Annotated in this window: 58 protein-coding genes and 1 pseudogene (1 of these 59 running past the window's edge); 18 read left to right on the forward strand and 41 right to left on the reverse strand. The window is 37.5% G+C overall.

Translation table 11 applies throughout. From position 1 onward, the window contains the following. A protein-coding gene (locus B9T28_RS10350; RefSeq protein WP_086203893.1) for a glutamine--tRNA ligase/YqeY domain fusion protein crosses the window boundary here: on the reverse strand, window positions 1-186 show its beginning. 1,536 nt of this gene lie to the left of the window's left edge; only the first 186 of its 1,722 coding nucleotides appear in the window; its start codon is at window positions 184-186; its stop codon lies off the left edge, out of view. A gap of 167 nt (window positions 187-353) precedes the next feature. On the opposite strand from B9T28_RS10350, the gene B9T28_RS10355 reads away from it, so the two are divergent. From B9T28_RS10355 to nfsB, 3 genes are all read left to right on the forward strand, one after another. Next, window positions 354-863 carry a peptidylprolyl isomerase gene (locus B9T28_RS10355; RefSeq protein ID WP_086203894.1) on the forward strand — a complete coding sequence of 170 codons (510 nt, stop codon included), beginning with the start codon at window positions 354-356 and terminating at the stop codon, window positions 861-863. Between the two features lie 18 nt (window positions 864-881). Then, window positions 882-1,601, forward strand: coding sequence for a UDP-2,3-diacylglucosamine diphosphatase (locus B9T28_RS10360; RefSeq protein WP_086203895.1), 720 nt, complete (start codon window positions 882-884; stop codon window positions 1,599-1,601). Window positions 1,602-1,723: 122 nt separating this feature from the next. Beyond that, window positions 1,724-2,377: an oxygen-insensitive NAD(P)H nitroreductase gene (gene nfsB, locus B9T28_RS10365; protein WP_086203896.1), complete on the forward strand. Its 654-nt coding sequence runs from the start codon at window positions 1,724-1,726 to the stop codon at window positions 2,375-2,377. A 122-nt stretch (window positions 2,378-2,499) separates the two neighbouring features. Here nfsB and B9T28_RS10370 read toward each other — a convergent pair whose 3' ends face one another. The 4 genes from B9T28_RS10370 to B9T28_RS10385 form a co-directional block, all read right to left on the reverse strand. Beyond that, a complete protein-coding gene (locus tag B9T28_RS10370; RefSeq protein WP_086203897.1) occupies window positions 2,500-3,243 on the reverse strand; it encodes a hypothetical protein in 744 nt (247 codons plus the stop codon). Between the two features lie 9 nt (window positions 3,244-3,252). Next, window positions 3,253-4,527 carry a serine hydrolase domain-containing protein gene (locus B9T28_RS10375; RefSeq protein ID WP_086203898.1) on the reverse strand — a complete coding sequence of 425 codons (1,275 nt, stop codon included), beginning with the start codon at window positions 4,525-4,527 and terminating at the stop codon, window positions 3,253-3,255. A gap of 78 nt (window positions 4,528-4,605) precedes the next feature. After that, window positions 4,606-5,460 (reverse strand): MaoC family dehydratase, encoded by an 855-nt coding sequence (locus B9T28_RS10380; RefSeq protein WP_086203899.1) that lies wholly within the window; start codon window positions 5,458-5,460, stop codon window positions 4,606-4,608. Window positions 5,461-5,657: 197 nt separating this feature from the next. Beyond that, entirely contained in the window at window positions 5,658-7,049 is a 1,392-nt protein-coding gene (locus B9T28_RS10385; RefSeq protein ID WP_086203900.1) for a 3-oxoacyl-ACP reductase, read from the reverse strand. Between the two features lie 238 nt (window positions 7,050-7,287). Here B9T28_RS10385 and B9T28_RS10390 point away from each other — a divergent pair, with 238 nt between their 5' ends. Next, window positions 7,288-8,814, forward strand: coding sequence for an acetyl-CoA C-acetyltransferase (locus B9T28_RS10390; protein ID WP_086203901.1), 1,527 nt, complete (start codon window positions 7,288-7,290; stop codon window positions 8,812-8,814). A gap of 340 nt (window positions 8,815-9,154) precedes the next feature. Here the strand turns inward: B9T28_RS10390 and aceI are convergent, their stop codons facing one another. Continuing rightward, window positions 9,155-9,583 carry a chlorhexidine efflux PACE transporter AceI gene (aceI, locus tag B9T28_RS10395; protein WP_086203902.1) on the reverse strand — a complete coding sequence of 143 codons (429 nt, stop codon included), beginning with the start codon at window positions 9,581-9,583 and terminating at the stop codon, window positions 9,155-9,157. 120 nt (window positions 9,584-9,703) lie between these two features. Between aceI and aceR the strand changes: the two genes are divergently transcribed. From aceR to B9T28_RS10415, 4 genes are all read left to right on the forward strand, one after another. Then, window positions 9,704-10,594 (forward strand): HTH-type transcriptional regulator AceR, encoded by an 891-nt coding sequence (aceR, locus tag B9T28_RS10400; RefSeq protein ID WP_086203903.1) that lies wholly within the window; start codon window positions 9,704-9,706, stop codon window positions 10,592-10,594. 89 nt (window positions 10,595-10,683) lie between these two features. Further along, entirely contained in the window at window positions 10,684-11,673 is a 990-nt protein-coding gene (tal, locus tag B9T28_RS10405; protein ID WP_086203904.1) for a transaldolase, read from the forward strand. A gap of 103 nt (window positions 11,674-11,776) precedes the next feature. Beyond that, entirely contained in the window at window positions 11,777-12,430 is a 654-nt protein-coding gene (gene leuE / locus B9T28_RS10410; protein ID WP_086203905.1) for a leucine efflux protein LeuE, read from the forward strand. A 67-nt stretch (window positions 12,431-12,497) separates the two neighbouring features. Then, a complete protein-coding gene (locus B9T28_RS10415; protein WP_086203906.1) occupies window positions 12,498-13,670 on the forward strand; it encodes a benzoate/H(+) symporter BenE family transporter in 1,173 nt (390 codons plus the stop codon). A gap of 297 nt (window positions 13,671-13,967) precedes the next feature. On the opposite strand, the gene map is transcribed toward B9T28_RS10415, so the two are convergent. Further along, window positions 13,968-14,762: a type I methionyl aminopeptidase gene (gene map, locus B9T28_RS10420; RefSeq protein ID WP_086203907.1), complete on the reverse strand. Its 795-nt coding sequence runs from the start codon at window positions 14,760-14,762 to the stop codon at window positions 13,968-13,970. Window positions 14,763-15,098: 336 nt separating this feature from the next. Between map and brnQ the strand changes: the two genes are divergently transcribed. After that, a complete protein-coding gene (gene brnQ / locus B9T28_RS10425) occupies window positions 15,099-16,391 on the forward strand; it encodes a branched-chain amino acid transport system II carrier protein (protein ID WP_086203908.1) in 1,293 nt (430 codons plus the stop codon). 677 nt (window positions 16,392-17,068) lie between these two features. Continuing rightward, on the forward strand, window positions 17,069-17,308 hold the full coding sequence (locus tag B9T28_RS10430) for a hypothetical protein (protein ID WP_086203909.1): 240 nt from the start codon (window positions 17,069-17,071) through the stop codon (window positions 17,306-17,308). 113 nt (window positions 17,309-17,421) lie between these two features. On the opposite strand, the gene B9T28_RS10435 is transcribed toward B9T28_RS10430, so the two are convergent. Further along, the gene (locus B9T28_RS10435) at window positions 17,422-17,880 is read right to left on the reverse strand and encodes a hypothetical protein (protein WP_086203910.1); all 459 of its coding nucleotides are present in this window, start codon (window positions 17,878-17,880) and stop codon (window positions 17,422-17,424) included. Window positions 17,881-18,023: 143 nt separating this feature from the next. Between B9T28_RS10435 and B9T28_RS10440 the strand changes: the two genes are divergently transcribed. Continuing rightward, window positions 18,024-18,881, forward strand: coding sequence for an alpha/beta hydrolase family protein (locus tag B9T28_RS10440; RefSeq protein WP_086203911.1), 858 nt, complete (start codon window positions 18,024-18,026; stop codon window positions 18,879-18,881). A 127-nt stretch (window positions 18,882-19,008) separates the two neighbouring features. Here B9T28_RS10440 and B9T28_RS10445 read toward each other — a convergent pair whose 3' ends face one another. Beyond that, entirely contained in the window at window positions 19,009-20,550 is a 1,542-nt protein-coding gene (locus B9T28_RS10445; protein WP_086203912.1) for a TerC family protein, read from the reverse strand. Between the two features lie 568 nt (window positions 20,551-21,118). On the opposite strand from B9T28_RS10445, the gene B9T28_RS10450 reads away from it, so the two are divergent. From B9T28_RS10450 to B9T28_RS10460, 3 genes are all read left to right on the forward strand, one after another. Beyond that, entirely contained in the window at window positions 21,119-21,433 is a 315-nt protein-coding gene (locus tag B9T28_RS10450) for a hypothetical protein (RefSeq protein WP_086203913.1), read from the forward strand. A gap of 146 nt (window positions 21,434-21,579) precedes the next feature. Next, a complete protein-coding gene (locus B9T28_RS10455; RefSeq protein ID WP_086203914.1) occupies window positions 21,580-22,044 on the forward strand; it encodes a MarR family winged helix-turn-helix transcriptional regulator in 465 nt (154 codons plus the stop codon). Between the two features lie 555 nt (window positions 22,045-22,599). After that, a complete protein-coding gene (locus B9T28_RS10460; protein ID WP_086203915.1) occupies window positions 22,600-23,022 on the forward strand; it encodes an RcnB family protein in 423 nt (140 codons plus the stop codon). Between the two features lie 184 nt (window positions 23,023-23,206). Here the strand turns inward: B9T28_RS10460 and B9T28_RS10465 are convergent, their stop codons facing one another. The 3 genes from B9T28_RS10465 to B9T28_RS10475 form a co-directional block, all read right to left on the reverse strand. Further along, window positions 23,207-25,369, reverse strand: a complete 2,163-nt coding sequence (locus tag B9T28_RS10465) for a malate synthase G (RefSeq protein WP_086203916.1) — start codon at window positions 25,367-25,369, stop codon at window positions 23,207-23,209. Between the two features lie 386 nt (window positions 25,370-25,755). Then, window positions 25,756-26,916 carry a cell division protein ZapE gene (zapE, locus tag B9T28_RS10470; protein ID WP_086203917.1) on the reverse strand — a complete coding sequence of 387 codons (1,161 nt, stop codon included), beginning with the start codon at window positions 26,914-26,916 and terminating at the stop codon, window positions 25,756-25,758. Window positions 26,917-27,010: 94 nt separating this feature from the next. After that, on the reverse strand, window positions 27,011-28,021 hold the full coding sequence (locus tag B9T28_RS10475) for a helix-turn-helix domain-containing protein (protein ID WP_086203918.1): 1,011 nt from the start codon (window positions 28,019-28,021) through the stop codon (window positions 27,011-27,013). Between the two features lie 164 nt (window positions 28,022-28,185). On the opposite strand from B9T28_RS10475, the gene B9T28_RS10480 reads away from it, so the two are divergent. Together B9T28_RS10480 and B9T28_RS10485 are read left to right on the forward strand one after the other, a co-directional pair. Then, window positions 28,186-29,721 carry a flavin-containing monooxygenase gene (locus B9T28_RS10480; protein ID WP_086203919.1) on the forward strand — a complete coding sequence of 512 codons (1,536 nt, stop codon included), beginning with the start codon at window positions 28,186-28,188 and terminating at the stop codon, window positions 29,719-29,721. Window positions 29,722-29,767: 46 nt separating this feature from the next. Beyond that, entirely contained in the window at window positions 29,768-30,676 is a 909-nt protein-coding gene (locus tag B9T28_RS10485) for a LysO family transporter (protein WP_086203920.1), read from the forward strand. Window positions 30,677-30,734: 58 nt separating this feature from the next. Here B9T28_RS10485 and pyrF read toward each other — a convergent pair whose 3' ends face one another. From pyrF to B9T28_RS10625, 28 genes are all read right to left on the reverse strand, one after another. Next, complete coding sequence (pyrF, locus tag B9T28_RS10490; RefSeq protein ID WP_086203921.1) at window positions 30,735-31,415, reverse strand: orotidine-5'-phosphate decarboxylase; 681 nt, start codon at window positions 31,413-31,415, stop codon at window positions 30,735-30,737. A gap of 245 nt (window positions 31,416-31,660) precedes the next feature. Continuing rightward, window positions 31,661-32,026, reverse strand: coding sequence for a lipopolysaccharide assembly protein LapA domain-containing protein (locus tag B9T28_RS10495; RefSeq protein WP_086203922.1), 366 nt, complete (start codon window positions 32,024-32,026; stop codon window positions 31,661-31,663). A gap of 18 nt (window positions 32,027-32,044) precedes the next feature. Beyond that, window positions 32,045-32,350 carry an integration host factor subunit beta gene (locus tag B9T28_RS10500; RefSeq protein WP_086203923.1) on the reverse strand — a complete coding sequence of 102 codons (306 nt, stop codon included), beginning with the start codon at window positions 32,348-32,350 and terminating at the stop codon, window positions 32,045-32,047. A gap of 159 nt (window positions 32,351-32,509) precedes the next feature. Further along, complete coding sequence (gene rpsA, locus B9T28_RS10505; protein WP_086203924.1) at window positions 32,510-34,189, reverse strand: 30S ribosomal protein S1; 1,680 nt, start codon at window positions 34,187-34,189, stop codon at window positions 32,510-32,512. Window positions 34,190-34,306: 117 nt separating this feature from the next. Further along, window positions 34,307-34,996 carry a (d)CMP kinase gene (gene cmk, locus B9T28_RS10510; RefSeq protein WP_086203925.1) on the reverse strand — a complete coding sequence of 230 codons (690 nt, stop codon included), beginning with the start codon at window positions 34,994-34,996 and terminating at the stop codon, window positions 34,307-34,309. 12 nt (window positions 34,997-35,008) lie between these two features. Beyond that, complete coding sequence (locus B9T28_RS10515; protein ID WP_086203926.1) at window positions 35,009-35,440, reverse strand: SRPBCC family protein; 432 nt, start codon at window positions 35,438-35,440, stop codon at window positions 35,009-35,011. A 44-nt stretch (window positions 35,441-35,484) separates the two neighbouring features. Then, complete coding sequence (gene tadA, locus B9T28_RS10520; RefSeq protein WP_213032973.1) at window positions 35,485-36,012, reverse strand: tRNA adenosine(34) deaminase TadA; 528 nt, start codon at window positions 36,010-36,012, stop codon at window positions 35,485-35,487. A 39-nt stretch (window positions 36,013-36,051) separates the two neighbouring features. Then, window positions 36,052-37,176, reverse strand: a complete 1,125-nt coding sequence (locus tag B9T28_RS10525; protein WP_086203928.1) for an enoyl-CoA hydratase/isomerase family protein — start codon at window positions 37,174-37,176, stop codon at window positions 36,052-36,054. Continuing rightward, window positions 37,173-37,886 (reverse strand): uracil-DNA glycosylase, encoded by a 714-nt coding sequence (gene ung, locus B9T28_RS10530; protein ID WP_086203929.1) that lies wholly within the window; start codon window positions 37,884-37,886, stop codon window positions 37,173-37,175. Before ung ends, B9T28_RS10525 begins: the two co-directional genes overlap by 4 nt. 44 nt (window positions 37,887-37,930) lie before the next feature. Next, window positions 37,931-38,527 carry a 6-pyruvoyl trahydropterin synthase family protein gene (locus B9T28_RS10535; protein WP_086203930.1) on the reverse strand — a complete coding sequence of 199 codons (597 nt, stop codon included), beginning with the start codon at window positions 38,525-38,527 and terminating at the stop codon, window positions 37,931-37,933. A gap of 195 nt (window positions 38,528-38,722) precedes the next feature. Then, entirely contained in the window at window positions 38,723-39,670 is a 948-nt protein-coding gene (gene gspK / locus B9T28_RS10540; protein ID WP_086203931.1) for a type II secretion system minor pseudopilin GspK, read from the reverse strand. 8 nt (window positions 39,671-39,678) lie between these two features. Then, a complete protein-coding gene (gene gspJ, locus B9T28_RS10545; protein WP_086203932.1) occupies window positions 39,679-40,440 on the reverse strand; it encodes a type II secretion system minor pseudopilin GspJ in 762 nt (253 codons plus the stop codon). A gap of 13 nt (window positions 40,441-40,453) precedes the next feature. Then, window positions 40,454-40,840: a type II secretion system minor pseudopilin GspI gene (gene gspI, locus B9T28_RS10550; RefSeq protein WP_086203933.1), complete on the reverse strand. Its 387-nt coding sequence runs from the start codon at window positions 40,838-40,840 to the stop codon at window positions 40,454-40,456. Continuing rightward, entirely contained in the window at window positions 40,830-41,393 is a 564-nt protein-coding gene (locus B9T28_RS10555) for a type II secretion system protein (RefSeq protein WP_086203934.1), read from the reverse strand. The genes gspI and B9T28_RS10555 overlap by 11 nt, the downstream gene beginning before the upstream one ends. Window positions 41,394-41,402: 9 nt before the next feature. Continuing rightward, entirely contained in the window at window positions 41,403-42,026 is a 624-nt protein-coding gene (locus tag B9T28_RS10560) for a TetR/AcrR family transcriptional regulator (RefSeq protein ID WP_086203935.1), read from the reverse strand. Window positions 42,027-42,090: 64 nt separating this feature from the next. Then, a complete protein-coding gene (locus B9T28_RS10565) occupies window positions 42,091-42,864 on the reverse strand; it encodes a TatD family hydrolase (RefSeq protein ID WP_086203936.1) in 774 nt (257 codons plus the stop codon). A gap of 57 nt (window positions 42,865-42,921) precedes the next feature. After that, on the reverse strand, window positions 42,922-43,263 hold the full coding sequence (locus tag B9T28_RS10570; RefSeq protein WP_086203937.1) for a PilZ domain-containing protein: 342 nt from the start codon (window positions 43,261-43,263) through the stop codon (window positions 42,922-42,924). Window positions 43,264-43,284: 21 nt separating this feature from the next. Continuing rightward, window positions 43,285-44,271, reverse strand: a complete 987-nt coding sequence (locus tag B9T28_RS10575) for a DNA polymerase III delta subunit-related protein (protein WP_086203966.1) — start codon at window positions 44,269-44,271, stop codon at window positions 43,285-43,287. A gap of 21 nt (window positions 44,272-44,292) precedes the next feature. Next, window positions 44,293-45,054, reverse strand: a complete 762-nt coding sequence (gene kdsB, locus B9T28_RS10580; protein ID WP_086203938.1) for a 3-deoxy-manno-octulosonate cytidylyltransferase — start codon at window positions 45,052-45,054, stop codon at window positions 44,293-44,295. 9 nt (window positions 45,055-45,063) lie between these two features. Beyond that, window positions 45,064-46,074, reverse strand: a complete 1,011-nt coding sequence (lpxK, locus tag B9T28_RS10585; protein ID WP_086203939.1) for a tetraacyldisaccharide 4'-kinase — start codon at window positions 46,072-46,074, stop codon at window positions 45,064-45,066. A gap of 6 nt (window positions 46,075-46,080) precedes the next feature. Then, window positions 46,081-47,805, reverse strand: coding sequence for a lipid A export permease/ATP-binding protein MsbA (msbA, locus tag B9T28_RS10590; protein WP_086203940.1), 1,725 nt, complete (start codon window positions 47,803-47,805; stop codon window positions 46,081-46,083). Between the two features lie 3 nt (window positions 47,806-47,808). After that, complete coding sequence (locus tag B9T28_RS10595) at window positions 47,809-48,231, reverse strand: ExbD/TolR family protein (protein WP_086203941.1); 423 nt, start codon at window positions 48,229-48,231, stop codon at window positions 47,809-47,811. A 17-nt stretch (window positions 48,232-48,248) separates the two neighbouring features. Then, window positions 48,249-48,881 carry a MotA/TolQ/ExbB proton channel family protein gene (locus tag B9T28_RS10600; RefSeq protein WP_086203942.1) on the reverse strand — a complete coding sequence of 211 codons (633 nt, stop codon included), beginning with the start codon at window positions 48,879-48,881 and terminating at the stop codon, window positions 48,249-48,251. A gap of 42 nt (window positions 48,882-48,923) precedes the next feature. Continuing rightward, complete coding sequence (locus B9T28_RS10605) at window positions 48,924-49,811, reverse strand: ParB/RepB/Spo0J family partition protein (RefSeq protein ID WP_086203943.1); 888 nt, start codon at window positions 49,809-49,811, stop codon at window positions 48,924-48,926. Then, window positions 49,808-50,590 (reverse strand): ParA family protein, encoded by a 783-nt coding sequence (locus B9T28_RS10610; protein ID WP_086203944.1) that lies wholly within the window; start codon window positions 50,588-50,590, stop codon window positions 49,808-49,810. Before B9T28_RS10610 ends, B9T28_RS10605 begins: the two co-directional genes overlap by 4 nt. A 25-nt stretch (window positions 50,591-50,615) precedes the next feature. After that, window positions 50,616-51,248: a 16S rRNA (guanine(527)-N(7))-methyltransferase RsmG gene (rsmG, locus tag B9T28_RS10615; RefSeq protein ID WP_086203945.1), complete on the reverse strand. Its 633-nt coding sequence runs from the start codon at window positions 51,246-51,248 to the stop codon at window positions 50,616-50,618. Window positions 51,249-51,334: 86 nt separating this feature from the next. After that, the gene (gene murU, locus B9T28_RS10620; RefSeq protein WP_086203946.1) at window positions 51,335-52,024 is read right to left on the reverse strand and encodes an N-acetylmuramate alpha-1-phosphate uridylyltransferase MurU; all 690 of its coding nucleotides are present in this window, start codon (window positions 52,022-52,024) and stop codon (window positions 51,335-51,337) included. Continuing rightward, window positions 52,024-53,037 carry an aminoglycoside phosphotransferase family protein gene (locus tag B9T28_RS10625; RefSeq protein ID WP_086203947.1) on the reverse strand — a complete coding sequence of 338 codons (1,014 nt, stop codon included), beginning with the start codon at window positions 53,035-53,037 and terminating at the stop codon, window positions 52,024-52,026. Before B9T28_RS10625 ends, murU begins: the two co-directional genes overlap by 1 nt. Before the next feature lie 119 nt (window positions 53,038-53,156). Between B9T28_RS10625 and B9T28_RS10630 the strand changes: the two genes are divergently transcribed. Then, window positions 53,157-55,595 (forward strand): LPS-assembly protein LptD, encoded by a 2,439-nt coding sequence (locus B9T28_RS10630; protein WP_086203948.1) that lies wholly within the window; start codon window positions 53,157-53,159, stop codon window positions 55,593-55,595. After that, the gene (locus B9T28_RS10635; protein ID WP_086203949.1) at window positions 55,595-56,911 is read left to right on the forward strand and encodes a peptidylprolyl isomerase; all 1,317 of its coding nucleotides are present in this window, start codon (window positions 55,595-55,597) and stop codon (window positions 56,909-56,911) included. The genes B9T28_RS10630 and B9T28_RS10635 overlap by 1 nt, the downstream gene beginning before the upstream one ends. Before the next feature lie 361 nt (window positions 56,912-57,272). On the opposite strand, the pseudogene B9T28_RS10640 reads toward B9T28_RS10635, so the two are convergent. Further along, a pseudogene (locus B9T28_RS10640) lies at window positions 57,273-57,459 on the reverse strand (RNA chaperone Hfq); the annotation flags it as partial.

Genomic DNA, 57,459 nt, shown 5'->3' on the forward strand with positions numbered 1-57,459 from the left:
ATAACCGTTGGGTTCTGGCGGAAAACGCGTCACCACTTGTTTGGTACGGCCTGATGCTAAATCTTCAGTAATGACTTGACGTACAAAGTCTAAGCCCGCCTGTTGTTCTTGCTGCGCAGCATCGACAGATGTATTACTGGTTGTCGGGGTCTTCGGCAGTTCTGAAACAACATCATTTGGCTTCATAGTTGATAAATCACTTCTATAAGATAAAATAGGGTAATAAAAATGCAATTCTAAGTTAATTAACAAAGAAAATCGCGTTTTTGCTTGCCTTGTAGTTTACAGTTTGCTTATGCTTCTCTCAACCAAAAACCCATGGCTTTTTTTGTCCATGATCAGGAGATTATAGAATGAGTTTTCCTCAAGTCGAATTAAACACCAATAAAGGGCGCATTGTTCTTGAACTTAATGCTGAAAAAGCACCTATTACTGTGGCTAACTTTTTAGAATACGTTCGTGATGGTTTTTATGATGGCGTAATTTTCCACCGTGTTATTGAAGGTTTCATGATCCAAGGCGGTGGCATGGATGAAAACTTCAAAGAAAAAACAACACGTGATTCTATTGAAAATGAAGCGGATAACGGTTTAAGCAATGAAGTAGGTACAGTTGCTATGGCACGTACTCAAGCGCCTCATTCGGCTTCTGCTCAATTCTTTATTAACGTAAAAGACAACTCATTCCTTAACCATACTGGCAAAACTGCACAAGGTTGGGGTTATGCAGTATTTGGTAAAGTTGTTGAAGGTCTAGATATTGTTGATGCAATCAAAGGCGTACGTACTGGCAACCGTGGTTACCATGCCGATGTACCTTTAGAAAATGTAGTCATTGAATCTGCTAAAATCATTTCTGAATAATTTTATTTAGGATTGCTCGTGACGTATTTGTTTATCGCTGATTTACATTTGTCACCTGAACACCCTCGACTGGTTCGAGGGTTTTTGGATTTATTAAACCAGTATAAAAATAGAAATACTCAACTGTATATTTTGGGTGATTGGTTTAATGCTTGGATTGGCGATGATTACACTGCCCCATGGTTAGAAGCAGTTATTGACGCTTTAAAACAGTTTCACCAAGCTGGCAATCAAGTTTATTTCCAAGTTGGAAATCGTGACTTTGCTTTAGGTCAAAAATTTCTAGATCAATTTAACGCAATCCTTCTTCCAGATGTGTATACACTCAAAATAGGCAATAAAACCTTTCAGTTAGAACATGGCGATGCTTTATGCACTGATGATATTTCCTATCAACGCTTTAAAAAAATCATTCGTAATCCAGTGATTCTTAGAATACTTAAAAGTACCCCCTTAAGCTTTCGACAAAAACTTGCCAATGGTTTTCGTAAAAAAAGCCGAGAATCTCAACAGCATAAAACGTATGAAATTATGGATGTGAATGCTGAAGCTGTGAATCAAGCCTTGAATAATATTGATATTTTAATTCATGGACATACCCATCGCCCTGAAATTCATACTGTAAATGGCAAATTACGTATTGTCTTAGGTGATTGGCGTGAACGTACTTCTGAAGCCATGATTTTAGAAGTCGATGAAAATGGTGAATGGCAATTGATTCACTGGAATATCAAATAAACTTGTCGATTTCAAATTTCAAATAAATGATTTTCATGTTTACTCACGCTTTGATTACGTTCTTTTCATATTTTATGCCTATAATCAATTCATATTTAAAAATTGAAAGTTGGGTTTAAAACATGGATTTATTAAACGTTTCCAAAACACGCTATACCACCAAAGCTTATGATGCTAAAAGAAAAATTCCGCAGCAACAATTTGAGCGTTTACTTGAAATTCTACGTTTAACCCCATCTTCTATTAATATTCAACCTTGGCACTTTTTCATAGCCGATAACCAAACAGCCAAAGAACGTATTGCCAAAGCGCTAGTGGGAAAATACGCTTATAATGCAGCTAAAGTTTTAGATTCATCACATACCATTTTATTTTGTACCAAAGCAGATATCAGCGAACAACACCTTGATAATTTACTCAACCAAGACGATCTAAGCGGACGTTTTAAAGATGAAAAAACCAAGCAAGGACAAAAAGATAGCCGCTCAGGTTATGTCCATTATTACCGCAATGAAAAAGGTGATATTCAACGTTGGGCTGAAAATCAGACTTTTATCGCTTTAGGCCAAATTCTATTAGCTGCAGGGATTGAAGGCATTGATGCTACGCCTATCGGTGGTTTTGATGAGGAAATCATGACCGAAGAATTACAATTGACTGAAAAAGGTCTAGTGCCTTCAGTATTGTTAACCCTAGGTTATCGCAGTGATTCCGACTTTAATGCGACTTTACCTAAATCTCGTTTAAATAAAGAAGATATTTTTACGCAATTATAAAAATAGCTCAAAGGGTAAGTAATCTATAGACTTACCCTTCTTTTAAAATCTATAGCTTCAACCCATCCGTGATTCATACGCATTATCACTATAAATTGTATGTCTTAAAAAATTTGGTTCGATTATTTGTGATTTGAAATAATTTGATTTATTTCATCAAATTTTACGATTTTAATTTTATTATTTTCATTTCGATTTAAAAGAATCATTTTGTCTTGAGTGGCATCTAGTACATTCCAGATTTGAGTTTCTTTTTCAACTTGTTGATTTTTTAAAATTGCAATCGGCAACTTATGTAAACTATTAAGTTTAAGGTGAGCGGAAAAGCATGCTGTTAAAATCACAAGAATAGCAAATATAAAAAATTTTAAAGTATTATCCCTTTTAACCTCTGTGTTCGTAAATGATCCAAGAATAGTGCCAATTAAAATACTCACCCAAAACAATGATGCAAAAGTAATAACTTTAAGACCAGCCAAGACTGTAATAAAAACAGCACTGAATAAAGTGACAAAGTAAGATTGTCCCGTCTGGAATTTTCTAGCACTCTTTTTAATTGCATCAACAGCAATCTGATTATCCTCTCCAGAAACCAATCTATAACGTTTATTGGGGTGAACTCTATTCATTATTTTTATTAATCTATGATAAATATCCATTAAAAATCCGACTACCGTTATCATCACGGCCATAATGACAACAACTTTAATAATCTCAGAAATATAAAATGACGGTGATAAAATTGACATCACCCATAGTGCATCTAAAGAATAATAAAAATAGGTATTTGATAGCATCGATATAGACAAGGCGATAACCGATAAAACTCCAAATAGTTCTGTAATAGATAATTCTTTTTTAATCATTTAGTTAATTCAAAACCAGCCTTTACGCCCTTTTAACACAGCATCAGCACAACGTAAAGTTTCTTGGCTTAGTCCCCAAAGACGATAATCACCCGTTATTGAACCAATCATAAAATTATGTGTATAAGCAAAACTGAGTTGCCGTTGTGGATCACACCAAGCACCAGAGCCATTGTATCCGATATGACCAAAGCCCTGTTGAGCACGTTTACCCATCGTTAAAACACGGTGATAACCTAGTCTCCATTTCATTGGAATCGGCATCACACGATCACGTTTGAGACTTTGAATTTGGCTCAATGCTGTAAAAACTTCAGGTTTAAGTATTTCTTGGTTTTCCCAGACACCCTTATTGGCCAGCATGGCATACATTTTAGCCAAACTATTGGCCGTAAAAGCACCATTCGCAGCAGGAATAATCGCTTGCAAACCTTGATCACTAAAGAAACTAAAATCTTTCATACCTTTCGGTATCATTGCATCTAAAAAATCTTGTGGATTTTGCCCACTTAATTCAATCAGTTTTTCAGAAAAATGACGTTTGTGTTGTTTTTTAATGACAGGTTGAACTGACTTATGCTCTGTTTGAGCTAATTCAATCGGTGATTTTATTTTTGCTAATGGGCGAGCCACACGACTAAGCTGGTCTAAAGGTACACCAAAATATGCACCATCTAAATCTAAAGGATCAATCAAATAACGTTGCATCAACCAAACCAATGGTTGCTTGGTGGCTTTTTCTAATACACCACCCACTAACCAACCAAAAGTCAGTGCTTGATAAGCACTATCAGTCCCAATTTCAAACCGAGGTGTTGCTTGCTCCATGACTTTTAGCATATGTTGCCAATCCGCCATTTCAACTGCTCTCGTAATCATATTTCGAATATCATATAAACCACTTTGATGACTCAAAATATGCCTTAAAGTCATGGCTGATTTACCCTTTTGCCCAAACTCGGGCCAATACTGAATAACCGGCGTATCGTAATCTAAAAAGCCTTCACTGACTAAAATATGCGCCAATGTTGCAAGGACACCTTTCCCTGTTGAATAACATACAGATAAAGTATCTTGTGCCCAATTTTCTATTGCAGATTTTTTTCCAGTAAAAATATCAACAACTTTTTTCCCCTGAAAATAAACAGCAAGCGCAGCTCCACCATGATCAACACGTGCATCTTGTAATCGGCTAAATTGCTGTGCTAAGTCTTGAAATCTTTCATCGACCAAACCTTGGTAATTCTCAGTATTAGCAAAAATAATATCTTTAAACTGGCCCATTACTTTAGTCACCTTATTCTTATTGCTTTATTAAAAAAGCCTAAATCATCTCGATTTAGGCTTGATATGTGCACATGCTTATAAAGCTTGCACCACACCAGTCACATGTGGTTTTTTGGATTTAACATTCCGAATCAAAAAGTCAGTCTCCTTACCCTGTTGAGCCGTTAAAAACTCAACTGTAGAAGGCAAATACATCGGCAATTTAAACCAAACATCAGCCTCATAAGCATCTGGCAAAGTTAAATTTGCCAATGCACGCGCCTTACTCCACATACCATGTGCAATGGCTTGTTTAAAACCAAATGCTTTAGCAGTTACAGCATGAATATGAATGAGGTTAAAGTCCCCTGAGGTCATTGCATAACGACGACCCATATTTTCCGACACATTCCATTCTGCTTGAACTTGATAATTCGGCTCTTTGCTTTCTGTGGCTTTTTCTGATGCCGCACCTGTGGTTTTTTGACGCGATAAATAAGTTGTTGTACCTTGCATCACAACGTCATTGCCCACTTTTGCTGTGGTGATAAAATCGAATTGCACGCCTTTATCATGTGACTTAAGTTCACCAAACTGACACGATAATGTCAGTTGCTCATTCACACCAATTTTACGTGTTTGCTGAACAATATTACGAATATGTACCAAACCTAAAATTGCAAATGGAAAAGCTTCCGATGTCATCATATGCATTTGTAAACTTTGTGACAGTACGGCTAAGTAAATGGCAGGAATATAACCATTATTTTTAAAACCACAGACTTCGTTATAAGCTTTCAAATGACTTGGATCAATTTTGAATGAATCCACCACATACTCAACTTGTGGTAGAACTTTATCAGCTTGTGGCTTTTTAAAAATAAGACCTTGTATCACTTTTGGATAAGCTAAATAAGGTTTAGGAAGTTGACTAAAATGGCGAGTATTCATACTGAACCTGTATCGAATTATTTTTAGATAAATCATTATGCAGTGTTTTCTCTTGTATCGGCTTTAAAAATTCTTCCAAGCATCAACAAGAGCTGATTAGAGAGAACATATACCTAGATGAAAACACCTTGATTATCCCTCTCTAACTTTTTCCAGTGTGCTCATCATTAAAGCACACTGGAAATCCATTAGAGTGCTTAAGCACCCAATAAACTTTGACCACAGACACGAACTACATTACCATTTAAACCTGTTGAAGCACTTGATGCAAATAAAGCAATCGTTTCTGCAACATCAACTGGTAGACCGCCTTGACTCATTGAGTTCATACGACGACCTGCTTCACGAATCGCAAAAGGAATTGCCGCAGTCATTTGAGTTTCAATAAAACCAGGGGCAACAGCATTGATAGTAATACCATCTTTTAATACAGGTGCAGTAAATTTCACCAAACCAATCACGCCAGCTTTAGACGCGGCATAGTTTGTTTGACCCAAGTTACCTGCAATACCAGAAATTGAAGAGACACAAACAATGCGACCATTCTCATTCAAACCTGAATGATTCAATAAATAATCATTGATGCGTTCTGCAGCAGATAAATTAATATTGATCACCATATCCCATAATTCAGGTTTCATATTCGCTAAAGTTTTATCGCGAGTAACACCAGCATTATGAACAATGATATCTAAGCCACCTTTAGACGCAGCAGCAACTTTAATTTGTTCACCAGCATCAGCAGCAGTGATATCAATCGCAAGTGTTGAACCACCAATTTCATGAGCAACGCGATCTAAATCTGCTTGTTGTTGTGGTACATCTAAACAAATTACATGTGCGCCATCACGGGACAATACATGTGCAATCGCTTCACCGATACCACGACTCGCACCAGTCACTAATGCTGTTTTGCCTGCTAAAGGCTTCGCCCAATCAATATCAAGCACATTTGCTTTAGATACATGGATCACTTGACCAGATACATATGCAGAGCGTGGAGAAATTAAGAAACGTAATGATGATTCTAAGTTAGTAGCGGCATCTGCATCTACAAGAATCAAATCCGCAGCGATCCCTTTTTTGAATTCTTTACCTACAGCCTTCACAAAACCTTCAAGTGCACGTTGCGCAATGGCTTGCTGAATCGTTGGTGCAGATTCTGGAGTTAAACCAACAACAATCACACGACCTGAGTTTTGAATTTGGCGCGCAATCGGATGAAAGAAACTGTATAACTCATGTAACTGTTCTGAATTTTGAATACCAGATGCATCAAAAACAACCGCTTTAAATTTAGATTCTTTATCACCTTCATTAAAAGCATTGACCGTTAAACCTACTTTAGCAGCGGCTTGCTGTAATTCAGCATTATTTCCCGCATAACTATTTGCATGAATGTTACTTAATACTTGTGCAATTTCGCCTGAAAAAATGCTATTTGGTGCTGCACCAACGAGAACTGCCCCTTTAAGCACAGGTGTCGCAGATTCAAATCGATCTAACTCAAGAGGAGCAGGTAAACCTAAATTTTTAATGACAAATTTACCAATTGGAGATTTAGAAAAAGCTTGGTATTGGTCAGACATGATTATTATCTCTCAGCAATATAATTGTGAATGAATTGCAGGTATCATTTAACTTCAATGTAATGTCAGATACTTATAATGACTTCAATTCATTCGTTCCACCATAATAATACTTGAGTTACCCCCTTGATGTCTTGACCTGAATGATCAGTCAAATGTCATTTTAGTCAATTCAGGCCATTTGACTCTATGGTAATGTATGCCCTAAGAATATCGTAAACATGCTTGGAAAAGCCTTATGAGCAAATCAACTCAAGAAAATCCAACTGTCGAGAATTCTGCGACAGAAGCTGTGTCAAATACACCAAAATCACGTACACGTACGAATCAAAGTACTGCTACGGCTTCTAAAGCAGCAAATACTACTGCGACACCTCGTCCTCGTACGACATCTTCGCGTAGTAAGCGTACTGCAACACATACTAAAAAAGCTGAATCGACAGCACCGGTTACAACTCAAACTTCTGTTCCACAGGAAAAATCTATGAGTCAAAATACTATTCGTCGCGTTGCTATTATTGGTGGCAATCGTATTCCGTTTGCGCGTTCAAATGGTCCATACTTCCAAGCATCTAACATTGATATGTTAACGGCGGCATTAAATGGCCTAGTTGAACGTTTCAATTTACAAGGTCAACGTTTAGGTGAAGTTGCTGCTGGTGCAGTATTAAAACACAGCCGTGATTTCAACATGACACGTGAATGTGTATTAAATACTCAACTTGCACCAGAAACTCCTGCTTATGACTTACAACAAGCATGTGCTACAGGTTTACAAGCAGCATTCCAAGTCGCCAATAAAATTGCTTTAGGTCAAATTGATGTAGGTATCGCAGGTGGTGTAGATACAACTTCGGATGCACCAATCGCTTTTGGTGATGGTTTACGCAAAGCATTGCTTGAATTAAACATTGCTAAAACAGCGAAAGATCGTTTAAAAGCACTCACTAAAATCAATATCAAAGACTTACTTGATGCACCTAAAAATGGCGAGCCACGTACAGGCTTATCTATGGGTGATCATCAAGCAATCACGACACTAGAATGGGGTATTGCTCGCGAAGCACAAGATGAGCTTGCAGCCTCTTCTCATCATAAAATGGCCAAAGCATATGATGAAGGTTTCTTTGAAGACCTAATCACACCATTTATGGGACTTGAGCGTGATAACAACTTACGTGCAGATTCAACTGTAGAAAAGTTAGCAAAATTAAAGCCTGCTTTTGGTAAAGGCGATGCGCGTACGATGACTGCGGGTAACTCTACTCCGCTGACCGATGGTGCTTCTGTAGTGCTTTTAGCTTCTGAAGAATGGGCTAAAGAAAATGGTCATGAAGTTTTAGCATATCTCAGTTTTTCTGAAACTGCTGCAGTGGATTTCGTTGGTAAAAAAGAAGGCTTATTGATGGCACCTGCTTATGCAGTTCCACGTATGCTTGAACGTGCGGGTATCACACTACAAGACTTCGATTATTATGAAATACATGAAGCCTTTGCATCACAAGTACTTTCCACATTAAAAGCTTGGGAAGATCCGAAATTCTGTAAAGAACGTTTAGGCTTGGATGCACCTTTAGGTTCAATCGACCGTTCTAAATTAAATGTTAAAGGCTCTTCTTTAGCTGCTGGTCATCCATTTGCTGCTACTGGTGGTCGTATTCTTGCAACTGCTGCAAAACTATTGAATGAAAAAGGTTCAGGCCGTGTACTGATTTCAATCTGTGCTGCAGGTGGTCAAGGCGTAACGGCGATTGTAGAAAAATAAGAGCTCTACTTTTAAGTGTTGAATAAAAAACACCTCTTCTGAGGTGTTTTTTAATTTAAAATATTCTTTGCCAATGCTTCATTTATAAATTACAACTTAGACTCTCTATTGCAGGGAAATTCTCTACTCCCTCAACAATCCTCTATTTCTACCAAGCATAAATTTACTTAATTTTTATTCGTTTATTTCTACTTTATTAAAATTATCTAAGCTAATAATGCACAAGCCTTGTTTTATTTTACTATCCAGATTTACATAAGTATTGATTCCTCAACAATTACTCATCTTAATAAAAAAGCCACATATATCATGTGGCTTTAAAACTCATCCTTCATTTGACTTAAGCTGAATGTGCAGGCTGATAACCCAAACGTGCTTCAATATAGTCATAACACCATTGGAAAATAAAGGTGTAGATCAAAATACAGAAGGTCATACTAAAATCAAGTAAGATTGCCTGAAGAATACTCATATCCATCGCATAAGCAACCATTGGAATCGTGGCTATCATTAAACCACCTTCAAAACCAATCGCATGCATAATTCGGACTGGAATGGTTCTTTTTAATTGATGTTTTTTTTCATATTTTTCAAAAAAATGATTAAAAATCATATTCCAAATTACAGAAGTGACCGCCATAGCGATACCTAATGTACCGGCTATTTCCATAGGCACTTCAAAAATAAAACTTAATGCAATCGCTATGATCACCAACAAGATGATTTCATAACTTAGTGCATGAATAATCCTTCTCTTGGAAATCAACATTTTAAGCTACTCTCTATATTATTCATTGGATGAGTTGTATTTTATGCTTATAATATTGATCAATCGAGTTGGATTCTTTCAGTTTTATTGATAGATAAACTCTTATAAAAGTGATTATGTATGAATATCAACCAAGAACAACTGATTATTTTTAAAACGGTGATTGAAGCTGGATCTTTTTCTGCAGCAGCACGAAAACTGGGTAAAGTACCATCTGCCGTTAGCATGTCTATTTCAAACTTAGAAATTGATCTTAATCTCAATTTATTCAATCGTATCGGGCGTGAGCCTATTCCCACTCCTCAAGCACTCAGCCTGTATGAAAAAACTGAACAATTACTGATAGAAATGAATCAATGGAAGCAACAAGCTTCTGCCTTGAGTAATGGTTTGGAATCTGCATTAAATATTGTGGTGGTTTCTGAACTTTTACATACACATTGGACTGACTACATTTCTTTACTTGAGCAAGAATTTCCTGAACTTCAAATTAATATTTTTTCAGCTCCTCAAGAAGATGCCTTAAAGTTGCTGATGAATCAATCTGCACAACTCGCCTTAATGTTTGAACGTGAACAATTAGAAAGCCGCGAACAATTTGTAGAACTAAAACGCGAAGCATTGGTTCCTGTCGCAGCCAAAGACTATCCTTTGGCACAATTTGAACACGTTAGTTTTGAACAAATCCTACAAAGTCGACAAATTGTCGTCGCCAGTCGCGACCGAACCATTAAACCTGAATTACTCTACTCAAAACGCAATTGGCGTACTGACAATCATCATTCTGCATGCGCAATGATTATGCAAGGTCTAGGTTGGGGAGTATTACCTTTAGAAATGTTTAATGAAAACCCAAGCTTAAAAAAGCAATTAAAAATTTTAAACTTTTCAGATTTCACTCCTAAATTTGAATATTTTGTCGATTTAGTTTGGAGTCGTGAAACTGAACTGGGTGCAGCTGCTCGTTTTTTGATTAATCACATCCGAAAGCAACGAATTCATACAAAATAAAGCCGCCATTACCCGATTTTTCACTTTCACCAAAATCACATTATGCTATAACTGAGCTTACAAATAATTTAACTAAGAATTAGATCGCAATGACACAATCTACATTAAACCAATTAAAAGCATTCACCACTATTGTTGCGGATACGGGTGACTTAAATGCAATTCAACAATTTCGCCCTTTGGATGCAACCACCAATCCATCCTTAATTACAGCCGCAGCCAGCCAACTTGAAAATAAAGAGTTGATTGAAGCAGCATATGATCAGGCTAAATCTGAAGGCTACCAAACAGATGAGTTGATTGAACGTACCATTGATATTTTAACAGTCAAATTGGGCGTTGAAATCTTAAAAATAATTGAAGGTCGTGTCTCAACTGAAGTTGATGCTTCATTGTCTTACGATACTGAAGCAACTATTGAGAAAGCCAAAGAATTATTAGCGCTCTATCACGCTTATGGCGTCGATCAAAATCGTATCTTAATTAAAATTGCTTCAACGTGGGAAGGAATTCAAGCGGCAAAAGCATTAGAAGCGGAAGGCATTCATTGCAATCTCACCTTATTATTTGGTTTACATCAGGCTAAAGCCTGTGCTGATGCAAAAGTAACCCTGATTTCACCTTTTGTAGGGCGTATTTTAGATTGGTTTAAAAAAGCTGAAAATGTTGAGCATTATCCAGTTGATCAAGACCCTGGTGTTTTATCGGTCAAACAAATTTATCACTTTTATAAACAATATGACATTCAAACTGAAGTGATGGGTGCGAGTTTCCGCAGTGTTGATCAAGTCCTTGGTTTAGCTGGATGTGATTTACTCACAGTATCACCGAACCTTTTGGCAGAGTTGGAACGTGATCAACGTACTGTAACGCCGCAACTCACGTGTGATCATGCGCAGCCACATCAAGCATGTCGTCATGAAACACTCACTGAAGAACAATTCAAACAACTCTTAAATGCTGACTTAATGGCATTTCAGTTGTTACAAAGCGGAATAGATGGCTTTATTAAAGCACGAGAACAATTGAATACCTTATTACGTCAGTCCTTTGGACTGAGTGCAACCATTAAAGCTTAATCAGGTGAACTGAGCATGCTCAGTTCACTTATAATAAAGCTGAGTTCGTCATGCTATAACAGCTCAGCTTTTCTTAGTCTATGTTTAAATAAGTGAGAAATTTGTGTTTGGCATTATCGATATTGTCACCTTTATTATTGGGACTATTTTTATTGTGATTTTGCCAGGACCAAATTCTTTATATGTGATGTCAATTGCGTCAAGATTTGGAATTAAGGCTGGTTATTGGGGAGCCTTTGGTGTTTTCACTGGAGATCTTCTTCTGATCATCTGTACCGTTTTAGGTGCAGCCTCTTTATTGCATGCCTTTCCGTGGTTATTTATTCTGTTAAAAGTCATTGGTACAGTCTATTTATCCTACCTCGGAATAAAATTACTCATTGCCAGTGTACACACTTGGAAAAATAAACCCAAAGTCATTCAATCGAACCAAACAGCAGCAACTCGTTTAGATGTACATCCTTATCGAACTGCATTAATGATTAGTCTACTCAATCCTAAAGCGATTCTTTTTTACTTATCTTTTTTTGTGCAATTTGTAGATCCCAATTATCCATATCCAGCACTTAGCTTTACTGTGCTTTCGATTATTTTACAAATCATTAGCATGGGATATCTCACCATTCTCATTTTTTCAGGGATTAAACTGGCTGATTTTTTTAATACCCGTTTTAAATTGGCATCAATTGCAGTGGCATGCGTGGGACTCTTATTCTGTGGCTTTGGTTTGAAACTTGCCTCTTCAACCATGTTATAACGCTAAATAAATCATCTCGTACTCAACTCGCTTTAAAACATCTGCTTAAGTAAGAACGTAAAGGATTATGCAAAAATTTATTCAAGATTTCTCTATACCCGCTGTATTTGCAGGATTTATCACTTTTCTCATTGGGATTAGTGTTTCTGCCGTTTTGGTCATTCAAGCTGCACAGCTTTTAGGAGCAACAGCCGAACAAATTAGTTCTTGGTTTTGGGCACTCGGTTTGGGCATTGGCTTTTCAGGATTGATATTGTCTTGGAAGTTTAAATATCCTGTGGCAACTGCATGGTCTACTGCAGGCTTAGCGCTGATTCTGGCCACAGCCAGCGGATATACCCTACACGAGGCCATTGGTGCATTTCTTATTTGTGGACTAATGACAGCGATTTTAGGCTTTTCAGGTGTCTTTACCAAAGTCCTTTCTTACATTCCGCAAAGTCTAACCAGTGCAATGTTGGCAGGTGTTTTACTCAAATTTGGAATTGCATTATTTGCCAGTATGCAAAATGATTGGGGCTTTATTCTGGCATTATTGGCAGTTTATATTGTTTCTAAACGACTTTGGACACGTTATTGCATTGTCATTACCGTGATTGCAGGTATCGTACTTTGCCCTTTTTTCATGGAATTTCATACCCCAGTCCTACATTGGTCACTGGCTAAACCCGTATGGATTACGCCCGATTTCACATGGTCAGCCATTTTTGGCTTAGCACTGCCATTGTTTGTGATCAATATGGCGTCACAATATTTACCAGGTATCGCCATGATTAAAAGCTATGGCTATCAACCCCATGTCAACCAACTCATTGGCTGGACAGGCACGATACAAGCTTTACTCGCACCGTTTGGCTGTTATAGCGTGAATATTGCTGCCATCAGTGCTGCAGTCAGTTTAGATGATCAAGTTCATCCAGATCCGTCAAAACGTTATATTGCAGGTATAAGTTGTGGATTTTTCTATATCTTGATGGGTTTATTCGCAGCAACATTAACTGGTTTACTCATGTCATTTCCACATCTATTTATTGTCGCTTTGGCAGGTATCGCCCTATTTGGCACGATTAGTCATAATATTGCGATTGCCTTTCATGATGTCAGTGATCGAGAAGCCGCATTGATGACATTCTTATTTAGTGCATCTGGGGTGCAATTTTTTGGTATTGGTTCTGCATTTTGGGGGCTACTCTTTGGCTTCGCAGTATCAATCATTCTAAAATTCAGAATGAATAACTAAGGTTGACTGCTCACTATCCTTTCGAATCTGAATTGATCATTTAAATCTAAATTTTTAACAAAAAAAAGAGCTTATCCTGAGATGGATAAGCTCGAAAACTTAAATCAAAAAAGAAACTACAGCGAGAATCTAGACTGAATCATATCGTTTGTATGCTTTTCAAGCAAACACTTTAAAAAAATCATACTATACCTAAAAGGTATAAAAACCAAAATCAAATACGTATTTTATGCTTTCACATCAACCGAGTGGTTTCACACCATTCTAAGACCAAACATTCATAACACTAAAATTGATTTAAATTTCTGGATAAGAGCCTGTGCCTTCTGGCCATGGTGAGAGTAACTCAAATCCAGTACTGGTCACATAAACCATATGTTCCCATTGTGCTGATAGTGATTTATCCGTAGTCACGACCGTCCAACCATCTTTTAGCTCTTTAACTCTCGCTTTACCTGCATTAATCATTGGTTCAATGGTAAAAACCATCCCTTCTTTTAATGCGATCCCCTGTCCAGGTTGTCCATAATGCACCACATTCGGGGGTTCATGATAAATTTTCCCAATACCATGACCGCAATATTCACGAACAATACTATAACCTTCACGATGTGCAACACTTTGAATTGCAAAACCAATATCACCTAAGGTCGCACCTGGTTTCACGGCATGAATACCAGCAACCATTGCCTCGTAGGTCGTATCCACTAGTTTTTTTGCTTCAGGACTCACATTACCAACAAAATACATCCGGCTCGTGTCGCCAAAATATTCATCTTTAATAATGGCAACATCAATATTAATAATATCGCCATCTTTTAAAATAGTATTTGCTGATGGAATGCCATGGCAGACCACTTCATTCGGTGAAATACAGGTGGTTTTGGTATATCCGTAATAGCCAATATTTGCAGGGATTACTTTTAGTGTATTCACAATAAAATCATGGCAAATATCATCTAGATATTCTGTAGTTACACCAGGCTGAACATACTTCCCTATCATTTCTAAAACTTGTGCAGCTAACCGCCCAGAGACACGTAATTTTTCGATGTCCTTTTCAGTTTTAATGGTAATAGTAGAAGCTTTCATTGCATCAATCCCCTGATTAGTGCCGCTATTATAAGCCTTTTATCGATAAATTTCGCGGCTTTGATTTTCTGAATACATGAATACTGCTCTAATTTTATTCTCATTCTTAAATATTCTCTTTTTCAATTAAAAATAATGTCCTTTCTATAGTTGTAATAAGCTCACAATAATATATTAATATTTTATTTTTTCTTTATATTATCATTAGTATAAATTAACCTTATACAATATTCACCCACATAACCTGATAACAAATATAAATATTCTTTATAAAATAAAATACAAAAGTCACTTCAGATCCTCTAGAATTTATACTTTTGCAACATACTCTCCTTTATGACTAGTCTCCGTACTCGGGATATTATTGCTTTAGGTTTCATGACTTTTGCCTTATTTATTGGGGCAGGCAATATTATTTTCCCACCCATTGTGGCGCAACAAGCTGGTGAACATGTTTGGTTCGCAGCGCTTGGATTTTTAATCACCGCTGTTGGCTTACCTGTCATTACCATCATGGCGCTTTCTCGCACCCATGGTTCCATTGCAATTTTAAGCTCACCTTTAGGTAAAGTTGCAAGCTTAATTTTAACTGTAGTGTGTTATCTTTCAGTTGGTCCTTTATTTGCAATACCACGTACTGCAACTGTTTCTTACGAAATTGGATTCTCCTCACATTTTGGTACCACAGCAAGTAGTTTACTGATTTACTCTGCAATCTATTTTGCTTTTGTGACCATCATTTCACTTTATCCAAATAAACTGTTAGATACAGTGGGTCATGTACTTGCACCGCTCAAGATATTATCTTTGGCAGTTTTAGGCATTGCTGCATTTCTCATACCTTCTAGCTATATTCCACCTGCTATCCATAACTATGTTGCCAGCCCTGTTTCTGAAGGCTTTGTGAATGGTTATTTAACCATGGATACTTTAGGTGCTTTAGTTTTTGGTATTGTGATTATTAATGCGATTCATTCTCGTGGTGTAACCGATACCAAGTTAATCACCAAATATGCTGTGATTGCCAGTTTAATTTCGGGTGTGGGTTTAACTTTAGTTTATCTCAGTTTGTTTAAACTAGGCCTAGGTAGCCATGAAGTTGCACCGAATGCAGCCAATGGTGCGATTATTCTACATGCTTATGTCCAACATGCTTTTGGTGATATAGGTTCACTCTTCTTAACTGGCTTAATCTTTTTGGCCTGTATGGTGACAGCCATTGGTTTAACCTGTGCTTGTGCTGAATATTTTGCTCAACTTACTAAAATTTCATACAAAGTTTTAGTCTTCATATTAGTGGGCTTCTCTTTCATCATTTCAAATTTAGGTTTAACTAAACTTATTGCGGTTTCAGTGCCTGTATTAAGTGCAATTTATCCACCTGCGATTGTCGTTATTCTATTGAGCTTCTTTTGGGGACGATTTAATAACCCACGTTTGGTTATCGCACCAACCACTGCGGTTTCATTTGTATTTGGCGTGATCGAAGGAATTAAAGTCACTGCTTTTAAAGATAATTTACCGAGTTTTGTTCAAAATCTTCCATTGAATGAACAAAATTTAGCATGGTTAATTCCATCGTGTGTCGTTTTAATTATTTGTATTATTATCGATAAAGTTAGAAATTAACGATCTTCAACTTTCGTCAGTAAAATTTTGTTTTTACCCAAACATGATTTTATTTATGATCAATAATTGCCATGTTTTACCCAAATGGGCTGTTATTGATAATCTACCAGACGATCATGAAATAGTTTTGAACTAATTTTATCCTACCTATTCTTGGGACAAAATTAGGTTTTTACTTTTCGAGAGCATTAAAGAGAAACCTTATAAGACTTTTCAGCGACCACCTTTGCTTCCATTGCTCAACGAAATAACCATAAAAGTGATGATCTGAAGCAAACAATCATTAAAAAAAACAATTCCAATAAATTTAAAAATAGAATGATATACACCACACTAAATCCTATCAATTCCACGCCTACTATTCACATTCCATATCATTTTATCTTTACATTACTCTTTGTATTAGTCCTCAAGCATGGATGTTTAGCTATCCCTTTAAATTTTGTGGAAATACCCCAATATAGCTTCATTATATTTATACTTTCATGTCGTAAAAATGAACGCTTTTTTATGCGCAGCAAATTATCTCAAACCTGCCATTTCTACCATTAAAATAGCGTAACTAGATCATAAAATAGTGCCATTTACACTTGAAATAATATATAGATATGGTACAACTGATATTCAAACCTGACTAAAACAATTAGGTTTTGTCAAGCATGACAGGAGGGGTGGAGATGTTATCAATACATTTCAATAAGCAAGTCTTCATTAATTCTTTGAAGGCCAATAAAAAAATAGTCATTTATCTGAGTACCAGCATTGCGCTGATGGTCATGTTAATGATACATGGATTAATTCAAGGTAATTTAAAACCTGAATTCTTTATCTATGCATTATTTGTGTCTGTAGCATTCTATGTATGGGATGTGATTGACCATAAGTTTAGAAAACAACGCACAGAATTTTTAGATTAAAAATGGATGCTCTGCATCCATTTTTAAAATACGAATATAGCGATAAATGGCTGAATTATAAAACAACGATTCTACTTTAATGATTCACAATTGAATCATGCTGAGATGAACAACTAGAAGAAAATATATAGACATCCAAATAATAATCCACCTGTCGCCACTATTTCACCAATGACCAATAAAATCATCGCACTTCTTAATATCCACTTCGGTAGTTGCCACTTGCCCATTTGATGCGGTTGTTTAAATTGATTCGAAGTATCCTTTAACCATCCATGTAAAATATAACTAAAAATCGAGAAGCTAAAAAAGATTAAATTAATCACTACAAAAGCTAAATTCAACCATTCAGGCCAAGATGAAAAATAAGCCAATACAGCTAAGATCAGTGTAGCTGGTGCATAAAGAAGACTACTTCGATGTGCAATATCAACATAATAATGTGCACGCGCATGCTCAGACTGACTGATTTGATAGTATTTCCATACCCCAGTTAACATTCCTACCCACAAATAAATCCCACTAAAAATAATTGCAAATTTAACTGAATATTGTAGCTGTTCAACGTCCATGAACTTGATTTTCCATTATTTAATTTGAAATGATTCTAACAACATCTCAGCCCTTTCACAAATGACTTTTAAGTCATATTTTAATCAAGTTTCTTTTTAGAACTTGTATAAAGTAAAGCAATACTTTTTAGCTTTAATCCATTATGAACTCTTTTGAAAACTTAAATATTACGTGTACTGATGGTTATCAACTTAGTGCAAGATTTTATAAAGCAACTGTAGCCACTCAAAACCTTCCAATATTAATCTGCCCAGCGACAGGTATTGTCAAAGGTTTTTATCATGCGTTTGCAGAATGGCTTAACACACAAGGTTATGATGTTTTAAGTTTTGATTTTCGCGGCATAGGTGACTCTTTACATGGCGCACTTAAAGATTCTCAAGCCAGTATTCAAGATTGGGGGCAACTCGATATCCCCGCTGCAATTGAAACACTCATTCAAAAAACAGCTCATGAAAAAGTCATTCTGCTTGGACATAGCGCAGGCGGCCAACTTTTAGGAATCACACCTAATTTTGAAAAAGTCGCTAAAGTCGTTGCTGTTTCTGGTTCAACGGGTCATGTGAAAGGCTTAAAAGGTCACACCAAACGCATGGCACCCGTGATGTTTAATCTCATCTTCCCTATTTCAAGCCTGATTAAAGGCTATGGTGCAACCAAAATGTTGGGAATGGGAGAAAATTTACCTAAAAATGTCGCAAAACAATGGGCACATTTTTGCAGTAAACCCGGTTATGTCTTAAATGCCATTGGTAAAACTGTCTTTGATGATTTTCATAAAGACATTACCAGTCCAATGACGGTATTTTGGTCATCCGATGACGAAATTGCCACGCAAGCCAATGTTAAAGATTTAATCCGTTTGTACCCAAACTCGGCTACAAAAATGCATGAACTCATCCCCTCAGAACATGGTCATAAAGCCATTGGACACATGTTGATGTTTAAAAAATCTCACCAAAATATTTGGCCGGTTATTGCACATGAGCTAAAAATATAATTAAGACAAATGTTCATTTTTATAGTATCTAAATACGTAATCCTATTTAGATGCTCTTTTTATACAAAAATGCCTCACATCGCGTAAGGCATTTTTTTCATACTCAATCAGATTTTAAAACTATGCATTAAAACTCTGGACGGGTAATTTTTACCGTTTTAATCCGATTTCCATCCATTTCAAGTACTTCAAACAAAATACCATCATGCTCGATTCGTGTTCCAACATCCACATCACCTTGAGTTTTATCTAGAATTAAACCTGCAACGCTAAAATACCCAGAATCCTCTTGAACAAGGTCTAAATCTAACGTACCTAATGCCAGTTCTAGCTGATACAAATCAAGCATACCCGATGCCTTCCATGTTGTATCATCTATCCTGACTAATTCTAGCTGCTCATCGGCATCAGGAAATTCACCTGCAATTGCTTCAAAGACATCTAATGGTGAAATAAGTCCCTGAATATTACCAAACTCATTACTCACCAATACCAATGAGCCTTTAGATGCACGTAAAGTATTAATTGCATCAATAACTTTCATCTTTTCAAAGATGAAAATAGGACGATTACGCTTTAATAAAGCGTGTAAGTGTTCAGGTTCATCTAAGACATCAATCAATTCTTTGGCACGAACAATAGTCACCACTTTATCCAATTGTCCACGACAAACAGGAAATAAACTGTGTGGTACAGATAGAACTTGCTGACGAATACTTTCAGCATCGTCTTCTAGATTGACCCATGAAATTTGATTTCTAGGCGTCATGATTGAAGCAACTGAACGTTCAGCAAGTGTTAAAACACCACCCACCATATAACGCTCTTCATCACCAAATGCTTTTTGTGCAGCAAGTGATTCACCACTTTGCATTAAATCAGCATCTAAACGATTTCCCATTAACTTTAAAATAGAATCTGCAGTTCGATGACGTAAAGGAATTTTAGATTCATGCTTGACAGCATTTCGACTTGAGAATTGGTTGAAAGCTTCAATGAGAATCGCAACACCGATACCTGAATAGATATATCCCTTCGGAATATGGAAGCCAAATCCTTCTGCAATAAGGCTAACACCAATCAGTAATAAGAAACTTAAACAGAGAATCACGACTGTTGGATGACGGTTTACAAAAGCGGTTAATGGCTTAGATGCAAGCAACATCACGAATACGGCTATTGTAACGGCTGCCATCATGACATAAATATTATCAACCATGCCAATTGCTGTAATTACGGAATCCAATGAAAAAACTGCATCCAAAACAACAATTTGTGCAACGATCACCCAAAAGCTGGCATAGACAACCGAAGTTGTACTTTTAATTTCAGGCTTGCCTTCCATTTTTTCATGTAATTCAGTGACCGCTTTATATACCAAGAACAATCCACCAAAGAGCAAGATTAAATCTCGCCCAGAGAAACTCAGATGAGAAATCTCAACAATAGGTTTGGTTAAAGTGACAAGCCACGAAATGACAGATAATAAGCCTAAACGCATCACCAAGGCTAAAGAAAGACCAATGATCCGTGCTTTATCACGTTGTTCTGGAGGGAGTTTGTCAGCCAAAATAGCAATAAAAACTAGGTTATCAATACCTAGAACAATTTCTAAAACAATTAAAGTAAGTAACCCTACCCAAATGCTGGGATCTAATAAAAACTCCACGATTAGATCTCCTGTTCTTTATTATAAATAAACAAACGAATAAAAATGAAATTTGACCTACACGGCGACGGGGCCATAAATGATACCTTTATAATAAACGTGATTTTATTATGCACTATCTATCATTATTTTATGTAGTTAGATGATTAAAATTTCATTTTTAAATTACTCTTGATTAAAATTAAAACTGATCCTGAATTATTCTGTAGAAATTCCAATATTGTAAATCTTACGATTTTAGTTTTAAATTTTTTCTACTGACTATGATATGAATAACCTCCCACCTTAAAATATAAAAAACTAATCGCGTGACTTGTTTACACGTTAAAATTAAGATTCCATTACTAGAAAATAAAATAACCAATTATTTTATAATGGTATTTAAGATATCAATTAAGATGATTTATGACACTTTAGACAGAAACTTTTTGTTAAAAAGTCACGTCCTAAAATGTGAAAAATTCATTAAAATGGAAGCTTAGCCACGACTGTTGTATAAATATTCAATGGCTATTTAAAATGTGTAAGTTTCTAATCCAAACAAAAGAATTTTTCAGGATTGAGCACTATGAAAAATGATGCATTGGCCTTTAATACAAAATCCAAAATGATTGGAAATACAAACTATGAAGGTGCATATATCAATCGTGATGTCGCATTTGAATTGCATCAGGTTAAAGTTGTAGTCATGCAAGAGAACCAAAAGCAAGAATTACTCTACCAAGTCATTCTTGAAGATACACTTCTGACAGCACAACTTTCAGAATCTGTAATCATTCATTCTCAAATTCGGGCAGAAGCAACTAAATTTGCTCAAAGTATTGTTGCATTTCATCAAGATAAAGACAGTTATACACTCTCTTTATTAGATAATCCTGCATAATTTTTACGCCAAGAGAAATCTAGCCTTACCTCATTTCTCTTATTTTATTTAACTTTATGATCTAACATGAATTACATTATCTATATCATTTCAAATAAAAATAGTACAATGAATGACTAGATAATTAAAAAAAAGGGAATTTCAAAATGTCAAAAAAATATTCTAAATTTTTACCCACGACCGAAGATTTCAATTTAGAAGATTTTCCTTTTTATTGGATTACTCAGGTCCATGCTCAATATGTACTAAATGTTGATCATGTATTGAAAAAATATGGCGTTGACAACTCCAGACGTCGTTTACTTATTGCACTTGAGTCTCAACCGAATGCGAGTGTTTCTGACCTTTCAGATAAAATTGTTTCTAAAATGTCGACCACCACTAAAATTGTCTATCGCTTGAAAGAAGAAGGTTTTGTTAACACTTATTCCTGCTTAGATGATGCAAGAATTACGCGTGTAATTTTGACAGAATCTGGTAAACAAATGACGCGTAAAATTAATGACTTAATGGCTGTTATATTAGAACAATCCTTTGAGGGACTCACAACCCTCCAAATTGAGAAAATGATGGAAAGTTTAAAACATATCTTTAAAAATCTTTCTCATTAATCAAAAATGTCAAACTGTGTTGAGTTTTTAAGTTTTCTTGTATTCGAGCAAGATAAGCTTTTAGACTCATCAACACAAAATTCAGAATAAAATCATTTTAATTTATTTGTCTCATTAACTTTAATTTTTCGCGCATACGTTAACCATCAAAAACAGCCCAACAACGTAAATAAAAATTAAGCTCCTCGCAAGCATATTATTATACCTATACACTGCCGTTACACGCTTTATTGAATGTGTACTTAACTTATATTTAACACACATAAACTATATATTTTTATACAATTTTTAGAAAATTAAATCTTATAATATAAATTAAGAAAGCGTTTTCAGACACCCTTTAACTTACATGACAAAAGCATACTGAAAACCTTTTTAAATACGTATTAAGTTTCTACTCTATGCGATAGTCACACCGTCCTCCCAATGATTTAAAAATTAATTCTGTCAGAAGAATTCTGTGACATTTTTCAGCCTAATGCTTTGCCGATAAAATTTTAAAAATGCTTACAAATAGCTGATAGTAAAAATTTATTAGCTCATGAGGATAGATAAATGAATAAAAAATCACTTACCGTTATAGCACTTATACTGACCACAACATTAATTGCTAGTTCTCTTTTCGCAGAGCGATATGATGATCATAATGATTCGAGGAATCATGATAGAGATAGAGACTATCAAGATCATCGTAATGAACATGATCACCATGATGGACAACAGTGGGATCATCAACCCCGTTATATGCAAAACCATCAAGCTTATCGCCATGACCTACCAAGACCACATCATGAGTGGCGCAGAGGTCAGACCATTCCCTCTCAATACCGTAGATCAGATTATTATATAGATGATTGGCAGCGTTACGATCTTCCAGCCCCACCACATGGCCATCGTTGGTTAAATGTGAATGGAGACTATGTACTAGTTGCTGTTGCAACAGGTGTTATCGCAAGTATTCTTCTTGGTGGGCATTAATTCACGTGTTAATCAATTTCACCATAAAAACTGTAGCCTCGTTCTGCAGTTTTTCACTTTAATAATGTATATCTTAAACATTCACTTTTCATAACGATACAACATAGCTTTACAATTTTTGATTCTGAAGATGCTATTAAAAATAAAAAAGCCTCCGAAGAGGCTTTTTATTTACAGTGGAAACTTAGTCCCCTGTATAACCTTTTAATTTTAAGCGTGCAGCATGCAACAACGGCTCTGTATAACCAGATGGCTGCTCACCACCTTTAAAGATCAAATCAGACGCAGCTTGGAATGCAATACCATCAAAGTTTGGACCCATAGCTGTGTATTCTGGATCATTTGCATTTTGCTGATCCACAATAGCAGCCATACGTTTCATGACTTCTTCAACTTGCGCACGTGTCACAATACCATGACGCAACCAGTTGGCAACGTGTTGAGATGAAATACGTAACGTTGCACGGTCTTCCATTAAACCTACGTTGTTGATGTCTAAAACTTTAGAACAACCGACACCCAAATCGACCCAACGAACCACATAACCCAAGATCCCTTGACAGTTATTTTCAAGTTCTTTGGTTTTTTCGTCTTCAGACCAGTTTGTGTCTTTCGCTAAAGGCGGAGTCAACAAATCATCTAAAGGTAATGCTTCAGTCGCCAATAATTCTTTTTGACGATTTGCAACATTAATTTGGTGATAATGAATCGCGTGAATAACCGCACCCGCTGGTGATGGCACCCATGCACAGCTCGCACCAGCTTCTGGATGTTCAGTCTTGGTTTTATACATATCAAGCAACATATCTGGTTTAGGCCACATGCCTTTACCAATTTGCGCTTTACCACGTAAGCCTGCTTTCAAACCCACCATTACGTTGCGGTTTTCATATGCAGGGAACCAAATTTGCGCTTTTACTTCGCCTTTACGAACGAATGGGCCTGCTTCCATAAAGGTATGAATTTCATCACCCGTACGATCCATGAAGCCCGTATTGATGAAAATCGTACGATCTTTCGCTTGAGCGATACAGTTTTTCAAGTTTACAGAAGTACGACGCTCTTCATCCATGATACCGATTTTAAGCGTTTTAGCTGGCAAACCTAATAATTTTTCAGCACGTTCAAAAATCTCTACAGCAAATGCAACTTCTTCCGGACCATGCATTTTTGGTTTAACGATATACATAGAACCTTTACGCGAGTTCTTAATTTCGTTTTCACCTTTGATGTCTGCGAAAGCAAGTAATGGTGTAATTAAAGCATCCATAATGCCTTCGTAAATTTCCGCACCATCCACAAGGATGGCTGGATTTGTCATTAAATGACCCACGTTACGAAGAAGCATCAATGAACGGCCATGAATAATGGTTTCACCGCCAATTAAGTTTTTATGTGTACGGTCTTTATTCAAACTACGAGTAACAGTTTTACCATTTTTCTCGATCGATTCTTCTAAAGTACCTTTCATTAGACCTAACCAGTTACGGTAGCCTTCAACTTTTTCTTCCGCATCAACAGCCGCAATTGAGTCTTCTAAGTCTTGAATCGTGGTTACTGCAGCTTCAAGCACCAAATCTTTAACGCCTGCCGCATCAGTTTTACCGATCGGGCTAGTCGCATCAATCTCGATAATGACATGCAAGCCATTATTCTTGAATACGATTTCTGTAGGGGCAGCGGCTTCGCCGTTATAACCTACAAATTGCGCTTGATGTGCTAAAGTCGTAGTCGAACCATCTTTCAATGTCACGACAAGTGCATTGTGATCTACAGCATAGTGTGTTGCATCAGCATGCGAACCTGAAGCAAGTGGGAAGTTTTCATCTAAGAAGTTCTTCGCGAATGCGATAACTTTTTCACCACGTACAGGGTTATAACCTTTACCTTTTTCCGCACCACCTTCTTCTGAGATGACGTCAAAACCGTAAAGCGCATCATATAGCGAGCCCCAACGTGCATTCGCAGCATTTAAGCAATAACGCGCATTACGTACAGGTACGACAAGTTGTGGACCAGCCAGCAATGCGATTTCTTCATCGACATTTTCTGTGCTGATTTGGAAATCTTCTACTTCTGGTAGCAAGTAACCAATTTCTTTAAGGAAAGCTTTATAAGCTTCTAATTCAAATTTATTATCACGGTGCCATTGATCAATTTTAGCCTGAATCTCATCACGCTTTGCTAAAAGCGCTTTATTCTTAGGGCTAAGATCGACAACGACTTGCTCAAAGTTCTTCCAATATGTTTCGCTCTCTAAACCAGAACCTGGTAAAGCTTCATTTTCGATGAAATCGTAAAGTTCTTTAGCAATCGCTAACTTGCCTTTTTGAATACGTGCAGTCATTGTCTTTCCTGATATTGCTACTTTTTATAACAAGAGTTTGTAGTATACCGATTTATATTTTGCTGAATACTAATATCACATTCCTAAATAGTGAGCATTTTTTAAATGATAAATATTGACATTATCAAAAAAATAATTTTTAAAATTTAAGATATATCAGCAAATTAAATACCGATTTACAGTGTATAAAGTTTTTAAAATGTCGAAATTAGACTTAAGTTCAGAATGTCCCACTTATTCTGATTTTTATTCGATAACCGCTATGAATGTACAAATATTTAGCTACAAAAGCCAATCAAATTCGATAAAGCTCCATATTTTTATAATTATTAATAAAAAAAGCACTCCGAAAAATGCTTATTCAAATAAAAATCAATATCTTATGATTAAACTTTCAGTTCTGCACTATCCTTTTGTTTATTCTCAATCTGATGATGTGCTGCTTGTAAATAATCATCAGATTGCATTTCCAATAAACGCGAGCGCGTTCGCTCAATTTCAAATGCCAATTTTTGACCTTCATAAATCGTAATAATTGAATCTTCTGAAGTCAGTAATAATTTGACGCCGCGATCATAAAACTCATCGACCAGATAAATAAAGCGACGCGTCCCTTCTGACAAATAATCGGTTAAATGCGGTACATTACTGACCAGAACAGTATTATAAATATTGGCAATTTCAATAAAATCTGCTGGACTACGTGGCTTCATACACAATTCTGAAAATTCGCACCACAATACATCTTCTGTATGGCCCAATGTTTCCACAATACGATGATTAATAATAATCGGTTCATCAGAAACTTTTTGTGCTTGTGTTAACGCGGTAAATCGCTTAGCCATCCACAATTTATGTTCATGTGTTAACGGTGACTTAAACAATTGCGCTTGTTTTAACACACGTAAACGATAATCCACACCAGCATCTACATTGAGTACCACACAATTTTGCTTGACCATTTCAATCGTTGGAATAATACGGTCACGATGGATACCATCTTTATATAAGCCATCTGGTGCAATATTCGAGGTCGAAATCAGTGTAATACCTCGTTGAAAGAGTTTTTGAAATAAATCACTTAAAATCATTGCATCCGTAACGTTTGAGACAAAAAACTCATCAAAACAAATCACAACTGCTTCCTTATAAATTTGATCTGCAACCAAATCGAGCGGGTTCCGCTGACCCGATAATTTATTTAACTCTTTATGTACATACTGCATAAAATGGTGAAAATGCATTCGTGTTTTACGACGAAACGGTAATGACTCATAAAATTGATCCATCAACCACGTTTTACCACGGCCAACACCACCCCACATATACACACCACGAGGTGCAGTCTGACGACGGAAACGACGAAAGGCTTTTTTAGAGGCTTTATAACGGTTCAATAACTCCTGCCAAACCCGTTCTAACTCATGTACCGCTTGAGCCTGCGCATCATCGGACATAAACTGTCCAGAAGCTAAAGCCTGAGCATAACGCTCCGCAGGCGATAAAGGTGTAAATGCTGTCTTATGCGTTGCTTTCTGATCTAACATATCGCTTATGTACTTTTAAGGTCTAGTGGAAGTATATCGAAATATAAACTTTGATAAATAAAACTTTGGCATATAGCTGAAGATATCACTTAGGCTATTTTCCATACTGCCTTGGACTCTGCCCAAACCATCGTTTAAAAGCATGATTAAATGCAGCGGGTTCAGAATATCCCAATAGCTCAGCAATCACCTCAATTGAATATTCATTATATTCAATCAATCGCAATGCTTTATGTTTTATCAATTGTTCACGTATTTGCTTATAACTGGTATTCAATTGTTGTAACTGATAGCGCAACGTTCTTTCAGGAATATTCAACGCCTGTGCTGTAATGCTCATACTTGGAATATTGCCTTGTTGTAATTCTAAATAGCCCTGAACACGTTGAATAAGTGAAGATTGATTCGTCTCTTCAGCATTTAAGCGTTCAATTTCAGCCATACATTTGGCTTCATAAACGCGAAAAGTAATAGGATCTGCTGATGGAATCTTAACATTCATCACAGCATCATCCAGCTGAAAAGCTGCTTTTTCGGCACCAAAATGTAAGTCCAAGCCATAATATGCTTGATATTGATTTAATACATCTAAGTCTTTTGGTTGCTGAAAAGGTAACTCAACTCGAATATTCGGTGCAACCAAACCCATCATTTTATAAATATCTTGTAAAAACTTATAAGTTCCAGATACTTCACATTGCGCACGTAACAAACCCATTTCCGTGTCTAGATCAATCGGTGCATAGGTCAAAGTCACATGCTTGTTCGAATAAACCAATCCCAAATGACCAAATAAATGCGTTAACCCTTGAAAATGAATCCCATATTTGAGTGCATCTTGAATTGTGCCACAGGTCACAAGCAGCATTAATAAAGGACCATAACCTGCTAAAGCATAATGCTGTCCAATCAACAGTCCAACTTCAGGCTTAACCCCTTCTCCAATGACTTTTTGAATATCCCATTCTAAGCTAGGGTGAATAATTGAACTTGGATCAAGTGCATCTGCTTTTATTCCAATACTGGCAAGTCTCGTATCCACATCAATACCTGAGTTACGCATCCCATGAATTAAATACATCAAACCAAGTATCGATCGCTTCATCATATCTTCAATAAAATCTTTACAAACGGTTTTACAATAAATAGGAAACTTTGAAAATTGCCGAATCTATCAATTTTATCGTCAGCGAAATCATGTTTCTTCATTTGAAAATCTATTAACCTACAAAAATCAAAAAAATGATTCTAAAAATTAGGATAAAAATCATGTCTGCAGCAACATCTGCATCTAAAAAAGCACAAAATAATGTGCAAAAAACTCAAGTCGCTATTATTGGTGCAGGTTTTGGTGGTCTTGCAATGGCAATTCGTCTACTTCAAGCCAATATTCAAGATTTTATTATTTTAGAAAAAGCAGATGATGTTGGCGGTACTTGGCGTGAAAATCAATATCCTGGTGCGGCGTGTGATGTACAATCCCACATGTATTCTCTTTCTTTTGCACCTAAAAAAGACTGGTCGAAACGTTATGCCGAAGCAGCAGAAATTTTTGACTACATACAAGATTTAATGAAAGAATTTGAACTCAAAAAATTTATCCAATTTCAACATGAAGTTATTTCAGTAAAATTTGATGAAGCCGCTTTGAACTGGCAATTGCTCATGCAAAATGGTCAACGTATTGAAGCACAGTTTATCGTATTTGCCTCAGGCCCACTCCATGTTCCACAAATTCCAAAAATTAAAGGTATTGAAAACTTCAAAGGTGAAGTCTTCCACTCTTCACAATGGAATCACAATTACAATTTAAATAACAAACATGTTGCATCCATTGGAACAGGCGGTAGTGCAATCCAATACCTTCCTGAAATTGCACCCAAGGTTGAACAACTCTATGTGTTACAACGTACTGCTGCTTGGGTAATCCCACGGGATGAACGTACTTATAATGCTTTAGATAAAAAACTTTTTAGTCGTTTTGAATGGTTCCGTAAATTACACCGTGCGCGCTTGTATTGGTCAAATGAGTCACGTGTTGTGCCTATTGTAAAACCTAAAATCATGAAATACGGTCAAAAGCTCGCTGAAGCATTTATTAAATTCCAAATCAAAGATCAAACACTTGCAAAAAAATTAACGCCAAATTTTGTCATGGGCTGTAAACGCATTTTAATTTCAAACAAATACTTTCCGACTTTTAATCGTGAAAATGTGGAACTAATTACTGAAGCCATTCAAGAAATAACTTCAGACAGTATCATCACCCAAGACGGTCAAAAGCGTAAGATTGACTGTTTGATTTACGGCACGGGCTTTATTACAGATCCACGTATTTATTTAAAATCCTTTACATGTTATGGCAAAAATAATTTAGAACTTAAAGATGCTTGGAAAGATGGTGCTGAAAGTTTTTATGGAATTACAACCAAAAACTTCCCTAATCTTTTCCAACTATTAGGGCCAAATACCGTACTTGGACATAACTCTGTGATTTTTATGATTGAATCACAGACCAATTATATTATACAGATGATGCAATTGGTGCATAAAACCCAAACACAAGCGATTGTGGTTAAAGCTGAAGCCCAAGATCAATTCAATCAAAATGTCCAAAACCAACTTAAAGGCACGGTATGGCAATCAGGTTGTGTCAGTTGGTACCAACAAGATGGTGGTAAGAATTTTTCACTATGGCCAACCTATACATGGAAATACTGGCTAGAAACTCGTAAAGTTAATCCCGCGGATTATCAACTCCTTGGTGGTATAAAACCCAATAACAAAACACCCCACGCAGCATAAAGTTTGCTTATAATAAGCAGGTGTTTACCCACCTGCTGACTTTTCCATGCAATCGCTTTGGTTGATTTTCCAACTATTATTTTGTTTATTTTTCGGATTTATTTTAGCGCGCAGACTTCCACAATGGTTGGAAAAAATTGCTTTTAAAATATTACCCTTTTTCACCTATATTCTGCTTATTGCTATTGCTATTGAGTTTTCCCAAACCTTACAAAGCATGAATAGCCCCACACAAATTTTAAGTAATGCCTTAATACTATCGCTAGCAACATCAATAGGTGCCTTTTTCTGTTGTTATCTGCTGTTTAAAATGATTGGTTATCAACCGATGCAAGGTAAGGTCTCAACTGATTTATTAGTCGGATCACTCCTCAATATCAGTTATGCTTTTATTGCATTAGGCTGCGGTTATGGCTTAGCAGAATTGTTTAATCATTGGAGTTACAGCCTGCATGTGAGTACGTGGAATCTATTATTAGTTTTCATGTTTTTAATTGGCCTAGATTTGGCTTATTCACCACTAGACCGCTCATGGCTCAACTGGAAAATCATGCTCGTCCCATTTGGTTGTATTATTGGCTCACTCTTAGGCGCTGTCACCGCATCGTTGCTCATCAATAATATTAACCTCAAAGATTTAATCATGCTTTCCCAAGGTTATGGTTTTTATTCAATGACTGGCATCGTTGTGACTGAATTAAAAAATTCGCAATTAGGCAGTATTGCTTTAATGAATGATTTATTTAGAGAAATTTTTGCAATTTTATTTATGTATTTGATTGGCTGGCGCTATCCTCGCTCGGCAATTTCTTCTGCGGGTGCAACAGCAATGGATGTTACCTTGCCCATGGTTAAACAAGCTTGTGGAAATGAATTTATTCCACATGCAATGGTGAGTGGATTTATTCTATCCCTACTTGCACCCATTGCCGTCAGTATCTTAGCGGCACTTTAAAGAGAATGAAAAGTTTCCTTAAATCCATCATACAACAAACGGATTTAAGGAAAATGTATTAAATAGAGGCCAAGATATCTTTCAAAGTCTGACGCGGCTGTTCAGACTGTGTAATTGGACGACCAATGACTAAATGCGTTGCACCATCCACGATTGCTTGTTTAGGTGTCACAATACGTTTTTGATCATCCGCATTTGAACCTGCAGGACGAATACCTGGTGTCACCAAAGAAAAGTTGTGACCTAATTCTTGACGTAACATTTTAGCTTCTTGCGCAGAACAAACAACTCCATCTAGCCCGCTTTCTTGAGTCAATTTTGCAAGGCGTTTCACTTGTTCAAAAGGCTCAACATCCAAACCCAAATCACGTAAATCCTCACGCCCCATTGACGTTAAAACGGTTACAGCTATCAGCTGAGTCTGATAATTACCTGCTTTTAAGCGCTCTACGCAAGTTTCCATCATTTTACGCCCACCTGATGCGTGCACATTTACCATCCATACCCCTAAGTCAGCAGCAGCACAAACCGCTTGTGCTGTGGTATTTGGAATATCATGGAATTTTAAATCTAGAAATACTTCAAAACCTTTGTCATGTAATGCTTTTACGACAGATGGCCCTTCATGAGTAAAAATTTCTTTACCCACTTTTACTCGGCATAGTGATGGATCAAGTTGATCTGCAATTGTTAATGCTTCATATTGGCTTTTAGCATCCAAGGCAACAATGATACTCAAGAGTTATTCCATCACATAAAAAGATACGCAATTATAAGGGGGTTTAGTCAGCGCTGTAAAACATTGATCGGCGACTCATCTCAATTAAATCAAGATAGCTATTCTTTTTTTTCAATGAATCTATCCGATGATAAAACCAATAAAATTTGTTTTTAATAAATTCACTTAAATCTCAACTTAAAACTTTAAAAATAAAAAAGCTCTTTATTGCTTTAACAATAAAGAGCTTTTTACTAGCTTTAAAACTATAGAGGATTAGGGGATTTATCTTCAGGATGAATATCTAATATTGTCTTTTCATGGCGAGCATGTGCTGCTGCTTCCGCCGCTGCAAACTGTGCCGTTTGTATTTGTTCTTTACGTAAGTGCTCTATATCTTTGCGTAAACGCTTAATTTCCCAACTATTTTGGAAAACACGGAAAACTTGAACACCTAAAAGTAATCCTAAAACGATACCAATGGCTAAAGTAAATAATAGCAACAGACCTAAGCGCATTGCAGGCACTTGAGTAAACCATAAATCTACTGCAAGCTCTGTACCATTAAGCAATACTAATGCTAAAGCATAGCCAAAAACAGCTATTAATAGCAGCACTAAAATATAGCGCATAAACACCCCGCTCGAATTTTATTTATTGGCAGATTCGTTTACTGCATCACGTAGCGCTTTACCAGGTTTAAAATGTGGAACAGCTTTCGCAGCAACTTCCACTGATTTACCTGTTTTAGGATTACGACCAACTCGTGGATCACGATGGTGTAATGCAAAGCTACCAAATCCGCGAATCTCTATACGATCATCTCCAGATAATGATGCAATCATTTGATCGATCATTATTTTAACAGCTTCTTCTACTAAAGGCTCAGCTAAATGTGGGTTTTTTAGTGAGATTCTTTCTATTAAGTCAGACTTATTAAGTGCTTCAGTTGTCATTTAAGACCTCATTCATTTTAATGCTATTTGCTATGTTATAAATAATATCCTTTTTAAATACAAAAAGGTAGCGCAATAATTAAATACTGCGCCACCTTTTACAGTAATTGTATAAAAAGTATTAATTAGTTACATTAAATAATACTTCTTTACAACGACTTAGTGATTCATTTGAGCTTTGATCAAATCACCAATAGTCTTAGGACCATTTTCTTGACCAGCAGGTGCTGTTGTTTTCAAGCTAGCAACTGCTTCTTTCTCTTCAGCTTCGTCTTTCGCTTTGATAGACAAGTTGATAGAGCGAGATTTACGATCAACGTTGATGATTTTAGCTTCAACTTCTTGACCAACTTCTAAGAATTTAGTTGCATCTTCAACGCGATCGCGATTGATTTCAGATGCTTTCAAAGAAGCTTCAACTTCGTCTGCTAACTTAATAGTTGCGCCTTTAGCGTCAACTGCAGTTACAGTACCTTTAACCAACGCACCGCGTTCGTTAGTCGCCAAGAAATCATTGAACGGATCGTTGTTCAATTGTTTCACGCCTAAGCTAATACGGTTGCCTTCAGCATCTACAGATAAGATAACCGCTTCAACTGTGTCACCTTTCTTGTAACGACGAATAGCTTCTTCACCTTGTTCGTTCCAAGAAATATCAGACAAGTGAACAAGACCATCGATACCGCCAGGTAAACCGATGAAGATACCAAAATCAGTAATTGATTTAATAGTACCAGAAACTTTTTCACCTTTGTCGTGCGCTTTAGCAAACTCTTCCCATGGGTTAGCACGAGTTTGTTTGATACCAAGAGAGATACGACGACGTTCTTCATCAACTTCAAGAACCATAACATCAACTTCATCACCAATCTGAACTACTTTAGATGGGTGGATGTTTTTGTTAGTGTGATCCATTTCTGAAACGTGAACTAAACCTTCAACACCTTCAGCGATTTCAGCGAAACAACCATAATCAGTAAGGTTAGTTACGCGCGCTTTAACGATTGAACCTTTAGGGTAACGGTTCATGATCGCTAACCATGGATCTTCGCCTAATTGCTTAAGACCTAAAGATACGCGATTACGTTCTTTGTCAAATTTAAGTACTTTAACAGTAACTTCTTGACCCACTTCAACAACTTCTGAAGGGTGTTTGATGCGTTTCCAAGCCATATCTGTGATATGTAGAAGACCGTCAATACCACCAAGGTCAACGAATGCGCCGTAATCAGTAAGGTTCTTAATAGTACCTGTAACTGTTTGACCTTCTTCAAGCTGAGAAAGTAATGCTTCACGGTCAGCTGAAGATTCAGCTTCCATAACTGCACGACGAGATACAACAACGTTGTTACGTTTAGCATCAAGTTTGATTACTTTAAACTCCAACTCTTTACCTTCAAGGTGAGTCGTGTCACGGATAGGACGAGTGTCTACCAAAGAACCTGGTAAGAATGCACGAACTGGACCGATGTCAACAGTGAAACCGCCTTTAACCTTACCAGAAATAACACCAGTAACGATTTCGCCGTCTTCAAAGATTTTTTCAAGTTTAGTCCAAGTTTCAGCACGTTTCGCTTTTTCGCGAGAAAGAACTGTTTGACCCATACCGTTGTCAAGTGCTTCAACAACAACGTCAACTGTATCGCCAACTTGAACTTCAAGTTCGCGTTGTTCGTTTAAGAATTCAGAGCGAGATACAACACCTTCAGATTTAAGGCCAGTATCAACAGTTACCCAGTCAGAATCGATGCTAACAACGATACCTTGGATGACTGCACCCTTTTCTACGTTGAGGTTTAATTCACTGGCTTCAAAGAGGGCTGCAAAAGATTCGGTCATGATATACCTAGTAAAGTCAGCGGTCTTGGATCAGACAAGGCCGGTTTAATTAAGTATCCACATAGTCCATATAAACTGATCAAGCTATGCTTCTACTGATATTTGATTAAATATTGGTTATTTAGCTAAATGTGCATCGGCATAATCAGTCATCAGTTTGAATACTTCATCGATATTCAAATTTGAACTATCAATGATATAAGCATCATCTGCTGGCTTGAGTGGAGCGACTGTACGTTCCATATCTCGCTTATCCCGAGCTTGTATATTTGCTAAAATATCGTTTATTTTAACATCCAGCCCCATACCCTGCAACTGTTTTACACGACGTTCAGCACGTGACTCCGCAGAAGCCGTCAGATAAATCTTAACTTGAGCTTCTGGAAATATCGTTGTCGCCATGTCTCGGCCATCTGCAACCAAACCTGGTGCTTGTGCAAAAGCACGTTGTCGTTCTAAAAGTGCTGCTCTAAGTACTGGAATTGCGGCAACTTTTGAAGCACATTCGCCAATTTGCTCAGTACGTATAATTTGAGTGACATCTTTACCATCAAGTAAAATGATGATTCCATCACCTTTGCTCTTAAATACGATGTCTAAATTTGTTGCAATTGTAACGCATTGTTTGAGCACATCCTCATTTTCCAAGGATTCGAGCAGATTTTTTTGCTGTAATGACAACCCAAGTAAGCGATACAAAGCTCCCGAATCCAACAAATGAAATTGATAGTGATTGGCGATTTTTGCAGCTAATGTTCCTTTACCAGAACCACTTGGTCCATCGATTGTAATAATTTGAATTGTCATTGATTGCCCGATTTATACAGATTTTGCCAATTTGGAAAAACCTAGTGTAATCGCTAGTTTGAGCTGCGCAAGTATTAATTTACTCACAAATGGAGCATGTGCTTGTAATTCAATCGTATATTTCACTAGTGTATGGGTTGCTGAAAGCGCTTCAAACTCAATAATTCCAATATGGTGCTTAATTAAAGGATTATTAATTAACTTATATTCAATACGTTTATTAACATCAAGCAAAGTAATCTGCTCTTGAATCGGCTTGATCGGCCCAAACCCCATTCTACGGATTGATCCCAAACCATCTGGGCGTGCAGGATCTGTAGCATCCTTGACACGTACGACTTGCACTGGTGCAAAGGCAACATTATAGGTTTCATGTTTTGAGAGTAACTCAAAAACTTGATCAATCGGTGCATTGAATTCTTTTTTGACTTGAATTGCATTCATTTTATTCTCTCAGCGTTAGTGACAATACGTCACCTTGTTTTAGTCTATTCTAAATTATTGTTTTGCTTCTTCAGTAAATTCTGTTCGACACGATGCTGTTTTTTCTGCTCGCGACGCATTCTAAAAAAATCTGATAACTGGGCTGAGCACTGAGCGTGCAAACATCCGCCTTCAAATTCAAAGACATGATTATAATAACCTAATTCTAATAGTTTTCGACTACTGACTAATGAGCCTGCTTTAGGCTCAGTTGCCCCAAAAACCACGCGATGGATTCTAGAATGTATTAAAGCACCCACACACATCGTACAAGGCTCAAGTGTTACATAGAGTGTTGCATCATCAGGTAAGCGATAGTTTTGAATATGAGAACACGCCTGCCGAATTGCTTGTATTTCAGCATGTGCCGTTGGATCATTTAATAAAATAGGCGCATTAAAACCCTGTCCAATCACATTTCCCTGACTGACAATAATCGCACCAACAGGAATTTCCCCCTGAGAAGCAGCGAATGCAGCTTGCTCATAGGCATGCTGCATCCATTGTTCATCTATTTTTTGTTGCTCACTCAATTCACTAGAAATTAAGATAGTAGAATCAACCATTAAAAATTATGAGATCACATGATATTGTTTTAACAGTGCATTCCAACTCTCAATATTAGTGACAGGTGGATTTTTTGCCAAAATACCATGTAATGACATTGATTCACAGGCTTCCCATGCAGGTGATAAGTCTTTATCAACCAAACGTGCACGTACACCTTCTACAAAATCAGGATGACGAATTTTCCAATCAGAAATCTGTAATTCTAATGCAAAAACCTCTTGCCAAGAATGAACTTGACGCCCCCATTGCCACAACAGCCAAGTAATAGCTGCCGTACTTGGCGAACCTTTTGCTAAGTTTTCGCTGGCTTGACGCAACCAATCACTACGCGCATCAATCAAACCAATAATCGCTTGATAATCTTGCTCAAAACTTACACCACGACATACGCTATGGATCACATCCAACGAGTTTTGTAATGGTCCTGGTGCTACCGGACGATGTAAACCATTTAAAGTATCATCTAAAGCACGGAAATCTCCTGCTGGATAATGATCCCAATCAATATTCAATAATTTTTGCAATACCACATCACGCTGTGCATCACAAATATGCGTTGCCCAACCAATACCATAACCACCCGCAGCAGTCATGATTGAACCAGTAAGACCCGTAAATAAGCCAATCGGACCACGATCCGCCAAGAAGCGCGTCGCGCCCACATCTGGATAGAGCCCAATATTCACTTCTGGCATCGCCAAACGTGAATATGGTGTTACTAGACGGAATGGTGCAGCCATGAATAACCCAAGCCCACCTCCCATCACATAACCTTCACCCCAAACCACCACTGGTTTTGCGTAATCATGCAGTAATAAATCTAGTGCATACTCTTGTTCAAAGAATTGATTTGCAGCAGCTACTTCGTTATTAATCACCAATTGACGCAATTTACGTACGTCACCACCAGCACAAAAAGCCTTTGGCGTAGTTGAGTCTAACCAGATAGCTTTAACTGAATCATCATGGTGATAATCTTGAAATAGCTTTAATAATGCAGTTGCAATGGATTCATCTAAAGCATGAAGAGATTTTGGACGGTTTAAGCGAACAACTCGCCAACCATTTTTAGCATCTTCAATGATGAGATCCGGATGATAATCGTTTGTTAAGGGAGAATTTGTCATGCGTCCAGCTGCCAATCTATCGGCTCAATGCCATTTTGTTTCAGATAATTATTTGTTTTAGAAAATGCTTTACAACCAAAAAAACCACCTCGGTTTGCTGCTAAAGGTGATGGATGTGCAGCTTTGAGTATCAAATGTTTATTTTGATCAATACGTTGCCCTTTGCGTTGTGCATAAGCACCCCAAAGAATAAATACCACATGTTCACGCTGCTCATTCAACACATCAATGACCGTATCGGTGAAATCTTCCCAACCTTGTTTTTGATGTGATGTTGGCTGCCCTGCTTCTACAGTTAAAACACTATTGAGCAACAGTACACCTTGTTGTGCCCATTGACTTAAATCACCATGTTTTGAAATGGTCAAACCTAAATCAGTATTCAATTCATGGAAAATATTACGCAATGACGGGGGTAATGCAAGTCCCTTTTGTACAGAAAAACTCAAACCATGCGCTTGATTTGGTCCATGATAAGGATCTTGACCTAAAATCACCGCTTTGACTTGATGTAATGGTGTGGCATTTAAAGCATTAAAAATAAGTGAACTTGGAGGATAGACCACTTTATCCGCTTTAATCTCAGCCAGTAAAAATTCTCGTAAATGTTCCATTTTTGAACTTAACAAGAACTCTGACAAACTGTATTTCCAACTGTCATCCAACCGAACTTGATTCAATTTTGCTTGTTCTTGTTCAGTTAATTGCATTTGTATTCATCCTAAAACCACAACTCCATACTCAGGGAACTCATTTAAACGTGTACTTGCAAATCTACTTCTGGATTTTGAAACTTCAATCCTTGTTTTAAATTTTCATACATTTGTGGATCAGTCCATTCTGCTTGTACTTGTTCTGAAAATACAATTTGATCTAGACCTAAAATCCCCATTTGAACATTTTCAATATCTTCTTGAAAGCTCTGTGCATAACCTGTATCGGTTTCATGCACGATTACAGAATAAACTTCTACATCGCCCTCACCATTTTGAGTGATGGTTGACTGTAGAACTTGCTGTGCCAAATAGAAAAAAATTCGAGAAAATTGCTCTGCAGACGGCGATACGGGTAAAGCCACCCAACGCGCACTAAATGTTTTACATGCTTGAATATATTCTGCACTGTCATTTTGCCAGAAACAAATCGCATGATCAAAGCTATCAAATAAATCTTTAATCACACCTTTGAGCAAGCCAAAGTCATATACCATTTGACCATGATCTAGTTTCGAAGCCTTTAACAGTAATTCTACTTTATAACTGTGACCATGAATCGAACGCTTACAACGATCAGATGTGCAGTTACGCACGATATGTGCATTTTCAAATTTAAATAACTTACGAATTAACATGCGCCAAAATTTCAACAAAACGTTAAGAAATTTGATTATAAAGCAAAACTGAAACCCTGAGCATTAATTTTACCGTTCTTGACAATAGGCAAAAGGTATTAGCAAACCCGATATATTAATTTAATCTCTATTTTTTAAGATACCACCTACCAAATCCCTACCTGCATATGCCGGTAGCACACTGTTCTTTCTACTTTAAAAAGGTGCTAAATTTCGAGCATAGACAAAAACATGCTTGTCTTTACGCATCATATAACTGGTAAATTGTCTTTTACGATTTGAAAATAACACCTCGATTTGAGCTTTAAAATAATTTGATTTCACATCAAAAACTTGTGGTGCTAGTGCTTTTGCTTCTGGATTGACTGAATCAAATGGTGGTATTACCATTAATTCATTCACATTGGAAAAATGCTCTAGCTTATTTTGTTTTGCTTGTATCGCAGAAGTTACGGTATTCACATCTATTTTTTCATCTAGACTTGCCAAAAGTAAGGGCTCAGCAGTATTCACATTTATTTTTGTACTAATCTCGGGTAAGGCTGAAATATAAGGCGCAATCAAATCAAATTTCGCGCCTTCAAAACCACGAACTTGTTTTAGTTCTTCAATTTGATGGAATTGAGTATTGGCAGCTAAATATGGACGAGGCAGTCCTTGATAATAATTACTTTCAGCACCCATCGCCCCCACAGTTAAATCATCGGGGTCCTGCCAATCAATGACGGCTTGGCTCAATTCAGCTGGCAACCCTACTCTCACTAAAAGCTTTTCAAAAAACTTCTTAGTCTCTGGATTTTCAGCGCCATCACTCTTTAACAAAGTATTTAAATTAAATTTTCCGGATTCATCTTTTAACGTGCCTGAAACGAAACCATCTTCAACAGGAAATGCTGGCATGGGTTGTGCCCATGTTTCTTGTAAGTAATCCACACTCGCACTACTGTCACTGTCTTGTACCAACAACTCTGCAAAAAAAGCTTCTGCACTTTTTGCATAATAAAGCGCTTGGTTTTGCCGCATTAAATAGGCAGTACTCTCAAAAGTACTCTGTTGCCGCTTTGCAATGGTTGCAGCAATAATCGTCGCTAAAGCAACCATGACCAATATGGTAATTAATGCAATCCCTTTCTGCGACTTCATTCGATGACTCAATGATCTAAACTACTGTTGAGTGAGCTATTATTCTGGAAACCATTATTGAGTGAATTATGGTTCTGTCCATCCTGATTGACATTACTATTTGGCGTACCGCCATTTGAATCACTGCCACTACCCGATTGGCTTTTCAGCAAATAGTTGGTATTTAATAGACTAAAAATCCATTCATATTCAATATCACGAATCATCACTTTGATCTTTAAACCACGGGGCAATAATTGCTGTGCTTGAATATCATTTGCATCGCTCACTGTTGCAGGCCAACGGTCTAATTCACCCGGATTTAAAACTACAATACTGTATTGATCGACATCTGTTAATAAAACACTGGATAAGGGTTGCGCTGAATTGGTTGTATTCAAATTTGCGTATTTCAAACGATAAAGCTTTTTTTCTTGTGCATTATATTGATATTCAATCCGTTCATACGGTGATAAACCTTGTTTTAAAGGATCTGTCACACCCGCCTTACTAAAACTTAAATTTTGACCAATCAAACGTAAAGCAGGCTGTATCTGTCCAGCCACATTTGCAGTGAGCGGTAGAATCTGTAACGTATCACGCTGAAACTGTTGAAATGCCTCTTGTAACTGTCCTAAATTTTCTTCGTGTGTCGCATTACGATCTTTTACCTTCAATAAATAGTCAAAAACCTTCCACCCCATTGCCGAAAGTACAGCAAAAATTGCAATCGCCACGAGCAGCTCAACTAAAGTAAAACCCGCTTTTGCTTTTATTTGGGAAATTTTCATGCTATTTGCTGCTTCACGATGGATTATTTTTTTGTGGATAGTTAAAAAAAATCAAATTCGTAATTCCTGACTCTACTTTACCTTGCTCAGTATTAAACAAGCTGATCTGCACATCAATACGTTGTACATTTGGGCTAATAGTGGCTTCGGCCTTCTTATCAATTTGCCAAGTTTCACCTTGTGAGGTTACTTGTTTAGATTGAGTGCCTTCCAATACTTCCTGATTAATTTCCATTTGTGCAATTTCATTCTGTGCAACAAATTGTTCTTTGGTCCGTAAAATAGCATTGGCGGTTGATTGTGTATATTGCATCGCCACATGCGTTAATGCCATAGCAGCGACTGCAAAAATTGCCAATGCTACAACCACTTCAATCAGCGTAAAACCTTTACTCTGCATCGGTGATCTTCCCCAAATAATCAATATTAATGGGTGAACCGACTGGGTTTTGATCATAATACATTTGAATAGAAACAGGTTTTACCTCACCATTTCCCAACCAAATCAATTGTGGGGCTTGGGCGCCGATTAAATCTGCATTATTGGCATTTTGATATTGATGATCTTGTGCTTGAACCATAAATGACACATGCTCAGGTAAAACTCTAGACTTAAACTCGGTTAAAGCTTGCCATTTATTTTGCTCAAGCACTTGAATACGACTATTTTGATCAATTGATCTGGGTTTATATTCTGTGAGTTGATAAGTAAAGGCTGTCACATCTGTAGCTGGATGAGTATCTAAAGCATAAATTCGCGCCTGATCATTGGCTTCACGATTAATCTTCTTTAAATCCAAGATCAGAAACTCGCGGGCTTGCATTGTCTTACGCTGATCAACACCACCAATATTAAGCACCACCAGCGAAGCCATAATACTAATGATTACAATCACCACCATCAACTCTATGAGGGTAAAACCTTGCTGCCGAGATGGTGATGGATGATTCATAGCATCTTCTTAATTGTATTCAGCAATTTGTTCCGTGACTAACGAATGTTTTGGCAATGCCAAAGCTTGATCAATCAACGCCACTCTTAGTGTATCTCGGCAACCCAAATAACGCTGATAGAAACTCGAATTTAGAATTGATGCAGCACCCTGAGTGATCGACCAAATAGAAGCCAGATAATCGCGTACACTCATGACACTTTCAATCGACTCTAAATAGCGCTCAGTCATACGAATAATAATACGTAGGCGTTGCTTTCTAACTTGGTAGAGTTCACTAAATAAATGATGAATTCCTTGACCTGTGGTAGAAAGACGCTCTTCAATTTGGTGAAATAAAACTGCACGCTCTGGATGATGTAAATGATGCAGCATAAAAAACGCCAAATGTTCAGGAAAGGCTTTTTCAGTATCTCGCACCATTTCAAGTAGCATGTTCTCATTACGAATAATCAGCAACATGTACAATTCATCTTTGCTTTGAAAATGTTTATAAAGTGTCCCTTTAGCTAGATCCAATTCGGCCGCCAAGGCATCAAGCGTCATGCCCGCTTCACCATTTTCTAACAGTAGTTGCTCTGCCACTTGAAAAATTAACGCTTCTCTTGCTCTAAACTGAGCCTGACGATCCATCTTCACTCGATAAACTCTCTTCTTGCTATTCTATCCGTAAAAAAATGACGCACTTCTATTCACATTACTTTTGTTTAAGGAGATTCTCAAAGTTTTGTGTGGTAATAAAAGCAATCTCCTCGAGTGTTTTATCATATACATCACTTAAGGCTTTGGCTACATAAGGAACGTATTTAGGTTCATTCGACTTGCCTCTATATGGCATGGGTGCCAAATACGGACTATCTGTTTCTATCAGCAAACGATCCAATGGTACCTGCTTGGCAACATCTCTTAAATCCTGAGCATTTTTAAACGATATAATCCCTGAAAAAGAAATGTAATAACCACAATCCAGCACTGCTTTCGCTGTTTCCCAGTCTTCAGTAAAACAATGCAAAATACCATGTGTCGATTTTTCAGCACGAATGATATCCACAGTGTCATGTTTTGCTGAACGAGTATGTACCACCACAGGTTTTTTAACCAATTGTGAGGCTTGAATATGTCGTGCAAAACAAGCTTTTTGCTCAGCAATAAATGCTGTACTATGAAAATAATCGAGTCCCGTTTCACCCAATGCCCATGCTTTTTCAGCTTGCGCGAGCTCAACTAGATAATCCACCGTGGCACGCTGCATAACATCAACATCTTCACATGGATGTACACCCACGCTATAGCCTACATCTGCATGTCGAGCCGCAATTTCTGACAATGCAATGTGATCATCTAGATCAACTGAAATTCCCATAAATTTAGACACACCACATTGACGAGCCTCAGCTAATGCTGCATCTAAACTGCCTGCATAGGGCTCTAAATTCAACATAGTTAAATGACAATGCGTATCAACAAACATTTTACCTACCAACAACGATCTGCTTAAATTTTATTTACTAAAGCGCTTACCAAAAAATCACATGGTAAAACTAGGCTTATCTGAAGATAAACTTCCTGCAAGCAACTTTTCAGCTTCCATTTTATAGTAAACACCTTTTTCACCACTCATTTGAATGGCAAAACCTTGGGGTTTTAAGCCGGCTTGCTTTTGTGTAATCCAAATCACTTTACCAGTTAAGGGAATTTTTTGTAATTGATCTGGCAAAGTTGCCAAAACAAAAATTTCCTCACCCATTTTGACCACTTGCTTTGAGGGAATAAACAAACCGCCACCTTGTACATAAGGCATATAGCTCGCCTGCAAAGTCACTCGATCACCAATATTAACTTGTAATAAACCGCCCATACGTGGCTGCATCATTATTCCCCTTTAATTATGTCACACTGATGAAACATGCATTAATTTTATAAACAGCTGATCAACAATTAGATTCGTTTGCACATTTTGATCAACCATTTGTTTTGATTGTTGTAAATATTCATAAATATCAAACAATGTTTGCACTTGATATTGCTCTGCCAACACTTTGAAGTCTAGATCTGAATTCTTAACTGCTTGGTTCAGCTTGACACAAATTAAATCTGACAACAAGTATTCAAACATTTGAATAAAATCTGTAAAAACCAGCAATTTATTCCATTTACTGGCCAATTGCATTGGCATATTTTTTTGTATCACTAGTTTTTGCCAATCTTGAACAAAATCAGCCCGCAGTTTGAGCCATGCACTTTGCGCCAATTCAAGCGCTTGCAAAGGCATCTGATTCGACAAACTCATCAACAACGCAATATTTGATGTTTCAACGTCAGATAAATGCGCTTTTAAATAAGCCTTACCTTGCTCCATAGAAATACGATCTAAAGCATAATGTTGCAAACGACTACGAATAGTTGCTGGCAGTTTTAAATAATGATCGGCCAAAAGAATAATCATAATTCTTTCACCAGGCTCTTCCAAGGTTTTGAGTAATGCATTTGCAGATGCCATGTTCAATGCTTCTGCAGGCTCAATGACAATTACACGCCAACCATCTACAGTTTGTTGTACAAAGGGCAATAAATCACGGATTTTCTCAATCTTGATTTTAGCATTTTGCTTTTTATTATCTTCATCGGTAGAAATATGCACATAATTCGGATGAGTGTCTGATTTTAACCACAAACAGCTACTACATTCGCCACATGCTGCTTCTGGTTTCTTATTCAGACATAAAATCCATGCTAAAAAATGTTGTGCAAATGCTTGTTTACCACAACCATGTTTACCATAAAATAATAAACCATGACCCAAATTAGGGAATCGCCCCGTTAAGGTTTCCCAAATTTGCTGTTGCCATGGATAAACTTGTGAATGTACTGCACCCATGCTGATTAAACCCACTGTGCTTTATTCAAAATTCTTAATATCCATCGCATTTAAACGATCTAAATCAGCTTGAGTATCTACCCCTGGTGGTAAATTCACTGCCGCAATATTAATAGCAATACGATGTCCATTTTCCAGTACACGTAATTGCTCCAAACTTTCCAATTGCTCTAACTGCCCGATATCCCAAGTCACATAATCCTGCAATAAATTTACACGGTAAGCATATAGACCCAAATGACGAAACGCCTGCTGATGTAAGCTTGCAACACCTTGCTGAGCGCCATCACGGTCATAAGGAATCGGTGAGCGACTGAAATACAATGCTTCATTAAATTTAGACATTACTACTTTTACAATACTATCGCGTTGAAACTCATCCAAATGATGAATCGGCTCACATAACGTTGACATTGAACAATGTGGCTTTTCAATCAATAAATTTGCAACCTGTTGTACCAATTGCGCTGGAAGTAAAGGCTCATCTCCTTGGACATTCACAATGATGTCTTGCGCATCCCAACCTTTAATGCGAGCAACCTCACTTAAACGATCTGTCCCTGATGGATGATTCGGGTCTGTAATCACCACATCAATGCCCTCAGCACGACAAACTTCAGCAATACGCAAATCATCAGTGGCCACACACAGATCATCAAAACCTTGCACTTTTTTAGCTTGATCTACCACACGCAAAATCATGGGACGCCCATGAATTTCTAATAATGGCTTCCCAGGTAAACGTGAACTTGCAAAACGAGCAGGAATAACAATGTGTTTCATTTTAAAGCCTTAAGCAATCTGAATGCCGAGTTGTGACAATTGACGATTTAATAATGCATAGCACTGATTTGATAATACAGCTTCAACTGGAATGACCCAAATTTCACGATTAAAAGTTGGATGCTGCCTTAATAAGGGCAAAAGCTTTACCGCATCTTTTTCAGTGGTAATAATCGGATTACTATCTTCAAACTGAATATCATCAATTTCATAATCATGATGGTCAGGGAATTCATGACATTGAAACTGCTCCACTCCCAAACTTTCTAAAGTCTGATAAAAGCGCTGTGGAAAGCCAATTCCCACTACAGCATAATAATCTAAGCATGGATCAAAAAGCTCTGCTTGATCATAAAGTGGATTAAGCAAATATGGTATAGCCACTTCAAGATGCATATTCAACTCAGATGTTGGATGGGCGCCATGTTCAATCACCGTACTGTCTTTTAGACGTGATACAGGTTCCCGCAAATAACCTTCGGGTAAGAGTTTTTGGTTACCTAGACCTCGATTTTGATCAAGAACAATCCATTCCAACTGACGTTCTAAAGCCCAATGTTGCAAACCATCATCACTAATAATTAAGTCCAAAGCCGCGTGTTGTAATAACAACTCAATGCTGGCTTGACGATTAGCCCCCACGGCCATCAACACACCTGTAGACTGCACAATTAAACAAGGCTCATCACCAACAATTTCAGGCATAGCGTCTACAGTCACTAAGGCAGGAAATGGGCCTTGCCCACCATAACCTCGGCTAATAACTCCGACTTTAATTTGATTTTGTTGGAGATATTTTACCAACTGAATCAACAACGGTGTTTTACCACTACCACCCACCGTAATATTACCAATAACCATAACGGGTACTGGTGCATGATAAGCAGTTTTGAATTTGCTTTTATAACATTGTTTATTCAGTAAAAAACCAAACCGATATATCCATGACAAAGGGCGCAAAACAATCAACCACTTTGCTTGCGTATTCCAAGCATTTTGAATGATTTGCGCAATAGACATACCTGCTTATTCCTCAAAGTTTCTTTGATGTAATTGATAATACGCACCATGTTGAGCCAACAACTCAGCATGACTACCTTGCTCAATAATACGCCCTTTATCCATTACGACAATAAGATCTGCATTTTCAATGGTTGATAATCGATGTGCAATCACTATGGTAGTTCGATCTTGCATCGCTTCATCAAATGCTTTTTGAATAAAATATTCAGATTCATTATCGAGCGCACTGGTTGCTTCATCTAAAATGAGAATTGGCGCATTTTTTAAAATTGCCCGCGCAATCGCAATCCGTTGTCGCTGACCACCTGAAAGTGAAAGACCTTGTGCACCAATTGGCGTGTCATAACCTTTTGGTAAGTCCATAATAAAATCATGCGCATAAGCAGCTTTTGCTGCGGCAATAACCTCATCATCCGTAGCATTTTCCAATTGACCATAAGCAATATTGGCACGCACTGTACGATCAAACAAAATGACTTGCTGATTCACCATCGCAACTTGTGAGCGTAAGCAGCCCAACTCAATATCACGAATAGCAATATCATCTAAATAAATCTGACCTTTACTGATTTCTTGAAAGCGCACCAACAGATTTACCAGTGAAGTCTTACCAGCACCCGAACGCCCAACCAAAGCAACTGTTTGCCCCGCTTGAATATTGAGTGAAAAGTCTTGAATGGCATGCACTGTTTTTTTATAGGTCAACTCAACATGATCAAACTGAATTGCGCCACGTAACTTCGGCTTTAATGTTCCCGTATTGGCTTCTTCAGGCAGATCCAATAATTCAAATACTGAATAAGCAGCAGCCATACCACGTTGTAGCTTCTCATTCACATCCGTTAAGCTTTTTATCGGTTTTGCCAACAAACCCGCCGCAGTAATATAAGCAACAAACTCACCTGACGAGGTATCACCTAAAATTTGTGGTCGTAATGCCAGCCATACGATGACACTCATCGCAATAGCCATAACCAATTGCACCAAGGGGCTATTCAGGTTTTGTACCACCACCATTTTCAAGCCACGTTTTAAGTTTTCTTCAGAAGATTTATAAAAACGCTTTTGTTCATTTTCTTCACCAACAAAACTTTTAACTACCGCCTGCCCATTGACACTTTCTTGTACCACATGATTTACATCACCCATGGTATTTTGAACTTGAATAGAAAGCTTACGCATGCGTTTTGACGCCTTACGCACAAGGAAAGCTATCAGTGGCATAAAAATAAAAATACATAATGTTAAGCGCCAATTGCTATACAACAAATAGCCAAACAAACCCAAGGTAATCAAACCATCTTTGACTACAACTTTTAATGATTCCGATGATGCTGCTGTAACTTGCTCAACGTTATACATAATTTTCGCAGTAATATGCCCAGATGAATTATCCAGATAATACTGCGAAGGTAAGCGAAGTAATTTTGCATACACCTCTTGGCGAATACTAAACACTAAACTTCTAGAAATAACAGCAGTAAAGTACCCCCCCATGAACAAGCCAAGCCCACGGAAGAATATTAACAACACAATGAGCGCTGGGAACCAATCTAAATCTGCACGATTTCCAGATTGAATCGCATCAATGATAAATTTCAGTAACTTAGCAACCGAAACCTCTGTTGCAGCATTAATCCCGAAACCAAGAAGAACAAATAAGGCAATACCCCAATATGGCTTTAAATATGAAACGAGGCGTAAATAGACCTTAAAATCTTGGTTCACGAATTAATAACCTCTAGATGGAACTTTAGTACTGATATTGATATTTACGAAACCGAGTTGACCTGCGGCATCCATAACACGAATGACATCTTGATGTGTTGCCTGTGCATCAGCTGCGATCACAAACATTAAATCACGACGATCATTTGCAGCTTGCTTAATTGCCGTGCTTAGATCAGCCGTTTCTTTACTTGAAAGCGCCTGTCCATTCACCGCATAATGCCCTGAAGAGTCTACCATGACTTCAATTTTTTGATCGTACTGTTTTGGTGGAACACCTTGTGCGTCAGGCAAAGATAAATTAATGCGGCTCTGCTGAGTGAATGTTGTCGTGAGTAGCAATATCACCAATATAAATAATAAACAATCAATTAAAGGCGTTAAATTGATATGAATATCCTCAACACTCTGTCTCTTAAATTTCATTAAAGCATTCCCAACAGTTAACCCGCTTTCTTCTGATTGGCTTGATCATGCTTTTGATAAAATAAAGCTGCATGAAATAAAGTCGACTGTTGTTCTAACTCAGCGATATAAACTTGCACGACCCGCTGAAAATAGCGATAAGCGAATAATGCAGGAATCGCAATCACCATACCGACTGCCGTAGTAATTAATGCTTTTGAAATCCCTGGGATCATCATTGCCGGATTACTATTTGAACCCAAATCCAGCACTAAGAATGACTCAATAATACCCACCACCGTTCCCAACAATCCTAACAACGGGGCAACTGCACTCAAAGTCCCAAGAAAGTTAATATATTTTTCTAAGTAACCAATTTCACGTGAAGCGGTTGCTTCCATTTGAGCACGAGCATATTCTTCACCATGTGGAAACGCATCCACACCATCTTGAAAAATATAACCCAGCGTCGATTGCTGTGCTTCTTTATCTTTTTCCAATACATCTAAAACTGAGTCTAGACTACGCCCTTTTTTCATTAACAAGTTTTTAGGTAGAACTAAAGAACTCTTCAATCGAATGAGTCGCTCGACAGAAATCGCTACGGTAAATATTGAACACAGCACCAAAGGTAGCATCAACCACCCACCTGCCTTAACCAATTCCCACATCTTTAGTTCCCCAAAATTTCAAACCTGTAATGTAATATTTTTTTATTCAGATAAACAGATATTTAAAATACCATCCAATTCATCTAAAGAGTGGTAATGGATAACCAATTTACCCTTCCCTTGTTTATTGTGATCAATCTTAACGTCTGCACTAAAGCGCTCTGATAGTTTTTTAGTCAGTTGCTCCATATCCGCAGAAGACACCTCTTTCGCTTTCTCTTGTTTCGGCGTACTTAAGTCACGAACCAACTGCTCAGTCTGACGAACAGATAAGCTTTTCTCAATCACAATTTTAGCAATATGCAATTGATCTTTGGCCTTTAAGGTTAAAATTGCACGAGCATGCCCCATATCAATTTGACCTTGTTGCATCAAATCTTTGATTTCATCCGCTAAGCTCAACAAGCGTAGCAAGTTACTTACCGTCGTTCGTGCCTTGCCTACAGTATCTGCAATTTCTTGATGACTTAAACCAAACTCTTCATGGAAACGCTGCAAAGCTAAAGCCTGATCAATTGGATTTAAATCTTGGCGCTGAATATTTTCAATTAGCGCTAAAGCAATTGCGACTTGATCAGTTAAATCACGCACAATTGCAGGAACTGTAGCTAATCCTGCAATTTTTGCTGCACGCCAACGACGTTCACCAGCAATAATTTCATAAGGTGTGTGTTCATCATCAATCGGACGAATCACAATAGGCTGCATCACGCCATGCTTTTTAATGGATGCGGCCAATTCTTGTAAGTCTTGCTCATCAATAAAACGACGCGGTTGATACGCGCCACGTTTTAATTGCTCAACATCAATCTGTTTCAGCTGACCGTGATCTAATGCTTGAACTTCGAGTTGTAATTTTTCTTTTTGAATCGAACCCAGCAATGCATCCAAACCACGACCTTTTGCCAATCCACGTTTTTTAGTGGTCATGCTTTACTTTCCTTTTTTACTTTACTTTTTTTTAACATTTCTGCTGCTAAGTTTAAGTATGCAATTGCACCCTTAGAGCTTTTTTCAAAATAAATAATCGGCAATCCATGTGCAGGTGCTTCAGCCAAACGTACATTTCGAGGAATAACAGTATCGTAAAGTTTCTTACCAAAATACTGCTCCAACTCTTCCGATACATCACGTGTCAATGCGTTACGCGCATCATACATCGTCCGCAATACACCAATAATTTCCAAGTCTGGATTTAATGCTTGCTGAATTTTATCAATGGTTTGAGTTAAGTCTGCCAAACCTTCCAAAGCATAATATTCACACTGCATCGGAATCATTACACTGTGTACCGCAGATAAAGCGTTGACCGTAATTAAACTTAAGCTTGGTGCACAGTCGACAATGACATAATCAAAGTTATGTTCAATTTGTTGCAATGCATTGCGCAGAATAAATTCACGACCTTCTTGGTCTGCAATTGCCAATTCAACACCCGCCAAATCACGATTTGAACCTAAAACTTTATAGCCGACTTCTGCTTTCGTAATGGCTGTTTCAATCGGCACTTCACCCAATAAAACATCAGTGACCGAATACAATAAGTCATTTTTTTGAATCCCCGACCCCATGGTGGCATTGCCTTGGGAATCCATATCCACCAATAACACACGTTTCTTTAAGACAGCCATAGAGGCAGCCAAATTTACTGCTGTTGTGGTTTTACCTACGCCACCTTTCTGGTTAGCGATTGCTATAATTTGAGCCATGGTAAATCCAATCCTTAGTCTGTTTCTAAATCTGTTTTAATAAAAGTAAATGACGTTGTTCATCTAAGCGCGGCACACGCAACTCAATCACATCACAACTAAAGCGGTCTTTCACTGCAGCGACTTCGTCACTTGGGATTAAACCTCTCATTGAAGCAATGATACTGGTCGCATGCATATAAGGTTTCGAAGCATCAACAAAATCAGTCAATGACGCAAAAGCACGACTGGTAATCACATCAAACTGACCCAGCTCTTGAATCATGTCTTCATTTTCAACTCGAGTCTGCACAGCAATGACATTTTTTAATTTTAAATCTGCAATAAACTGTTTGAGAAAACGAATTTTTTTACCATTGGAGTCAAGCAACACACATTCACGTTCAGGCTGACACAAAGCAATGATCATGCCTGGCATACCACCACCTGTACCAATATCAAGCAGACGCCCAACTGGTAAGTCTTTTAAAATACTCAAGCTATCCAACAAATGCTTCACCAGCATTTCTTTCGGATCACGAATAGCGGTTAAATTATAAGCTTTGTTCCACAGCACTAAAGTATCTTGATATTTGAGTAATAAATTCAGTGCTTCATCACTCAGCTCTAAACCAAGTTGTTGGCTACCCTGCTTTAACTCTTGAAAAAATGGATGCATAGCGAAATAACATCTCAATAAAATTAAATGGAAGTATACCGATTTCTAGACCGTGGAACACTAGTTAACGATTAGTGATTATGCATTTAATCGTATATCCCCTGACGAATCTGCAAATCTAAGCTACTTAACCGTTCAGGTGTACCCACATCCACCCATGCAGTCTGCATTTTAGTAGCAGATACTTTTTCCTCAGCCATTGCTAATTTCAGCAAAGGCGCCAATGGTCGCTTGCCACCTTCCAAACCAGCAAACATTTTAGGATCAATCACAGCCAAACCACTGTAGGTTAAATTTTCACCCTGTCGATTTTGCTCAAAAGTATAAGCACGACTATCTACAAGGGTAAAATCGCCCTTAGGATGCTGCTCAGGATTGGTCACTAAAACCAAATGTACCAAGTCATCTTTGAGCTGAACATCCAACAACTCCGCAAAGTCAAATGTTGTCCAAACATCACCATTCACAAGAATAAAAGGCTCATCACCCAATAAAGGCAACGCATTGATAATTCCACCCGCAGTTTCCAGACCTTCATCTTCACGTGTCCACCGAATATTCACGCCAAATTGAGTTCCATCTCCGAGCGTGCCAATCAATATATCGGCCAACCATGCAGAGTTAATGATAATATCAGTCACACCAATTTTTTTTAATTTTTCGATATGCCAAACAATCAATGCTTTGCCACCGACTTCAAGCAATGGCTTAGGCTTATATAAGGTGAGTGGACGCATACGATTACCCAAACCCGCTGCTAAAATCATAGCCTTCATTATGCAAGCACCTCATACGTGCCATATTTTTCTTCAAATTTTGGCATAACTCGTTGTTGCACAAATTGCATAAACGGCTTTAATTCCGCATAAGGTTTACTCTCTTCAAGCAAATACCACATCACACGTGGCAGATCCTTCAAATAGCCTGACTTACCATCACGCTCAAATAAACGTACAAAAATGCCTAAAATTTTAATATGACGCTGAATCGCCATCAAATCTGCATCACGTTTAAATTGTTCAAAATCACGCTCTTGTTGCGCAGATGCTGGCAATAAGTCATAAAATGTTTTAAACCATTGATAAACACGATCTGCATTCCACTGTACATAAGCATCTCGCGTTATCGAGATCAAATCATAGGTATCCGCACCAATGACTGCATCTTGAAAATCAATCACGCCTTGTTCTGTCTCATTTTCTAAGATCATTAAGTTACGGCTATGAAAATCACGATGCACAATCACTTGTGGTTGTGCCAAAGCAGCATTGGCCAAAATTGCAAATGTACGCTTAATTAATGCTTGCTCTTCTTTTGTTGGTTCAATCTTTAAGGATGGTAAAAGCCAAGCGGTTAATAGCTCCATTTCTGTTATCAGCTTTTCATAAGAATAGTCAGGGAAATGCCCCACACCATCAATCGATTGCAATTGAATCAACTGTTGGAAACTTTGCGCATAATGACTATCTACAGTTTGATCATTTAACTGTGTAGATAACAATATATCGCCAAAATCTTCTAATAATAAAAAACCTTGCACTAAATCCTTAGCAATTATATGGGGTACCCGCACCCCATTTTGATCAAAGAACTCATCAATCGCCACAAAAGGACCACATTCTTCCACTAAAGGGGGTGCATCCATGAGCATAAATGTTTTATTATTCAGAGTAATTCGTGCATAACGACGGAAACTCGCATCGCCAGCTAAAAAGTGAATTTGAAATTGATCTGATTTGAGTACAGATGTAAGCCAAGTTTGTATGGTTTGTTCACGTTGTGTATTCATTTGCAATTAAATCTAATTCAGGCTGCATTTTGAACCACCAAGTGTAGCTACTTATCAACTTTTTCTCTATGATGCGATAATAATTAATTGCGATTTGCATACTTGGTTAATGAGACAAAATGAAGCATCAGTTTAAATTTAATCCTTTAGCGACTGCTATTTTGACCCTTCTTTGCGGAAGTTCTGTATCAAGCTATGCTGAATCTACAAAAACAGTTTCTAATGTTAATAATCAGCAGTTAAAAGCAACGATAAAAGAAAGCTTTCCCGGTCAAAATTTCTTTGAGCAATATTATGTAGACAAACATTCTGCGCCAGCTCAAGTGCGCGATGTTCAATCTGCAAGCAATCGCTTTTGTGAAGGCGTCTGGGTGACACCCTTTAATGCCGAGACCAAAGCAGCCTCAGCTCAAGATGGCACTTCAGTCATTACTGCTGATCATGGCTATTTCAACCCTAATGGCGATTCAGTTTTATCTGGTGATGTTGTGATTGACCAAGATGGTCGCATGATTCGTGCAGATGAGATCACCATTGATAAAACCCAAACCTTCGCTAATGCCAATGGCAATGTACAAATGGCACAAGGCGGTTTAATCGCACAAAGTGACCGCATCAATTACAATCTAAAAAATGAAACTGGTGATTTAAGCAATAGTTTTTATATTTCTGAAGCAACCCATGCACATGGCCATGCTGCTAAAATTTCAAGAACTTCACCTACTGTCGTTGTCCTTGATGATGCAAGTTATACCACTTGCCCACCGGATGAAACACCGACTTGGAAAATTCAAGCCAAAAAGATTGAGATTAATCAAGATACTGGTCGCGGCGTAACACGGGGTACCAAGCTTTACATTAAAGATACTCCCGTAATTGCTGTACCCTACTTTAACTTTCCAATTGACGACCGACGTGCAACTGGTATTTTAAATCCAAGCTTTGGATTTTCGAATGACGGTGGTTTTGAACTAGCAATTCCTGTCTATTTAAACTTAGCACCAAACTATGATGCAACGCTTACGCCACGCATTATTACTGACCGCGGTCTGATGGCTCAAGGTGAGTTTCGCTATCTTACTCAAAATTTTGGTAAAGGCAGTATCTGGGGAAGTGACTTACCCTCGGACAATAGATACAACAATAAAGATCGCAAAGACTTACACGTTTTACATGATTGGCAAATCGACAAACAATGGTCTACAAATCTTGAATACAATTATGTTTCCGATAAAGACTTTTTTGCAGATCTAGATAGCAATCCTAACACCCGAACTGAACTTAACCAGCGTCGTGCTTGGGCGTTTAATTATGGACATGGTATTCCTGGTTTAAGTGCTCAATTTAAAGTGGAAGACTTCCAAACTTTAGATAAAACCATTCCAGATATCGACAAACCTTATGCACGTTTACCCCAATTACTGGTGAATTACGTGGGTGGCAATCCACAAGGCTTTGAGTATGAATTTAACAATGATAGCACTTATTTTAAAAAATCTATCAATGACTCAACGGTAGACAACCAACCTAGTGGTACACGTTTATACAATCAATTCGCAACCCGATATAACTTCCGCAATCCTTGGGGTTATGCAATTCCAGAAATGTCTGTTCGTAGCTTAAATACATTCTACGACCAAGAAACGATTGCAAATAGTAATTCAAGTTCTGACACCAAAAATAAATCTGTTGTCGTCCCTCAATTTACTTTAGATACAGGTCTTACTTTTGAAAAAGAAGGTAAATACCTACAAACACTTTCGCCTCGCGCTTTCTATGCCTATGCGCCGTATAAAAATCAAAATGACTATCCAAACTTTGATTCCACGACTGCATCAATTAGCTATGACCAGCTATTTAACCCTTACCGCTTCTATGGACATGATCGTCTAGATGACAACAATTTTGCATCTTTAGGATTAAGTTATAGCTTGTTTGATCCAGTAGGCTTAGAACGTTTACGTGCTAGTATCGGCCAAAGTTATTATTTTGACGATCGTAGAGTTACACTTAATAGAAGTGATGCGATTGATACTGAAAAAAGAACAGGCCCAGTATTAAGCCTTTCAAGTCAGTTATCTCAAAATTTCACCATCAGCACCAACTCAGCTTGGATGTCTAATGGTGAGAATGCTCAACGAGATTTCCAAGTTTATTATACTGGTGCAAAAGGCAACCTATATAATCTTGGATATTTCCACAGAAATTTCTTACCTGACCGTCAAGATGCTTATGATCAAGCAGTTGCATCATTTATACAGCCGGTAAAAGACAATTGGCGTATTATGGGCCACGTTCAATACGATATAGAGAATCATGTTGCTCGTGAATATCTATTGGGTGTGAACTATGAATCTTGTTGTTGGGGTGTTTCGGTCTATGGTCGTTCATATTTTAACGATCTAGACAATGTTAACGATCCTAATGTAAAACCTAAACGTGCAGTAATGGCCGAATTCACATTAAAAGGATTAGGTGGATTAAACAATAAACTTAGCTCATTACTCGAAAACCGTATTTTAGGATTCGATAAAGTTAATCAATCTTGGACACATTAATGAAGACGCAAAATTTTAAAAACCTCTTTAAAGCAACAGCACTCACCCTACTCATTTCTTCATCAATGCTTGCAATTGCAGCACCAAGCGATCAGGTCATTGCAGTCGTTGGAAACAGTGCTATTTTAAAAAGTGATTTAGATCAAGGCGTCGCAGAAGCTACACATCAACTGCAAGCTCAAAAAAAAGCTATTCCACCTCAACAATTTTTAGAAAAACAAATTTTAAACCAACTTATTTTACAAAATGCTCAGCTTGAACAAGTAAAGCGTTATGGTTTAAAAAATGATGAAAAAACCTTAAATGAGGCTGTACTAAAAGTTGCAAGTCAATCAGGTACGAAAAGCTTAGAAGCTTTTCAACAAAAGCTTGATGCTGTAGCACCTGGCACCTATGAAATTTTACGTAATCGCATTTCAGATGATTTATTAATTCAACGCTTACGCCAACAACAAGTTATGTCGCGTATCAAAATCACTGACCAAGATGTTGAAAATTTTCTAAAATCACCTGAAGGCCAAGCCGCAGTAGGCAGCCAAGTACATGTTGTACATATGCGAATTTCAGGTACGGGTTCAGCCGATGAACTCAATGCTGTTGCACAAAAAATTAGAAATGAACTAAACAACTCCACTGATGTCAAAACCATTGAAAAGAAATATTCTACAGATACGGTAAAAGTAGATGGCGCCGATATGGGATTCCGTCCATTGTCTGAAATTCCAGCGGAACTTTCTGCGCGGGTGAGCATTTTAAGATCGGGGCAAACGACTGATCTCATTCAAGCAAAAGATGGTATTCACATTTTAAAATTAATTGATCGCAAAAGTAATGACCAACGTGCTTTAGTCCCTCAATACCATACTCGTCACATTTTAATTAAAACTTCAGAAGTTGTTAGCCCTGAAAATGCGAAACAAATGATTGATAGTATTTACAATCGAATTAAAGCAGGTGAAAGTTTTGCAACACTGGCTGCAACTTACTCAAATGACCCTGGATCCGCTCGTGATAGTGGTAGTCTAGGTTGGGTGAACCCAGGTATGATGGTGCCTGAGTTCGATAAAATCATGCAAAGTGCGACAGTTAATCAAGTGTCTGCACCCTTCGAAACTCAGTTCGGCTGGCATATTCTGGAAGTAACCGAGACTCGTAAACAAGATATGACCAGTGAATATCAAAAACGTATGGCTCGTCAAATTTTAGGCGAACGTCAGTTTGATTCAGAACTAGATAGCTGGTTAAGAGAATTGCGTGCAAGCACATATGTTGAAATAAAAGACCCAAGCCTTGATAACAAAGTAAAACCACAGTAATACTAAAATTTGAGAATGAACATCTTCTCAAATCAGGGCTTGATTTTATAAAAACCAAACCGAGTTATTGCATAACTCGGTTTGGTTTTTATAACTTTATTTTCTATTCACAATAAACAAACTAAAGAGATACTAATTACAAGACCTTGCAGCAACTAATGGATATCATTAGGCAGCCATAAATAACTCCTGTTAAAATAATCTATAGAGTCTCAAAACTTTAGCCTCACCAAATCATTAATATTAATGATAAATTTCTAAAATCTATTCAACAGCATATTTCATATTTTACTTATCATATACTTCATTGGTAAAACACATAAAAAAAGACGCTTTAAAGCGTCTTTTTTTCAATCATCAATTAACGATTATTTTCGTCTTCTTGACCATCTTCAAATTTTGTTTCGCCTTCGAAACCAGTATTTGATTGACCACCGAAGCCGCCTTGACCACCGAAGCCACCTTGACCACCGAAGCCACCGCCTTGACCACCGAAGCCACCTTGACTACCGAAACCACCTTGACCACCGAAGCCACCTTGACTACCG

Origin of the sequence: Acinetobacter silvestris (genome assembly GCF_002135235.1) — a bacterium.
Lineage (GTDB): Bacteria > Pseudomonadota > Gammaproteobacteria > Pseudomonadales > Moraxellaceae > Acinetobacter > Acinetobacter silvestris.

What these genes read in the sequence shown, in the direction of transcription:
- B9T28_RS10415 (WP_086203906.1), top strand. Translation starts at nt 12,498, where the DNA reads ATGCAAAAATTTATTCAAGATTTCTCTATACCCGCTGTATTTGCAGGA.
- B9T28_RS10485 (WP_086203920.1), top strand. Translation starts at nt 29,768, where the DNA reads ATGCAATCGCTTTGGTTGATTTTCCAACTATTATTTTGTTTATTTTTC.
- B9T28_RS10460 (WP_086203915.1), top strand. Translation starts at nt 22,600, where the DNA reads ATGAATAAAAAATCACTTACCGTTATAGCACTTATACTGACCACAACA.
- B9T28_RS10455 (WP_086203914.1), top strand. Translation starts at nt 21,580, where the DNA reads ATGTCAAAAAAATATTCTAAATTTTTACCCACGACCGAAGATTTCAAT.
- gspI (WP_086203933.1), bottom strand. Translation starts at nt 40,840, where the DNA reads ATGCAGAGTAAAGGTTTTACGCTGATTGAAGTGGTTGTAGCATTGGCA.
- B9T28_RS10515 (WP_086203926.1), bottom strand. Translation starts at nt 35,440, where the DNA reads ATGAATGCAATTCAAGTCAAAAAAGAATTCAATGCACCGATTGATCAA.
- brnQ (WP_086203908.1), top strand. Translation starts at nt 15,099, where the DNA reads ATGACTAGTCTCCGTACTCGGGATATTATTGCTTTAGGTTTCATGACT.
- B9T28_RS10555 (WP_086203934.1), bottom strand. Translation starts at nt 41,393, where the DNA reads ATGAATCATCCATCACCATCTCGGCAGCAAGGTTTTACCCTCATAGAG.
- aceR (WP_086203903.1), top strand. Translation starts at nt 9,704, where the DNA reads ATGAATATCAACCAAGAACAACTGATTATTTTTAAAACGGTGATTGAA.
- kdsB (WP_086203938.1), bottom strand. Translation starts at nt 45,054, where the DNA reads ATGAAACACATTGTTATTCCTGCTCGTTTTGCAAGTTCACGTTTACCT.
- gspJ (WP_086203932.1), bottom strand. Translation starts at nt 40,440, where the DNA reads ATGAAAATTTCCCAAATAAAAGCAAAAGCGGGTTTTACTTTAGTTGAG.
- map (WP_086203907.1), bottom strand. Translation starts at nt 14,762, where the DNA reads ATGAAAGCTTCTACTATTACCATTAAAACTGAAAAGGACATCGAAAAA.
- nfsB (WP_086203896.1), top strand. Translation starts at nt 1,724, where the DNA reads ATGGATTTATTAAACGTTTCCAAAACACGCTATACCACCAAAGCTTAT.
- B9T28_RS10565 (WP_086203936.1), bottom strand. Translation starts at nt 42,864, where the DNA reads ATGTTTGTTGATACGCATTGTCATTTAACTATGTTGAATTTAGAGCCC.
- B9T28_RS10380 (WP_086203899.1), bottom strand. Translation starts at nt 5,460, where the DNA reads ATGAATACTCGCCATTTTAGTCAACTTCCTAAACCTTATTTAGCTTAT.
- rpsA (WP_086203924.1), bottom strand. Translation starts at nt 34,189, where the DNA reads ATGACCGAATCTTTTGCAGCCCTCTTTGAAGCCAGTGAATTAAACCTC.
- B9T28_RS10635 (WP_086203949.1), top strand. Translation starts at nt 55,595, where the DNA reads ATGAAGACGCAAAATTTTAAAAACCTCTTTAAAGCAACAGCACTCACC.
- lpxK (WP_086203939.1), bottom strand. Translation starts at nt 46,074, where the DNA reads ATGTCTATTGCGCAAATCATTCAAAATGCTTGGAATACGCAAGCAAAG.
- B9T28_RS10525 (WP_086203928.1), bottom strand. Translation starts at nt 37,176, where the DNA reads ATGACAAATTCTCCCTTAACAAACGATTATCATCCGGATCTCATCATT.
- gspK (WP_086203931.1), bottom strand. Translation starts at nt 39,670, where the DNA reads ATGAAGTCGCAGAAAGGGATTGCATTAATTACCATATTGGTCATGGTT.
- B9T28_RS10575 (WP_086203966.1), bottom strand. Translation starts at nt 44,271, where the DNA reads ATGGGTGCAGTACATTCACAAGTTTATCCATGGCAACAGCAAATTTGG.
- B9T28_RS10390 (WP_086203901.1), top strand. Translation starts at nt 7,288, where the DNA reads ATGAGCAAATCAACTCAAGAAAATCCAACTGTCGAGAATTCTGCGACA.
- B9T28_RS10535 (WP_086203930.1), bottom strand. Translation starts at nt 38,527, where the DNA reads ATGTTAATTCGTAAGTTATTTAAATTTGAAAATGCACATATCGTGCGT.
- B9T28_RS10605 (WP_086203943.1), bottom strand. Translation starts at nt 49,811, where the DNA reads ATGACCACTAAAAAACGTGGATTGGCAAAAGGTCGTGGTTTGGATGCA.
- B9T28_RS10440 (WP_086203911.1), top strand. Translation starts at nt 18,024, where the DNA reads ATGAACTCTTTTGAAAACTTAAATATTACGTGTACTGATGGTTATCAA.
- B9T28_RS10475 (WP_086203918.1), bottom strand. Translation starts at nt 28,021, where the DNA reads ATGAAGCGATCGATACTTGGTTTGATGTATTTAATTCATGGGATGCGT.
- ung (WP_086203929.1), bottom strand. Translation starts at nt 37,886, where the DNA reads ATGCAATTAACTGAACAAGAACAAGCAAAATTGAATCAAGTTCGGTTG.
- cmk (WP_086203925.1), bottom strand. Translation starts at nt 34,996, where the DNA reads ATGACAATTCAAATTATTACAATCGATGGACCAAGTGGTTCTGGTAAA.
- rsmG (WP_086203945.1), bottom strand. Translation starts at nt 51,248, where the DNA reads ATGCATCCATTTTTTCAAGAGTTAAAGCAGGGTAGCCAACAACTTGGT.
- B9T28_RS10480 (WP_086203919.1), top strand. Translation starts at nt 28,186, where the DNA reads ATGTCTGCAGCAACATCTGCATCTAAAAAAGCACAAAATAATGTGCAA.
- B9T28_RS10570 (WP_086203937.1), bottom strand. Translation starts at nt 43,263, where the DNA reads ATGCAGCCACGTATGGGCGGTTTATTACAAGTTAATATTGGTGATCGA.
- B9T28_RS10430 (WP_086203909.1), top strand. Translation starts at nt 17,069, where the DNA reads ATGTTATCAATACATTTCAATAAGCAAGTCTTCATTAATTCTTTGAAG.
- zapE (WP_086203917.1), bottom strand. Translation starts at nt 26,916, where the DNA reads ATGTTAGATCAGAAAGCAACGCATAAGACAGCATTTACACCTTTATCG.
- B9T28_RS10500 (WP_086203923.1), bottom strand. Translation starts at nt 32,350, where the DNA reads ATGACAACTGAAGCACTTAATAAGTCTGACTTAATAGAAAGAATCTCA.
- tal (WP_086203904.1), top strand. Translation starts at nt 10,684, where the DNA reads ATGACACAATCTACATTAAACCAATTAAAAGCATTCACCACTATTGTT.
- B9T28_RS10370 (WP_086203897.1), bottom strand. Translation starts at nt 3,243, where the DNA reads ATGATTAAAAAAGAATTATCTATTACAGAACTATTTGGAGTTTTATCG.
- B9T28_RS10495 (WP_086203922.1), bottom strand. Translation starts at nt 32,026, where the DNA reads ATGCGCTATATTTTAGTGCTGCTATTAATAGCTGTTTTTGGCTATGCT.
- murU (WP_086203946.1), bottom strand. Translation starts at nt 52,024, where the DNA reads ATGAAGGCTATGATTTTAGCAGCGGGTTTGGGTAATCGTATGCGTCCA.
- B9T28_RS10435 (WP_086203910.1), bottom strand. Translation starts at nt 17,880, where the DNA reads ATGGACGTTGAACAGCTACAATATTCAGTTAAATTTGCAATTATTTTT.
- B9T28_RS10560 (WP_086203935.1), bottom strand. Translation starts at nt 42,026, where the DNA reads ATGGATCGTCAGGCTCAGTTTAGAGCAAGAGAAGCGTTAATTTTTCAA.
- B9T28_RS10600 (WP_086203942.1), bottom strand. Translation starts at nt 48,881, where the DNA reads ATGTGGGAATTGGTTAAGGCAGGTGGGTGGTTGATGCTACCTTTGGTG.
- B9T28_RS10595 (WP_086203941.1), bottom strand. Translation starts at nt 48,231, where the DNA reads ATGAAATTTAAGAGACAGAGTGTTGAGGATATTCATATCAATTTAACG.
- B9T28_RS10630 (WP_086203948.1), top strand. Translation starts at nt 53,157, where the DNA reads ATGAAGCATCAGTTTAAATTTAATCCTTTAGCGACTGCTATTTTGACC.
- B9T28_RS10385 (WP_086203900.1), bottom strand. Translation starts at nt 7,049, where the DNA reads ATGTCTGACCAATACCAAGCTTTTTCTAAATCTCCAATTGGTAAATTT.
- B9T28_RS10355 (WP_086203894.1), top strand. Translation starts at nt 354, where the DNA reads ATGAGTTTTCCTCAAGTCGAATTAAACACCAATAAAGGGCGCATTGTT.
- B9T28_RS10375 (WP_086203898.1), bottom strand. Translation starts at nt 4,527, where the DNA reads ATGGGCCAGTTTAAAGATATTATTTTTGCTAATACTGAGAATTACCAA.
- B9T28_RS10465 (WP_086203916.1), bottom strand. Translation starts at nt 25,369, where the DNA reads ATGACTGCACGTATTCAAAAAGGCAAGTTAGCGATTGCTAAAGAACTT.
- B9T28_RS10450 (WP_086203913.1), top strand. Translation starts at nt 21,119, where the DNA reads ATGAAAAATGATGCATTGGCCTTTAATACAAAATCCAAAATGATTGGA.
- aceI (WP_086203902.1), bottom strand. Translation starts at nt 9,583, where the DNA reads ATGTTGATTTCCAAGAGAAGGATTATTCATGCACTAAGTTATGAAATC.
- B9T28_RS10625 (WP_086203947.1), bottom strand. Translation starts at nt 53,037, where the DNA reads ATGAATACACAACGTGAACAAACCATACAAACTTGGCTTACATCTGTA.
- B9T28_RS10610 (WP_086203944.1), bottom strand. Translation starts at nt 50,590, where the DNA reads ATGGCTCAAATTATAGCAATCGCTAACCAGAAAGGTGGCGTAGGTAAA.